A 55174-nucleotide genomic window follows, 5' to 3' on the forward strand; every position below is an offset into this window, starting at 1 on the left:
GAGGAGGTGGCGAGCGTCGACGTCGAGATCGCGGACGGCGACGTCGTCACCGTCGACGTCGCCGGCGCCGCCGACGAGGACGTCGAGGCCTACGAGATCACGGTCGCGCGCGACGAAGCACCCTGAAAACGCGAAGCGCCGGGACGCGATTCGGACGCGCTAGAACTGGCGGACGCCCGCGTCCGTGACGACCCGGTCGAGTAGGTCGACGGGTGTCGCGTCGTACGCGGGGTTCTCGACGTCGAAGCCCTCGGGGGGTTCGAGCAGGACCTCGGTCGGCGTCCGGTAGTCGTTCTCGAAGCGGAAGCCGCCCTCGTCGACGAGTTTCGCCGACGACCCCGCGACGACGACGGGGACGTCCGCGTCGCTCGCGACCGCCGCGAGCGGGTAGGTGCCGACGCGGTTGTAGAGGTGCCCGTCGACGATACAGTCCATCCCGAGGAGGACCTCGTCCACCTCGCTCATGTAGTGCCCGGACGCGCCGTCGACTATCAGCGTCGGGGTCACGCGGTCGATCTCGGCGAGGCGGCGCGCGGTCCGGCGACCCATGTAGCGCGGGCGCCCCTCGGTGACGTAGACGTCGAGGTACGCGCCGCCCTCGGCGGCCGTCTCGATGGCTTCGAGGACCGTCGTCGAGTAGTCGTGCGTCAGCAGCGTCATGCCGTCCGCGAGCTCCTCCGCGACGGCCGTCGCGGCCTCGTGTTTGCCGGTCTCGACGCGCTCGACGACGGCGTCGATGGCCGCCTGCGTGCGCTCTTTCGCCTCCGCGACCGTCTCGACGTCGTCGTCGCCGACCGCGTCCACTATCTCGTGTTGCGTCGTGACGAGCGAGGCGTGCGAGGGGCTGGCGCGACGGAGCGCCGAACTGTTGCGTTCGAGCGCGCGCACGTACTCCTCGACGGACGGGAACTCGTCGTCGAGGAGGTCTTCGAGCGCGCGGGCGGCCTTCACGGCGACGGCCGAGGAGGAGTGCGTGCGCATCTCCGCGATCTCCTCGGCGGTCTCGTCGATCATGCTCGGATGAGCGGCCCGCGACGCCCTGAACCTTCCGACAGGCGGCCACCACCTTCTTCGCCCCGGAGTCATCAGCTATTCGATATGCACGACACGAGCGAGTCCATGACGCACGCCTACGACGTCCGCACCGCCGGTCGCCTCCGCCGCGGCGCGGCCCGCACGCTCGCCGGCGTCCAGCGCGGCTACGACGCCTCCCGCCGCGGCTACGACGCCGCCCGCCGCGGTTTCCTCGCCGCCCGCCTCGCCGTCGCCGACGCCCGCGACGCCGCCGCGTGACCCACACCTAACTCCCCCGCGCCCCTTCTCTCACGCATGGTCGCCGTTCGCTACTACTGCCCGCGATGCGAGACCGTCGTCGCCGTGGAGCGCGACGCCTACCTCGACGACAAATCCGTGACGCCCTATCCGCTGACGGGGTGGACGTACGTCGCGCCCGACGAGGAGTACGAGGACGACGCGGTCGACGGCGTCCGCTTCGTCTGCGGCGAGAGCGACGGCTGTGCGTGGGAGCCACCCGGCGGGGCGGAGAACGGAGACGGGGACGATGCCGGAGAGACGGACGCGCTCGGCTGCGGCGAGCCGTTCTACCTCAACTTCGTCGCGTACGAGGACGGCGAGGAGGTCGAGGCCGCGGGCGAACGGGAGAGCGAGTACGTCGAACTCGCCGAGGGCCGCGTCCCACGGGGCCCGAGCGGGCCACGGGGGCCCGGCGGGCCGACGAACCGCTGAAGGTGCCCTCGACGACGGCGCGGCGCCGCTCACGGCGCCGCTCACCGCGACGGGCGGCCCCGCCGTGGGCGTGGCGCACTCCGCCGACGGAGCTCGGCTCTACCCCTTGATGTTCAGCACGGGGAAGGTGCGCGCGACCTTGTCGCCAATTCCGAGTTCGTCGCTGACGCGCACGACCTCGTCGACGTCCTTGTAGACGCCGGGGGCTTCCTCGGCGATGGTCGCGCCCGACTCGGCCTTGACGTAGACGTGTTCGTGCTCGCGGAGGTCGGACTGGACGTCCTCACCGCGATACTCGCGTTTGGCCTGCGTCCGGCTCATCAGTCGGCCCGCGCCGTGGGCGGTCGAGCCGAACGTCCGCTCCATCGACTCGTCGCCGCCGCGGAGCACGTAGCTCCCCGCGCCCATGCTCCCCGGGATGATGACCGGCTGGCCGACGTCGCGGTACGCTTCCGGTACCTCGGGGTGGCCGGCTGGGAACGCCCGCGTCGCGCCCTTCCGGTGGACGAACACCTCGCGCTCCTCGCCGTCGACCTCGTGGGTCTCGCGTTTCGCGATGTTGTGCGAGACGTCGTAGAGGAGCTCCATGTCGAGTTCCGGCCACGGCGTGTCGAAGACGTCCGCGAACGTCTCGCGCACCTGGTGGGTGATGAGCTGGCGGTTCACCCACGCGAAGTTGATCGCCGCGCACATCGCGCCGTAGTAGTCCTCGGCGAGCTCGCTCCCCGCGGGCGCGGCGGCGAGGTTGTCGTCCGGGAGGTCCGCGAGGAAGTCCGCGTGCTCCTCCTCGATGCGCCGGAGGTAGTCCGAACACACCTGGTGGCCGAGCCCGCGGGAGCCGCAGTGGATGAGGACGACGAGCTGGTCCTCGGAGAGGCCGAACGCCGCCGCGACGTCGTCGCGGTAGACATCGGTGACGCGCTGGACCTCGAGGAAGTGATTACCCGACCCGAGGCTCCCGAGCTGGTTTCGCCCGCGGTCCGTCGCCTTCTGCGAGACCTTCGAGGGGTCGGCGTCCGGGCGGTAGCCGCCGTCCTCGCAGTGTTTCAGGTCGTCGCGGGTCGCGTACCCCGCCTCGTGCGCCCAGTCGAGGCCGCGTTCGAGCGCGCCCGTCATCGTCTCCGCGTCGCCCGTCACGACGCCGCCGCCGCCGAGACCCGTCGGCACCGCGTCGAAGAGCGCGTCGACGAGCTCCGCCTCGCGGCCCGCGACGTCGTCGTAGGTGAGGTTCGTCTTCACCATCCTGACGCCGCAGTTGGAGACGACGAAGCCGTTTGCGACGAAGTTGTGCTCGTCGTGCGTCACGCCGATGTCGTAGACGGATTTCTCGCCGAGCTCGGTCACCGAGTCGACGGGCGTCGCGACGGCGAGCCCGCGCGTTTCGACGTCGTCGACGAACGCCTCGTAATCCGGGAAGTCGGCCGCCGGTCGGGGTCTGCCGTCTCGGCCCTCGTAGACGCTCCGTTCGAGGAAGCGGTCGTTGACGTCGAACGACGCCTTCACCTCCGAGATGGACGCGCCGCCGTCGGCCATCGCCTTCGCCTCGTGGGCGATACGCGCACGCTCCTCGATGTGCTGCTCCTTCGTCTTCAAATACGCCGTCGCCAGCGCCGACGTACGGCGCTTCTCGCGGTTGTACCGATAGCCGACGGTCGAGAGGAAGCGAACGAGGTTCGACGCCTCGCTCGATACACCGAAGCGATACCGGACCGTCTCGCCGGCCGCGTTCGAACCGTGTTCGACGGTTTCGAGGGCATTCGTTCGGATTCCCATCCCGTTGAGGTAGTCCATCACCTCGCGAAGGAACGTCTCGCCCGCCTCCGCGACCTCGACGTTCCGGTTGTGTGAGACGGACGGCGCGACGAAGTTCTTTGCCGAGACCGCCGCGGGTGCGCTCATCTCCGCGCCGAAGAACGCCGAGAGATAGAGCGCGACCTGCCAGTCGGCGAGCCGGTCGAGGTAGTCCGGTGTCGTGAAGTCGGACTGCGTCTTCTTCCCCGCGGGCGCGCCGAGACGGCGGAGGAGCTGTCCGAACGCGTTCGACGTCGAGCGAACGCTGTACTCGGTCACCTCGAACTCGTTCCCGCCGACGCTGTGCTGTCGGTCACGTTCGTACACTTTCGACGGCGTGAACCCGAGGGCCGCGATGTCGTCGCGGATCGCCTCGCAGTCCTCGGGGTCGGCGTAGAACCACGTCTGCGACCCGCTCCCGAACGACCCGTCCCCCGTGTGGAACCCGACGAGCTTCAGCAGTCGTGCGAACGCATCGTCCGTCGAGAGGAGCGGGAGCAGGTCGCGTTCCTTCAGCGCTCGGACGAGCTGCGGGTCCTCGTCGACGAAGTCCCGCTCGTCGAGCACGACGAACTCCGGCGGCTCCTCGTCGGGGAGCCCCTCGAACTGTCGCTGGAACACCTCGTCACCCGGCGAGAGGTCGTCGAGTTCGACCATCCCGTCGGGAGTGAGGAACGGGTGGTCGGCGGTCGCCTCGACCGTGTCCCCCGTCCCCGTCACGACCTCGTGGACGGTCCGATTCGACGTCTCCGTGAACAGACGGACGTCGGAGGGGGTCTCGTCGGCGTCGGTCTGGACGAGCGCGCGCTCGGACTCGACCGCGCTGCTGAACGCGCGGATGCGACGGTGCCGGCCGAACTCCAGGAGGACGTCCGTGTTTCCGGAGAGGCAGTTGATGTCGAAGCCGACGCCTCCGGGGCTTATGCAGCCGTTTTCGGCGTCGATGGCGGCGACGCCGCCGACGGGGAAGCCGTACCCCTGGTGGCCGTCGGGCATGCAGAGGGCGTGCTCGACGACGCCGGGGAGGTGCGTGACGTTCCGAATCTGCTGGAGGGTGTCGTCGTCGGCGATGGCCTCGAGGAGGTCCTCACTGGCGAGGACGCGCGCCGGCGTGTTCATCCCGTCCTCTCGGGCGATCTCCCAGACGTACTCCTCGACCTCGCTGAGAGTGACGTCGCCCGCGTCGAACGTGGTCATACTCGGTGTGTTCGGCCCAGCGGTCGTAAAAGGACCGTTCCGAGCCGTCGAAACGACGGCACGAACGGGGTGTCGCGTGGTGGTTCCGAGGGAGTCGCGCCGCGCGCCTCGGGGCCCCTCTCCCCCTCGACGGTCGCTCGACACGACTCACCTGAATGCATGGTCCCGGCGGGGGTAGGTCTTCTACTTGGCCCACCAGCCCGTTTAATCGGGGGTCGAGTCGTCCGCGCTCGGCCGGAGGGCGTTGTCGGTGAGCGTCCGGACCGCACGGCGGAGGCGTTCGGTGACGGCCTGGTCGGAGACGCCGAGTTCGTCGGCGAGCGCCTGCGTCGTCACCCCGCGCGGGATGTCGTAGTAGCCCCGGCGGCGCGCGAGCAGCAGCGTCTCGTACTGGGTCTCGGTCAGCCCGTAGTGCCGGCCGGCGGACGGATGCGTCCGGTTGTAGAGCCCGGTGACGTCGAGGGTGACGTCGGCTTCGGCACAGCGGTCGTTGAACGCGGAGAGCGCGTCGTGGTCGGGGAAGCGGACCCGGAGCGTCCACGTCTCGCCGGAGCCCGTCGCGCTCAACAGGAAGCCGCCGAACTCGGCGATCGCTCCGAGGAACCGGTCCCGGGTCGCGTCCCACTGGAGCGCGTAGAGCGTCCGGTCCTCGGTCTCGTCGAAGGCGACGACGGTCTCGACGGCGTCGTTCTCCTCGACCGTCTCGACGAACTCCGTCGCGTCGGTCTCGTAGAGCCAGAAGAGCGGGACGACGTCGCTCCCGAGCGGGACGACGTCCTCCAATTCGACGTCCGAGCGTCCCGGCACCGCGAGCGCGCGCCCGAGTTCGAAGGAGTCGGCGTCGACGTCGAACTCGACGATGACACTCATCGTTCCCGTTGGGGTTCACGTCGAAGACGGATGTATGGTGTGGTCGTCTCACGCGGTTCGGGACGGGACGGGACGAGACGACACGGAGCAATACGGAGCGACGCGGCCGTACAGCGCGCTCAGACGTCGAAGACGACGTAGGCCTCCCACTCGCCGTCGCGTTCCTCGATGCGCATCTGGGAGAACGTCACCGCCTTCAGGTCGCGGGCGGCGACGTCGGCGAGCGGGACCCCGCGCGCCGAGGCGTCGAGCGTCCACTCGTCGCCGTCGCGTTCGACCGTCGCCTCGTCGTCGACGGGGAGGACACCGCGGACGTCGCGCTCGTAGATGAGGTCGTCGAGGTAGTCGTAGAGGAGGCGTTTCTTCGTCGTTGCGCGTGCCGTGAGCGCGAATCGCTCGCCGCCGGAGTCGGGAATCTCGTCGCACATCGCGGCGGCCATCCCGTCCGCGACGGCGGCGAAGCAGTCGCCGAGGGTGGCCCCGCGGGCCTCGACGGCGACGTCCGCGGTGTGTTCGCGGAGGACGTAGTCGCTCATCGCTCCTCCTCCGTCCCGTCGTCGACGAATCGCTCGCCGACCTCCGCGCCGCCGAGTTCTTCGAGTTGCGCGCGGGAGAGCCCCTCCGCCTCCTCGGTGTCGGCGACGGCGACGCCCGTCGTGATGACCGTCCGCATCCCCTCCTCGACGCTCATGTCGACGTCCATGATCCGGCTCTCGGGGACGTGTGCGAGGAAGCCGCCCATCACGGGGTTGGGCGCGAGCGGGAGGAAGAGCGTGCGGAGGCTCTCGTCGGCCGCGGCCTCGCGAATCGCCTCCGGCGTCCGAACCGTCTCGAAACCGAGCGTGTACGCGCCGTCGTGGGGGTACTCGACGAGGACGACCTTGCGGAAGTTCTCCGCGTCGGATTCGAGCATCACGTCGCTCATCTGCCGGAAACTCGTGTAGACGGAGCCGACACCGGGGATGCGTTCCATCAGGAGGTCGAAGTATTCGAGGGCCTGCTCGCCCGACTGGAAGGACGCGAAGAAGCCGAGGGTGAACGTCACGGCGACGAGCAGGAACGCCGCGGTCAACTGGACGATGACGAAGCGGCGTTCGGGGGCGACGTCGAGTCGCTGGAGGCCGTACGCGAGCGGGTCGAGGATGTCCGTGAAGAGACCGAGCGCGGCGTGGAGGACGTAGAGCGTTATCAGAATCGGCACCATCACCGCGATGCCGGTGAGGAAGGCCTCTCTGACGCGTGAAGCGGCCGACTGACCGGCCGCGTGCATCCGCCGTCGCGTCCGGGGCCCGTCCGAAGACATTGCTGACACCTCCGTCGGGGGTCACCGAAAGGGTTGTGGCATCGGCCGACGGCACCCGTCGGGACACCCGGCCGGGACCACGGCGCGGACCGCCGCGTGCGCACACCCCGTCGCGTCGCGTGGTCGCGGCGCGCGCCCGGGGGGACGGTGGAACTATATCCTCCGGCGGGCTAGGGTCGGGCAGTGAGCGTCACGGTCGAGCAACGGGTCGTCCCGCGCGGTAGCGACGAGTTCCTCGGCGACGCGTGGGACCTCAAGGAACGCATCCGCGAACGCGAAGGCCTCCTGCGGCAGCGTCACGGCTTCTTCGCGGACGCCTATCGGCGCGCGACCGTCTACGCCTACGTCACGCCCGACGAGGACCTCGTCGGCTTCGCGGCCGCGCGCCACGACGGCTACATCCTCTTCCTCGCCGTCGACGTCGACTACCGCGGCGAGGGCTTCGGCGAGCGCCTCGTCGCCACCGTCGCCGAGGGCTCGAAGACCGTCTCCTGTCACGCCCGCGTCTCGAACGACGCCGCCCTCGGCTTCTACCGACACCTCGGCTTCGAGATCGTCCGCGAAATCGACAACTACTACGAGGACGGCGAGGGGGCGTACTACCTCCGGCTCGGCGAGAGCGAGCGCCTGCGCGATAGGCTCTCAGAGTACCTCCGACGGTAGACCGGGGCGCACGAGCGCCGTCGATAGGCGTTCCCCGGCGGACGTCGTCGTGGGCGCGCGCCACCACGCTGGCCGGGAGACCGACACGCCTTTTTCGACCCCGACGCGTACGTCCGAGGGATGGAGGAACGGACGCGCGCGTACCTACGGGGGCGATTCAGCGACTACTATCGGCGCGCCGACGTCCCGCTCCCGCCGAGCGCGGACGAGCGCGAGTGGGGGTTCATCCCGTGGACGGAGGGCCCCGACGAGACGATGGTCCGCCACCGCGACCTCCTCGACCTCGGGGAGATGGGCGCGTTCCTCAGACGCAAGCGTCCCCGCCACGTCTACTTCTCCGCGGGGCGCTACGAGACGCCGGGCGCATCGACGATGGCCGAGAAGGAGTGGCTCGGTGCCGACCTCGTCTTCGACATCGACGCCGACCACCTGCCGACCGTGACGCTCGGCGAGGACACCTACGCCGAGATGCTCGCGAAGAGCAAGGACGCGCTCGTGAAGCTCCTCGACTTCCTCGAACGGGACTTCGGTTTCGACGACCTCTCCGTCGTCTTCTCGGGCGGCCGTGGCTACCACGTCCACGTCCGCGACGAGTCGGTGTTCCCGCTCGAACGCGACGAGCGCCGCGAGGTCGTGGACTACGTGCGCGGGAACGGCCTCGGCTTCGACGAGCTCGTGCACGAGGAGACGGTGAGCGGCCTCGGCGTGAAGAACCCGACGACGCGCCGGACGCTCCCCGCCGACGGGGGCTGGGGTCGGCGCGCCGTCGCGCACATCGACGACTTCGTCGACGAACTGCTCGCCATGGACGAACGCGACGCCCTCCTGCACCTTCGGACGTTCGACGGCGTCGGCGAGAAGAACGCCGAGGCCGTCCTCAACGTCGTCCAGAACAACACGGAGGCGGTGCGCTCGGGGAACGTCGACGTCCACCCGGCGTTCCTCAACGTCGCGCGTCAACTCCTCGCGGAGACGGTCGAGACGGAGGAAGCACCGATCGACGAGCCGGTGACGACCGACACCCACCGGCTCATCCGTCTCCCGGGGTCGCTCCACGGCGGGAGCGGGCTGGCCGTGACGCCAATCGAGCGCGACGGCGTCGCGGACTTCGACCCGCTCGTCGACGCCGTCCCCGAGACCTTCATCGGCCACGACATCCGCGTGGCCGTCGAGCGCGAGTACGAACTCGCCATGCGGGGCGAAACGATTACGGTGGCCCCGGGCGAGCAGACACTACCGGAGTACGCGGGCGTCTTCCTGATGGCCCGCGGGTGGGCGGAGAAAGCGGCCGAGTGAGAACGGACACGACTACCAGATGAACATCGACGACCTCCGCGCGGCACAGTCGCGCGAACGGACGACGGACGGCCTCCAGGACCTGCGGGACTCGTTCTACCGCGAGGCCGCGGAGTACATCGCGGACCTCCGCGAGCGCCGCGAGCGGGCGGCCGCCGAGGCGGACGACCCCTTCGGCGACGACGAGGTTCAGTCGCTCACCGACGAGATCGAGACCGCAGAACAGGTCGCGGAGGCCATCTACGAGCGTCGGGTCGGCAAAATCGTCAAGCAAGCGAGCCTCGCGGCCGCCGGGATGGGTTCGGACGCCGAGGGGCTGACCGCGGAGGAGCGCGACCTCTACACCGACCTCGTGGCGCGCATCGAGTCGAACAAGTCGCGCGTGCTCGACGTCCTCGCGGGCGAGGCGGACGCCGCGACCTCGGCCGGCCCGGACGCCCACGCGCCCCCGGAGAGCGACGAGTCGCCCGACCCCGCCGACGTCGTGAACGACCGGGCGGCCGGCGGGGCGGACGGGGCGCGGGTACCAGCCGGTGCGGACGCGCCGACGCCGCCGCCGGACGAACCCGCGCCGGACGAACCCGCGCCGGACGAACGCGAGACCGAGACGGGGGGCGACGCGGCCGCCGACCCCTCAACTTCGACCGCGGCCGCGGCGATGGGCGGCGACGGCGGCCCGCTCGACGACGGGACGGGCTCGTCGGGCGAGGACGACGCGGAAAGCAGTGCGGGGAGCGACGCGGAAAGCGGTGGCGGAGATGGCGGGGAAAGCGGTGCTGACGGCGGGGCGAACGCCGACGCGGGCGACGCCGACCCCGACGTCGAACGTTCGACCGTCCACATCAAGACGGACGTCGGCGAGGTGTACGGCATCGACGAGCGGGCGTACACCTTGGAGGCCGACGACGTCGTCACGCTCCCCACGGAGAACGCGGAGCCGCTGCTCGCGCGCGACGCCGCCGAAGAACTGGACTAGTCGAGCGACTTCTGCATCTGGTAGCGTTCCGCGGTGAGCCCCGCCGCCTCGTAGAGCGAGACGGCGGCCTCGTTGTCGGCGTCGACGTTCAAATCGAGGTGTGCGCAGTCGCGCAGGCGACCCCACTCCTCGGCGGCGTCGAGGAGCGCGCGCCCGGCCCCGCGGCGGCGGATTTCGGGGGTGACGTAGAGGTCGCTGACGTGGCACTCGTGGATGGCCTCGAATATCGGCGCGGGCGCGCGGAGTTCCGCGCTCACGTAGCCAACGAGGTCGCCGTCCTCCCGACCGAGGTAGGTCACGGTCTCGTCGTCGTCGAGCCGCGCGCGGTAGTGCGAGCGGCCGGTCTCGCGGACGCCGTCACGCTCGTCGAGGTCGTAGCCGGTCATCGACGCCGCCATCTCGCGTTTCGCGGGGAGCCACAGCTCCGCGACGAAGGCGTCGAGGTCGGCCTCGCGGAGCGGCGCGATTTCCATGCCGAGCGAGTCGGCGATACGCGGGGAAACGGCTTGCGAAAGCGGCGGCAGAACGGGGTGGGCCGAGGCAGTCCCGCTACGCTACTGGAACGCGCGGCCGGCGTCGCGCTCCTGCTCGGGTTCCTCGGCCGTCTCGAAGCGCTGTTCGATCTCGTCGTACTGCTCGCGGACCTCCTCGGTGACGGAGGGACCGACCTCGGAGAGCGCCTGCTCGAAGTGCGCCATCGTCACGCGGACGTTACCGACGGAGTCGGCGGCGTCCTCGGGCGAGACGGTGTTGACGAACTCGCGCGTCGCGGCCATCGTCGCCTCGCGGACGAGCGCCTCGATGTCCGCGCCGACGAAGCCCTCGGTGCGCCGGGCGATCCGGTCGAGGTCGACGTCGTCGGCGAGCGGTTTGTGCTCCGTGTGGACGTCGAGGATGGCGCGGCGGGCCTCCTCGTCGGGGACGGGCACGTGGATGTGCCGGTCGAGGCGACCCGGGCGGAGGAGCGCGGAGTCGATGAGGTCGGGGCGGTTCGTCGTCGCGACGACGACGACGTCCTCCAGGTCCTCGATGCCGTCGAGCTCCGTGAGGAGCTGGCTGACGACGCGCTCACCGACGCCGGAGTCGCTCTGGTTGCGGCCGCGCTGGCCCGCGATGGAGTCGATCTCGTCGAAGAACACCACGGTGGGTGCGTTCGACCGGGCCTTCTCGAACACTTCTCTCACTCCCTTCTCGGATTCGCCTACATATTTGTTGAGGAGCTCGGGGCCCTTGATCGAGATGAAGTTCGAGTTCGCCTCGTTGGCGACGGCCTTGGCGAGCAGGGTCTTCCCCGTGCCCGGCGGGCCGTACATCAGGACGCCCTTCGCGGAGTCGAGGTCCATCGACTCGAACACCTCGGGGTAGTCGAGGGGCCACTGGATCGTCTCGCGCAGGCGCTCCTTCGTGTCGCCGAGGCCGCCGACGTCCGCCCAGGTGACGTCCGGGACCTCGACGAAGACCTCGCGCATCGCGCTCGGCTCGATGCCCTTCAGCGCCTCCTTGAAGTCGTTCTCGGTGACGCGGATGGAGTCGAGTATCTCGGCGTCGATTTCGTCGGATTCGAGGTCGAGGTCGGGCCGGATGCGCCGCAGGGCGTTCATCGCGGCCTCCTTCGAGAGGCTCTCGATGTCCGCGCCGACGAACCCGTGCGTGTTCTCGGCGAGCTCGTCGACCTCGACGCCGTCCGCGAGGGGCATCCCGCGCGTGTGGACGTGGAGTATCTCGCGGCGGCCGTCCTTGTCGGGGACGCCGACCTCGATTTCGCGGTCGAAGCGCCCCCCGCGGCGGAGGGCGGGGTCGACGGCGTCGACCCTGTTAGTCGCCGCGATGACGATGACGTCGCCGCGCTCCTCCAGGCCGTCCATCAGGCTGAGGAGCTGGGCGACGACGCGGCGCTCGACGTCACCGCCGGCCTCCTCGCGCTTGGGCGCGATGGAGTCGATCTCGTCGATGAAGACGATGGCGGGCGCGTTCTCCTCGGCCTCGTCGAAAACCTCGCGGAGCTGCTCTTCGGACTCCCCGTAGTACTTCGACATGATCTCCGGGCCGGAGATCGTCTGGAAGTGCGCGTCGATCTCGTTGGCGACGGCCTTGGCGATGAGCGTCTTCCCCGTGCCGGGCGGCCCGTGGAGCATGACGCCCTTCGGAGGCTCGATGCCGAGCTGCTGGAAGAGCTCGGGGTGGCGCATCGGGAGCTCGATCATCTCTCTGACCTGTTCGAGCTCGTCGTCGAGACCGCCGATGTCCTCGTAGGAGACGTTCGGCGTGTTCTCGCCGCCGGTGCCGGCGCGCTCCTCGGCGATCTCCTCGGCGGGAATCTCGCTCACCTGAATCTCCGTGGAGTCGGTGACGACGACGGTCCCCTCGGGGTCGCTCCCGGCGATTCGGACGGGGATTCGCTGGCCGCTCATCTGGCCGAAGCCGCCGAAGCCAAAGGGCACGCGGATCGTCTGGCCGGTCGTGACGGCCTTCCCGGAGAGCCGGTCGTGGATGTACGGCGAGATGTCGCCGCGGATGCGGAGGTTCTGCGGGAGCGCGACGCTGATCGACTTCGCGGGGTTGACGTCCGCCTTCTCGACGGTGACGCTGTCGTCGATCCCGACGTCGGCCTCCTGGCGGACGTCGCCGTCGATGCGGACGACGCCCTCACCCTGGTCCTCGGGGTAGCCGGGCCAGACGCGCGCGATGGCGCGGCCGTCGCCGCTGCCCTCGATGACGATGTAGTCGCCGTTGTCGAGGCCCAGTTCCTCCATGGCCCGCCGGTCGACGGCCGCGAGGCCGCGCCCGGCTTGGTCCTGCTTGAGGGGCTTGACCGTCAGTTTCATCGCTTCACCTCGACGGTGACGACCCCGTTGTTGATAAACGCGCGGGCGACCTCCCCCTCGGGCAGGTCGATCTCGTGTTGCGCGTCCCCGTCGTCACCCGCGACGACGACGATGGCGGTGCCGTCGACGACGTCGACGCTCACCCGCTCGTCGGCGAATGACGTGTCGGCCACGACGACGGTCTCGCCGTCGTAGTCGTAGCGTTCGACGAGGCCGCGCTGGTCGGTCAGCGTGTTCTGTGGACGCATTGTTGCTAACCTCTGGTTAGGCTCGGAAGTATATAAACTTGTCGCGGAAAACGGCCGTTTGTTATAAACGTCGCGCCGAGCGGTCGAATTGCGGTTCCACCCCATTCGTGCCGGGCCGAGCCGTCGGAAGCGGTCGGGCGGACGACCGACGCGGACGCTCGGTGCGTCAGTCGTCAATCGTCGTCCGTCGTTGCTGGTTGTCAGTCGTCCGTCGTCGTCAATCGTCGTCCGTCGTTGTCCATCTCGCTGGTCGTCGCCCGACGTCGGACCCAGTCAGTCGTCCCGCGGGAACGACCCCTCTTCGACAGCGTCCCGGTAGGCCTCCATCGCCGAGCGCATCTCCGCGGCGACGTCGCCGAACTGCTCGGCGAACGGCGGGACGTCCTCCGAGAGCCCGAGGACGTCTGTGATGACGAGCACCTGGCCGTCCGTCGCGTCGCCCGCACCGATTCCGATGGTCGGCATCGAGAGCGCGTCCGTAATGTCCGCGGCGACGTCGTCCGGGACGTGTTCGAGCACGACGCTGAACGCCCCCGCAGTCTGGTGGGCCTCCGCGAGCGACTCGATCTCCGCCGCGGCCTCCGCCGTCGCGCCCTGTTGTTCGAGGCCGAGTTGGTTGACCCGCTGAGGCGTCAGCCCGACGTGCGCCATCACGGGAATCCCGAGGTTCACGAGGCGCTCCGTGAGACCGACGGTGTGTGGCCCACACTCCAGTTTCACCGCGTCCGCGCCCGCATCGCGGATCAGGCGGCCGGCGTTCTCCACCGCGTCCGCCTCGTCCGCGCCGTAGCTCAGGAAGGGCATGTCGGCGACGACGAGCGCGTCCTCAACGCCGCGGGCGACCGCGCCCGTCCGCGACGCGACGTCGTCCATCGTCACCGGGAGCGTCGAGTCGTACCCCATCACGGCGTTCCCCATGCTGTCGCCGACCAGCAAGACATCGATGCCGGCCTCGTCGGCGAGGCGCGCCGTCGGCGTGTCGTACGCCGTCAGCATCGTGATCGGGTCGTCGCCGGTCCGCTCGCGGATGTCCTGCACGGACGTCATGGAGTCGTCTATCCGCGGGAGGGCCGTTAAACACGCGGCTTTTATCGGGGGTGGCCCCCCATATGGGGGCGTGCCGGACGTCGTCGAGGAGACCGACCCCGAGGGCGTCGACTACGGGTGGGTGATGCAGACCACGTTCGTCCTCACCATCGTCGTCGGCGCGCCCGTCGTGGCGCTCGTCGCGGTCGTCAGCGACGCGTCCATCCCGACGTGGAGCGCGCAGGCCGCCTTCGCGATCCGCGTCGGTGCCGTCGTCTGGATACTCACCGCCGTCTCGGTCTACCTCTACGCGCGACGCACGACCGTCGAGACGGACGTGGGTGCGGACACGGGCACGGATGCGGACGCGAACGGAGAGGCGGATGCGGGTACCGACGCGGAGGAGTGAGCGTCGAGGGAGGGGAAGCGGGCGGCGGGAGTCGATCTACACGTACCGGAAGCCCGTACCGGCGCGTCGCGCCGTCTCGGCGTCGCGCTCCGAGTCCCCGACGAAGACGACGTCCGCCGGGGCGAGGTCGAGGGCGTCGACGGCGCGCAGGAGCGGTTCGGGGTCGGGCTTGCGCGCGGGGACGGTGTCGCGGCCGACGACGGCGCGGACGCGCTCCGCCAACCCCTCCTTCTCTAGAGCGACGCGACAGGCGCGCTCGCAGTTGAGCGAGCAGACCGCGGCCGGCCGCGTCGCGTCCCGGAGTTCGTCCGCGTGCGGGAGGCGGTCCGCCCGCTCGGCTCCGGCGTGCTCGTGGTCGCTGATGAGCGCGTCGGCCTCCGCGCCGATTCCGGCGTCCTCGGCGGCGTCGAGGTACTCCCACGCGCTGAACCCGCTCGCGTCGACGTCGACGCTCGCCAGGAGCGCCGTGAGGTCGCGCTCGACGGCCCGCCAGTCGACGGCGAGCCGGACGAGCGTCCCGTCGAGGTCGTAGACGACGCCATCGTAGCCGTCGTCGGCGTCCGTGTCGCTCACGGCCCCACGTTGGACGCCGGCGGCCATAGCGCCTTCGGCGCGCGGGGCCGGAAGCGCTGGCCTTTTGCCGTGTGCGGGCGCACGACGTTGCATGACGAGACACGCAGACGGCGAGGTGCCCTCGGCGCTCCCGCTCGGCCGCGGCCGACGCGGCGGTGACGACCGTGGGTAGCCTCGCGCGGTTCCGCGCGGACCTCGAGGCCGTCCTGGAGGCGGACCCGGCCGCGAAGAGCCGGCTCGAAGTGCTGTTGTGCTATCCCGGTCTCCACGCGGTCTGGGCGCACGTGCTCACGCACGCCCTCTGGGAGGACGGCGAGCGCCTGCTCGCTCGCGTCATCTCCCAGCTCGTCCGCTGGCTCACCGGCGTCGAGATTCACCCCGGGGCCGAGCTCGGCGAGCGCGTCGTCATCGACCACGGGATGGGCGTCGTCATCGGCGAGACCGCGGTCGTCGGCGACGACGTCCACATGTACCACGGCGTCACCCTCGGCGGTGCGAACCCGCGGCCCGTGAAACGCCACCCGACCGTCGGCGACGGCGTCACCATCGGTGCCGACGCGACGCTCCTCGGCGACATCGAGGTCGGCGACGGCGCGAAGGTCGGTGCCGGGGCGGTCGTCACGACTGACGTCGAACCCGGCGCGACGATGATCGGCGTCCCCGCCGAGCGCGTCGACCGCGGTGCGGACACCGAGGCGGACGAGAGCGGGGTCGCGACGCCGGACGACACCACCCACACCCACTCCGACGGGACCACCGACGACGCCGTCGACGCGGACGCCGACGAGTAAGTCCGTTCGACCGTCGACCGTCTCGATACGGCCGTCTCCTCCGTTTTTCTCAGCGCCTCACTCGGAGACGAGCGTCACGTCGAGGCGCTCCTCGAGCGCGCGGACGATGCTTCCGCCGACGCCGGCCTGCGTCGCACGACCCTGTTCGACCGCCAGTAGGTCGTTCTCGTCGACGTCGAGTTCCTCCGCGAGTTCGGCGAGTTGGAGCCCCTCGGATTGGCGGGCCTCCTCGACGATTTCGCCGTAGCCCGAAACGAGGTAGGGGAGGCGGTCGCGCTCGTAGTTCGTCCCGTGCTCCTCCCAGTGCGAGGAGTCGCCGCGCGTCGCGTCGATCTGCTTTGCAGCCGTGCGGACGGCGCTGTTGCGCTCGCGCTCGCTCCCGCCGCTGCTCCCCGAGGAGGAGCCGCCCGAATCCGCGTTCGCGTTGCGCCGCGAGCGTTTCTTGCTCTCGTCGAGGTCGGCGCAGTTCTGGCAGACGGTGAGCTCGGCCCCCGCGACGGACGCCGTCGTGAGGGAGTCGGTGGACGTTCCGCAGAGCTCGCAGGTCCCCCCGCCGCCGCCGCCGGAGGAGCCGCCCGTGGAGTATTTTGCCATACCCCCCGGTAGGCGGAGGTACCATTTCAATACGGCGCTTCGCGGGGTAGTTGCCCCGCTACGCGTCGTGGTTCGCAGTAGGAAGTTGTGCGTGGGTGATGTCCCGAAAGGGAATCACCGTGCATCGCTTTGCCGCGGGTGAGTGCCCGCGTGAGTGCGATGCGTGGGACCGGATTTGAACCGGCGAACCTCTACAGGACAGCGCCCTCAACGCTGCGCCTTTGGCCTAGCTTGGCTACCCACGCTCGCTCTCGCGTTCGCATTTCTTCGTACTGCTGGGTTAAGTAAGAGACTTGCGATTCGCCCCCGGAGTGCGACACCGAAGCAGGGGGCGGGCGCGGCGTTCCGCGTCGCTCGTGCCGTCTCCGTGCGATTCGGTACCGTAATCGAGCCGCCGCGGGAGTTCGGCGGCGCGTGTCGGGCCCCCTCCCCCCGTTTTGCAAATGTTCCGGCGTGGTGGAGGTGTGGGATAGGGTAGGGGGGGGTGGGGTGAATCACTGGGGCGTCGTATCCGGGGACGAACACCCCCTCCCCCCACCCCGTTCTGCAAATGTTCTGCGGTGAGAGCGGGAGTCCGTCGAAGGTCGGTAACGACCGCTCGGCGGTGGTGCGCCTCCACCCGTCACCACCAGTCTTCGCTCGCCGTCGCCACCTGTTACGACTCGCCGTCGCTCACTGCTGTTCGCCACGCGCAGCTGTTCGTCGCTACACATCGCTGTTCGTCGTCACGTACCACTGTTCGTCACTATTCGTCGGTTTCGCGACACACCTCTCAGAAACACCGGCCCCGCGACGCGTCACTCCATCACGGCGGTTACTCTTCCACAGACGCGTCACTCCACCACGGCGGTCACCCTCCCGTCCGTCACTCCTCCGCGCCGAGGACGGAGGTGACGATGGCGGGCCCGACGTCGAGTTCGTACTCGTAGTACTGGCCGCCGCCGCGGCCGTGGTTACGGTCGTACTGCGCCAGGAAGCCGAGCATCGCCAGGTCGATCAGGTGGTCGTGGACGGAGCGGACTGAGCGGGTCCGCGCCGTTCTCCGCGCAGACGCGCTCGTACATCCCGTAGGCCTCCTTCGCGCGGACGGGGGTCTGCTCCTCGATGGCGAGGTTCGTGACCGCGAGGAAGGTGTCTTTCCAATGATTCTGCTGTTTCCCGTGATTCTCGTGTTTCGTGTGCTCTCCGTGCTCCGCGTCCACTCGTTCGCGGTGTACGGGAAGTGGCGTGCGGGAGAGCTACGTCGCACGCAGCGGCCCCGACGACGTGCGTGGCGGGCAACCGTCGATGGAGGGCTAGGGGTGGCGACCGAGATGGGAGTCGGGCCCGGTCCCACACGCCGATGCTCGAACATTTGCAGAACGGGGGGAGGGGATGGAGAACGGACTCGGATGTGAGACGAACGGTGGTGGAAGAACGAGGGCGTCAGTCGTCGGCGGGGACGTCGGAACCGACGGTGGGGCGCTCGACGTCCCGGTCGGTGGTCTCGCCGTCGATGTCGTAGGGGTACTCGCCCGTCACGCAACCGAGACAGAGGTCGGCGCGCGAGCGGCCGAGCGCTTCCGTGACGGCGTCGACGGAGAGGTAGGAGAGGCTGTCCGCACCGATCTGCTCGGCGATCTCGTCGGCGGACTGTTCGGCGGCGATGAGTTCGTCACGGGTCGCCATGTCGATGCCCATGTAGCAGGGCGCGACGATGGCGGGCGCGCCGATTCGGATGTGGACCTCCTCCGCGCCGGCGTCGCGGACGAGCTGGACGAGCTGGTTCGAGGTCGTCCCGCGGACGATGCTGTCGTCGATGATGGTGACGGACTTCCCCTCGACGGTCGAGCGGATGGGGTTGAGCTTCAGGCGGACGGCGCGCTCGCGGGCCTCCTGCGTCGGCATGATGAACGTCCGGCCGACGTAGCGGTTCTTCATCAGCCCCTCCGCGAACTCGACGCCTTCCCCGTCGCCCTCCTGTGAGGCGTCGGCGTAGCCGGAGGCGAACGCCCGCCCGGAGTCCGGGACGGGCATCACGACGTCGCTCTCCACGCTCGACTCCTCCCAGAGCTTTCGGCCCAGTTCGCGGCGGACCTCGTAGACGAGTTCGCCGTCGATGGTGGAGTCCGGGCGCGCGAAGTAGACGTGTTCGAAGAAACAGTGGGCGGTGTTGTCGCGTTCGACGAGCTGGTAGGAGTCGAAGCCGCTTCCGTCCTCGTGGAGCACGACGAGCTCGCCGGGGCGGACGTCGCGGACGAGCTCGCCACCGAGTGTGTCGATGGCGGCGGACTCGGAGGCGAGGACGTAGCCGTCGTCGATTCTGCCGATGCAGAGCGGCCGGTTCCCCTCCGGGTCCCGGACGCCGAGGATGGTGTCGTCGTGGCTGATCGTGAGCGCGTAGGAGCCGTGGATGCGGTTCATCGTCCGTTTGACGGCGCGCACGAGGTCCTCCTCTAAGAGGTTGCGCGCGAGGTCGTGCGCGATGACCTCGGTGTCGCCGTCGCTCGTGAACGCGTGGCCCGAATCCGCGAGTTCGTCGCGGACGCTCGCGGCGTTGACGAGGTTGCCGTTGTGGCTCAGCCCGAGCGCACCGCCCTTGAAGGAGACCGTGAAGGGCTGCGCGCACGACTTGTCGACGCTCCCCGCGGTGGGGTAGCGGACGTGACCGATGGCCGCGCTGCCCTGGAGCGCCTCGATGTCGTCCTCGTCGAACGCGTCGCCGACGAGGCCCATCTCGACGTGGTCGTGCTGTTGGAACCCGTCGTGAGTGACGATTCCGGCCGACTCCTGTCCCCGGTGCTGGAGCGCGTACAGCGCGTAGTACGTCGGGAGCGCGGCCGAGCGCTCGTCGAGGGAGATACCGACCACGCCGCACTTCTCCCGCGGTCCGCTCTCGACCGTCTCGTCCCGCCCTGTCATGGTCTCTCCTGCGTTCGCATCACGTAAAACACCCGTGGTTGTGAACCGAATCGCCGATAATCGGCTCGATGTATACACGTTCGTGCCCACACATGGCGGAGGGTCCATCGGCGACCGAAGCGCGGCGCCCGGACCCGCGGCCCCGACTCGCGGCCCGCACCCGCGGTTCTCAGCGGCGTTCGCCGTCGGCCCCCTCCGTCAGCGGCCAGCGCTCGTCCGACCGCCCGGCGAGACGCGCCGCGATGCCGTCCGCGAGGCGGTATCGCCGGTCGGCGTCTCGGTGCACGACGCCCGCCTCGGCGAGGTGACGGAGGTGTGCGTCGGCCTCCCCGGGACCGTGGAGGATGTGGACGCCGTGGAGGTCGCCGAAGAGGTCGGCGCTCACCGCCCACGTGTCGGGTTCGTCGAGCCGGCGCACGGCGTCGAGGACGCGCCAGGCGCGGTGCTCGTGGTGGGTGATTATCTCCCGAGCCCGCCCGGTCGGGTCGTCGATCCGGTCGCGGTGGCCCGGCCACGCGACGTCGTAGTCCGCGGCCGCGACCCGTTCGAGACCCGCGACGTAGTCCCGCAGCGGGTGTTCGACGCGGACGTCCGCGCCGCCGACGTTCGGCGTGTACTCGGGGAGGAGCGCGTCGCCCGTGAACGCCGCGTGCGCGCCGTCGTCGTCGAACTCGAAGAGACAGAGGCCGGCCGCGTGACCGGAGACGTGGACGGCGCGAAGCGTGTCGGTCCCGATGTCGAACGTCGCGCCGTCGGAGAAGGGCGTCACGTCCGCGAACGCCTCGAAGGCCTCGGGGCCGTGGAAGTTCGCACGGAGCTCGTCGCGCTTCGCGTCCGGGATGCCCCACTCCTCGAAGCGCCGGTGTTGCGTCGCGCGCATCGCGTCCCAGGCCGCCTCGTCGCCGGCGACGAGGGGCGCGTCGGCCTCGTGGACGTGGACGGTCGCGCCGCCCGCCGCTTGCACGACGCCCGCGAGCCCGATGTGGTCGGGGTGCCAGTGCGTCAGGAGGACCGTATCGACGTCCGCGAACGAGAGATCGTGGGCCGCGAGCGCCGCGCGCAGGTCCTCGCGCGTCGACGCCGTCGGGTCGCCCACGTCGACGAGCGCCGTCTCCGACCCCTCATCGAGGAGGTAGACGTCGTTTCGGCCCTCGAAGACGGTGTTGTCCAAGGGGATACGTTCCACGGTGTCTGGTACCTTCTCGCACGCCGTTCCGGCGTAGCTCTTTCGGTTGGCCGACGGGGGGGAGAGGAAGAGAGAACGCGACCACTCGATGGCGGAAAGAGCGACGAAAACGCGAGAGAGCTGTCGCTACGCGGCGTGAGAACGAAAGAGAGAAGCGCTTATTCGCCCTGCTTCGACTGCCACTCGTAGCTCCGGCGCTTCGAGGACTTGCCGAAGCCACAGCTCGAACAGACCTTCTTCCGCGAGTGGTACGACTTCTCGCCACAGCGGCGGCACTTGACGTGCGTCGTCTTGTTCTTCTTCCCCTGGCTCGGCGTACCGGCTCCAGTCATGGGTTGATCGTTACGACGTTGTCGCCGCGTATAACGATTGTGTCTTCACCCGCGTCGGTGTTCTCCAGAACGAGGTTCATGTGCTGGTCGTACCCGGTGAGGACGCCGGTGTGCTCCCCGCCGTCTTTGAGTACCACGGTCACGGTCTCTTCGAGGGAAGCCTCGAGGACGTCCAGCGGTCGGCCGCTCATACAACATCGGGTGCCCGTCGCACGCTTAAACGTACCGACTCATCCGGCGCGCGAAACGCGGACGTGCGACGCAGGTGTGAGGCCGGGACACCGAACCGGCCTCAGAACTCCACGGCGAACGACTCGCGGCCGGCCGCCTCGACGGCGAACGCCGCGAGGAGGTCCGCAGCGGCGTCCAGGTCGTCCGTGTCGACGACCTCCGCGGGCGTGTGCATGTAGCGGTTCGGGAGGCCGAGGTTGAGCGACGGGACGCCGCTGCGCGAGGTGTAGAACGCGTCCGCGTCCGTCCCGGTGCGGATGCCCGTGGCCTGCAACTGGACGTCGATGCCCACGTCCGCCGCGGCGTCGCGGACCGCCTCGACGACCGCGGCGTGGTTCGTCGACCCGCGCGCGACGACGGGGCCGTCGCCGAGCGCGACCTCGTTGTGCTTGTTCCCGGGGAACTCGGGGTGGTCGGAGGCGTGGGTGACGTCCACCGCCACGGCCGCGTCCGGGTCGAGGTCGTAGCCGACCATCTTCGCCCCGGAGAGCCCGACCTCCTCCTGGACCGTCGAGACGGCGTAGACGGTCGACTCGGCACCCCGCTCGGCGGCGCGTCGGAGTGTCTCCGCGGCGACCCAAATCCCGACGCGGTTGTCGAGGCCGCGGCCGGTGAGCAACGACCCGCGGAGCGGGGCGGGCGACTGAGCGACCGTCACCGGGTCGCCGACGCTCACGAGGTCGCGCGCGTCCTCCTCGTCGTCGGCACCGACGTCGAGGGTCATCTCCTCGATGTCGTCGTACTCCGCGTCGTCCCGGTCGCGGACGTGAATCGCGGCTTGTCCTATCACGCCGTTCACGGGGCCGTCGTCGGTGTGGACGTGCACCTGTCGGGCCTTCGAGACGGACTTGTCGGTGCCGCCGACGGGCGCGAGGTGGAGGTAGCCCTCCGAGTTGATGGCGGTAACGACGAAACCGATCTCGTCCGCGTGGCCGCCGACGGCTATCTCGGGGCCTGAACCGCCGTCGTAGACCGCGACCGCGTTCCCGTAGTCGTCGGTGTGGACGTCGTCCGCGAAGCGCTCGACGTACTCGATCCAGACGCGTTGGGCGGGCGTCTCGAAGCCCGAGGGGCTCGCCGTGGCGAGCAGGTCGGTGAGGAACTCCCGCTGGTCGTCGTCCATACCGGTCGGCCGACCGGCGCGAGGAAGAAGCCACCGGAACCCGGCCGCGGTGCCGCTTCGTCGCCGGCCCACGCCGCGGAGACGGCCGCGGTCGCAACCCACTTGCGCCTCCGCGACGAGGATGGACCATGGGCATCATCGAGTTCCACGTGCACGACGGCTTCTCCTTCGAGGCCGACTTCGGCGACGAATCGGGCGACGACGTCGGTATCGCGCCGGCCGACGAGGAGCGCGCCGAGACGGCGGCCGACACGTTCGGCGACGCCGACGCCGACACGGGATGCGGTTGCAGCAAGGCGAAGGCGCTCGGCCTCCTCGTCGTCCTCGGATTCCTCGTCGTCACCGGCCTCGTCGTCAAGCGCACGCTCGGCGACGACGACGCGGACGCCGAGGTCTGAGGCCGTGACGCGGGCCTGACGACGCGCGTCGGGTGAGGACAAGGCCTATCCCGACACGGCACCGATTTCGGATATGACGCTTCTCGACAGCGCCCGTGCGGTCGCGGGTGCGTCCGGCGACGACGCCGTCGACTGGGCGGCGGTCGCCGACGCGGCGAAGGGCGCGACCGACCCCGGCGCGCTCGACCTCGCGCCCGCCGACCGCGAGGGGTACGCGAGCGACGTGCGGGCGGCGCGCGCGCGCATCCGGCACGTCTCCGGGCTCGACTTCGACGTCCCGGAGACGGTGGACGTGCAGAACCGCCATCACTGGATCGACGCGAACGTCGAGACGTTCCGCCGGGCGTTCGCGCCGCTCGAACGCGAGGCGACCTTCCCGGGCGTCGCGCGCACGCTCAACACCGCGACGACCGCCGGGACGCTCTCCTTCGTCGCCAGCCGCGTGCTCGGGCAGTACGACCCGCTCTTGCTCGCGGAGAGCGACGACCATCGGCTCTACTTCGTCCACCCGAACATCGTCGGCGCGGCGAGACAGATGGACGTCGCCGTCCCCCGCTTCCGGCGCTGGATCGCCTTCCACGAGGTGACGCACGCCGCGGAGTTCGGGGCCGCGCCGTGGCTCGGCGACCACCTCGAAACGCGCCTGCGCGAGGGCGTCGAGGGGCTCTCCGAGGCCGAACTCCACGCGGACGCCTTCAGCGAGCTCGTGACGACGATGACCGCCGTCGAGGGGTACGCCGAACTCCTGATGGACCGGGCGTTCGACGACTCCTTCGACGACCTCCGGCGGAAGCTCGACGAGCGCCGCGAGGCCGAGGGACCGCTCGGGGGCCTCCTCAAGCGCCTCCTCGGCTTCCACCTCAAACGCGAGCAGTACGAGCGCGGGAAGGCGTTCTTCGACGCCGTCGCGGACGCCCGCGACGTCGAGACGGCCGGGCTCGTCTGGGAGTCCCCGGAGCACCTCCCGAGCGACGCCGAGCTCGACGAGCCGATGCGCTGGGTCGCCCGCGTCGCCGGGAACTGAGCCGCCCGCGTCGCCCGGAGCCGAAAACCGAGCGCGGTGAGTGTCGACGACCCGCCCGACCGGCGCGCGCCCCGGAGATACGAATACTCAAGTCCCGAACGCGTCTGACGTCCGCTCATGGCGTCAGCGTCGCAGACACTACTCGTCGGCCTCATCGTCCTCCTCTGGGCCGCGCTCATCCTCTACGGCTCGTCCGTGCTGTGGTGGCTCGTCGAGGTCCTCGTGCTCCGCTCGTCCGTCCACGACCCCGAGGACGAGGCGTTCGCGCACGACCTCGACGAGGTGCAGGTGCGGATACTCACCGTCGACGCGGCGGAGGTCGTGCAAGCGACGGTGAACAGCGTCCCGGACGCGGTCGACGACGTCCACGTTATCGCCGAAGCCCCCATCGACGTCGAGGGCGCGGCGGTCCACGTCGTCCCCGAGTCGTTCGACTGCGTGGCGACGAACAAGGGCCGGGCGATCGAGTGGGCGCGACGCGAGGTGCCCTGCGAGCGCGAGTACGTCTGCTACCTCGACGAGGATACGCTCGTCACGTCGTTCACGGGTCTCCCGGACGCCGACGTCGTGCAGTTCACGGAGAAGCCCATCTACACGGGGTCGCGGCTCACCTACGTCTGCGAGGTCTTCCGCGTCGGCTACCAGACGGAGCAGGTCGGCTTCGACAGCCTCCGCTACCCGCTCTACGCGTGGGGCGGCGGCATCGCCTTCCGCCACGAACTGGAGGACGCCGTGACGTGGGACGCCGCGACCGTCACCGAGGACACGAACTTCGTCTGGCGGGCCGCCGACCACGTCGACCTCGACTTCGCCGTCGTGGACGCGCGCTTTCGCAATCAGGCCCCGCCGTCGCTGAAGGCGATGGTCAAACAGCGCCGCCGGTGGCTCTCCGGGACGATGCAGGACGACACGCTCCCCGCGACCTACGTCCCGCTCGCGTTCACGCGCGTCGTCGCGTGGGCGTTCAGCCCCCTCGTCCCCTTGCTCGTCGTCGCCGCGTACCTCGTGCCGGGGAGCGCGCCCGGCCTCCGGCTCTACGGGCTCGTCTCGACGGCCCTCCTCTGCGTCCTCTTCTGCTACACCGCGCTCGGCTGTCGCGCCTACGACAAACACCCGCTCGTCTGGCCGGTCTTCCTCCTCGCGACGCCGCTCGCCGTCGTCCTCCACGCCGTCGGCGCGTTCTGGGGCGTTATCGACCCCGTCGAGACCTTCGAGGTGACGGAGAAGGTGACCCCGGAGACCATCGAGGACACCCACGAGACATTGGCGCGCGGCGACATCGCCGCGCACGACGGGACGGGGCGGCTCGTCGCGGCGCACGCCGACCGCGAGGACGTCGGCTGGCAGCTCTTCGACGATTAGCGACAGCGTTTTTCGCCGGCCGCGACTACCACCGTGCGTGACTATCCGGGGCGACGTGACGGCCGTCGGCGACGGGCGTACGGTCAGCACGCAGTACGGCGAGCGCGACCTCGTCGAGGTGACGGTCGAGCCGGGCGACGCCCCGCCCCGAACCCTGACGCTCTGGGGGAAGTGGACGGAGACCGCCGACTACCTCGAACCCGGGATGGAGCTCCTCCTGACCGACCCCGAGGAGCGCGAGTGGAACGGCGAGACGCAGTACGCGACCTCGAAGGGGTCGTACGTCGTCGTCGAACCCGACTACCTCGTGGACGTGACGGACATCCGGGAGTGGGTGCAGTGTCCCCGCCAGTACTACCTCTCGAAGCTCTCCGGACTCCCGCTCAAATACCCCGTGGCGAAGGGGACGCTCGTCCACGAGGTCTTCGGCGACCTCCTGCGCGGGCGGGACCTCGAGGCCGCCATCGACGACGCCGTCGACGACGCCGGCCTCGAACTCGGCCTGCTGGGCGAGGACCCCGAGAGTGTCCGCGAGGAGGTCCACCAGCACGCCGCCGCCATCGAGGGGTGGCTGAATCAGGGCCTCCTCACCGAGGACTCCGCGGCTGACGCCGCGTCGTCTGAGCGTGCCGGCTGGCACGTGGACGACGACTGGCGCTCCGAGTACACCCTCATCTCCGATACGTTCGGCATCAAGGGCCGCTGTGACGCGATTCGCCGGGGGATGCCCGTCGAGTTGAAGACGGGGAAGAACACGAACCGCGACCCGCGCTTCCACGACAAGATTCAGGCGGCCTGCTACGCCCTCATGCTGGAGGAGCGCGGCGTCGAGGCCGACACCGGAACCCTGCTCTACACGAAGAACGCCGCGGTGGACAGAGCAGAAGAGAGCGGCGACCTCTCGCCCGCGAAGGAGTTCTCCATCGGCCCCGGGCTGTTGGAGTTCGTCGTCCGCTCGCGCAACCGCCTCGCGGCGATGGAGCACGACATGACGGTGCCGACGGGGAAGGAGTCGAACGCGAAGTGCGAGTACTGCTTCTCGCAGGACGCCTGCATGGTCGTCTCCGGCCGGCTGAATCAGGAGTCGAAGGCCGGCCAGATCGGCTCGATGCTCCCCGAGGACGAACGCGACTACTTCGAGGAGCTCTACGAGGCCGTCGAGGCCGAGCGCCGCGAGATACACGCTGAGTACGCGAAGCTCTGGAAGCAGTCACCCGAGGAGCGCGCGGACGACGACCGGGCCGTCATCGACCTCGACCCGGACGGCCGCGAGGAGCTCGTCGACGGCCGCTGGCGGCTGCGCGCGCGACGCCCCGCCGCGGCGTCCTCGAAGATACGCGAGGGCGACCGCGTGCTCGCCAGCGACGGCGACCCCGTGCACGGCACGGCGGAGATGGGCCGCGTCGAGCGCCTCGACGAGGAACGGGTGGTCGTCACGACGGACGAACCGCTCACCCTTCGACGCCTCGACGTCTACCCCTCGGAGCTCTCCGTCTCCCGGATGCTGACGGCGCTCCACGACTTCGTGCTGAAGGGCGACGACCGCCGGAAGGACGTCCTCTTCGGCCGCGCGGAGCCGTCCTTTAGCGACGAGACGCGCGACGTCGTCCCGAACAACGAGGCGCAGAACGCGGCGGTGAATCGCGCGCTGAACGCCGAGGACTTCGCGCTCATCCACGGCCCGCCGGGGACGGGCAAGACGTACACCATCGCCACGCTCGTCCGCGAGTTCGTCGCGCGCGGCGAGCGCGTCCTCCTCTCGGCGTTCACGAACCGCGCGGTCGACAACGCCCTGGAGGCCGTCGAGGAGCAGGGCGTCACGGACGTCGTCCGCGTCGGCACCGAGACCGGCGTGCGCGAGGACATGCGCGAGCACCGCTTGGAGAACGCCGGGGGGCCCCACGAGCAGGCCGACAGACTCGGCGCGGCGTCGCTCGTCGCCGCGACGACGGCGACCTGCGGGTCGCGCGTGATGCGCTCGCAGTCCTTCGACGTCGTGCTGGTCGACGAGGCGAGTCAGCTCACCGAGCCGGGCGCGCTCGCGGCTCTCAACCGCGGTGCCAGGTTCGTCCTCGTCGGCGACCACCACCAGCTCCCGCCGGTCGTGCAGGCGGGCGGCCGGCTCACGACGTCGCTCTTCGAGCGCCTCATCGACGAGCACCCCGAGGCGGGCGTCCTGCTGGAGAGCCAGTACCGGATGCGCCAGCGCATCCAGGCGTTCTCCTCGACGGAGTTCTACGGTGGGAAGCTCCGCCCGGCGAGCGGCGAGGTGGCGACGCAGTCGCTCGCGGACCTCGGCGTCAGTACAGAGAACGTCGTGGACGGCGTCGGCTTCGAGCAGGTGACGGGGACGACGGACGCCCACGTCGACCCCGCGGAGGCCGAGCGCGTCGCGGAGGTCGTCGCCGACTACCGTGCGGCCGGTCTCGACGCCGGCCAGATCGGCGTCATCGCGCCCTTCCGCGCGCAGGTCGGGGAGATCGGCCGGCGCGTCCCCGAGGGCGTCGCCGTCGACACCGTGGACCGCTTCCAGGGCTCCGCGAAGGAGGTCATCGTCGTCTCGTTCGTCGCCACCGGTAGCTTGGACGGCCCGATATTCGAGGATTACCGAAGACTGAACGTCGCGCTCTCGCGCGCGAAGAAGGCCCTCGTGCTCGTGGGCGATTCCGCCGCCCTATCGAGCGACGACTTCTACGCGCGGATGCTCAACTGGGCGCGGCGATAGATGCGGGCGACGGTCCTCGGGACGGGGAGCGCGCTCCCGGACGGCGAACGCGCCCAATCCGGCCTGCTCGTCCGCGACGGCGCGACGCGCATCCTCGTCGACTGCGGGAGCGGCGTCCTCGAACGCCTCGCGCGCACCGAGACCGGCGTGACGGGACTCGACGCCGTCTGCCTCACGCACGGCCACGTCGACCACGTGAGCGACCTCCTCCCCCTGCTGAAGGCGCGGTGGCTCGCGGACTGCGCCGACGCGCTCCCCGTCGTCGGCCCGCCGGGAACGACCGAGTTGGTCGACGGCCTGCTCGACGTCCACGACTACCTCGCGGGCCGCGTCCGCGTCGATGCACGCGATATCGCCGGCGGCGCGTTCACCCTCGTCGACCTCGACGTCGAGACGTACGAGACCGCGCACTCGACGTCGATGCGGTCGTTCGCGTACCGGTTCGGCGACGCGCTCACGGTGAGCGGCGACACACCCGCGGACCCCGGACTCGCGGCGTTCGCGGCCGGGACGACGCTCGTCCACGACTGCTCGTTCCCGGACGGCCACGCGAGCGACGGGCACGCGACGCCGCGCGAACTCGGGCGCGTCCTCGCGGGACGGAACTACCACGGCGTCTCCCTCACGCACCGCTATCCCGACGCGGAGGCGGCCGGCGACGCGCTCGTCGCGGGCGTCCGCGAGCACTACGACGGCGACGTGACCGTCGCGCACGAGGGCGAGACGATACGGTGTGGCCCGACCGACACCGGGTGAGCGCCACGCGATTCGCGCGTCGCTCGCCTCCGACTCGCACACGACGCGCCCGTCCCTCCGCCAGAACGCGCCGTCGCGCCCGCGCGCCCCCGCAGCGGTCTTTTTCCCCTCACGGCGCGTAGCTGACGTATGCGTGACGAACTGAGCACTATCGCTGGTGGCGTTGCCGGGACCGCCGGACTCGTGGCCGTCCTCTTCGCCGGGGAGGTGCTGACCGGCTATCGCGCCCGCCCGTTCGAGGCGCTCGGGGCGTTCGTCGGCGCGCAACCCGACCCCGCCACCGGCTTCCTGCTGTTCGCCGCCATCGGCGTCTTCGCGTGGCCGGTCGTCTACCTCAGCTTCCGCGAGTACCTCCCGGGGGACGTGCCGGGCGTCCGCGGTGCGGTCTTCGCCGTCCCGCTCTGGATCGGCTACGCCGTCGTCTTCGGCCTCGGTGCCGGCGCGAGCGGGTCGCTCGTCGGCTTCCTCCTCGTGACGCTCGTCGCGCACCTCGTCTACGGCGGGCTCCTCGGGTTCGTCGCCGTCCGCCTCGGTGACGGCGGCTTCGACGCGACCGTCTGAGGCCCGAGGCCCGTCAGTTCAGCCGGTAACGGAGCAGCGCCGCGATTCCACCGAGGTTGCGCAGGCGCTCGCCGGGCGCGAACTCGTGGCTGAACACGGTGACGTCGCCGCCCTGGCGCTCGACGCTCGTGATGACCTCGTTCACGTCGACGTCCCAGTCGCCCTCGCCGGCGCGCTCCTTGCGGAGGCGTTCGTCGAGGACGAGCAGCGTCTCCACCGCGCCGAAGTCCGCGGCCTTCGCCACCTCCTCGACGCCGTACGCGACGGGTTCGTCCGTTCCGAGGCGCTCCATCAGCTCGTCGATCAGCTCCGACTCCTCGGCGATTCTCGTCTCGGCCTGCACGTCCTCGACCGCGCCGCGCTTCAGGACTTCGTGGACGCCGCGCCCGCCCGCCGCGGACGTGTCGACGGTCGTCACGCGCTCGACGAAGTCCATGTTCTGCTCGTCGAAGTAGTCGAGGGCGTCCTGCTTCGTGAACCCCGGGCCGGCGAGGATGACCGCGTCCGGGTCCATCCGTTCGAGGGCTTGGCCGAGTTCGGCGAACAGTTCCTCGCGCCCGCGGGCGTACTCGCCCTTCCCCGTCGTGCCCGTGAACGACCCGGACTCCTCGACGCCGTACTGTTGGACGGTGTGAATGTACGCCTCGCCCTCCTCGACGGTGGCGATGGCGACGTCGGGTTGGTCCGCCGTCTCGACGGCCTCCTCGACGCGCTCGATCTGGTCGGGCTGCCACAGCTTCGTGACCGTGAGCTCGTCGAACTCCTCGACGTTCAGCGTGTGGTGGAGGCCGAGTTGGTCCTCGCGCGAGCAGTCCGCGATGACGCCCGAGACGCGCAGGCGGTTGGCGAACTTGTGGAACTCGACGTCCTCGACGTCGAGGGCGATCCACATGGGCTCGCGCTCCCCGCCCGTGTCGCGCATCTGGTCGTCCGCGCGCTGGATGCGCCGGGTCGTGTCGCCCGACACCCGGTCCCCGGGTTCGAGGACGTACGCGAGGTGCCAGAGGTCGTCGAGGCTCTCCGGGACGAGCGTGATCCGCTCCGCCCCGCCCTCGCGCGCCTCGCGCTCCTTGATCTGCATGGCTCACCGTCGGGCGCGAGCGGCCTTGTGTCCTCTGCTCCGAGCGCGTCGCCGACGAACGCGGCTCGACGACGCCGTCACTCGTCGGCGATCCGGCTCCCGCCCGGCGGCATGAACTTCTGAATCTCGTCCGGCGAGGCGACCTTCCGGACGAAGGACTCGTCCGCGAAGCGCTCGCGGAACGTCCTGTACACGCGCTTGGCGGCGTCGCCCTGCGCGAACTTCCCGGGTTCGAGGGCGACCGTCGTCTCCGCCTGCCCCTCGATGGCCGACGGCGGCCCGCCGACGACGCGCGTCGAGGGCTCGCAGGTGATACCCACCGCACAGCCGACGGGCGTGTTCTCGAAGTACGTCCGGTCGCCGCGAATCGTGAAGCCGCCCTTCGAGAGGTACTCGCCCGACTCGGCCGTCTTCGACACCTGGTCGGGCATCACCATGTAGGCGTCGCCGGCCCCGCGGCCGTCCTTCCAGACGGAGGAGTACGTGACGGCGAACTGCGCGGCCTCCTCCAGGGAGCGCTTGGGCACCTCGATGTCCTGCGAGGGCTCGCTCGGCGCGGAGGTCTTGAGCACCGTCACGGGCCCGCCGTGGGCCTGCGCGTGGAAGAAGCGGTCGTAGCCGTCCATGTACTTCTCCACGATCTCCTCGTTCTGGTCGGCGTTCCGGCCGCCGATGACGAGGAACCCGTCACTGGTGCGGAACCACCGGAAGCGGTCGTACCACTGCTCCTGTTTGCGCACCGGAATCGAGGCCCGCGAGAGCCAGTCGACGTCCTCGGGCTCCTCGTCTTCGTCCTCCTCGTCCTCGTGTTCCTCCTCGCTCCACTCCTCGCGGCGCGCCTGCCACTGTTCGAGCTCCTCGCGGGTGTTCTCGATGGCCGCGAGCGCGCCCTCCTTCTTCTCCTCGACGCGTTTGGCCTCCCGATAGAGCGCGTCGGCGTTCTTCTCGACGCCCGCGTCGGGGTCGAGGCCGATGGTGTGACCGTCGAGTTCGAGGCGCACGAGGCCGTTCTCGGGGTCGACGCCGACGACGTGCTCGGCGGCCTCGATGCCCTGCTCTCTGCCCTGCTCGAAGCGCTCCTCGACGTCGTCCCAGCCGTAGCCCGCGGCGAGCGCCTCGCGGACCGTCGAGAGCACGTCGTCCACGAGGTCGTAGCGCTCGTAGAGGAGTTCCGCCTTCTCGCGCTCCGTCTCCGCTTGCTCCTCGAAGTTCGAAATCGCGCCCTCCTGCTGTTCGATGATGCGCTTTCGTTTCGCGATCTCCTCCTCGAAGGCGGGCTTGCTCGTCGTCTCCTCCGACCCCTCGTCGGCCTCGGTTTCGAGGTTCGTGAAGTAGTCGTCGAGCGCGGCGTTGAAGGAGTCGAACGCCTCCGCGGGGAGGTCGGCGCGCTCCTCCAGCGGGAGGGGCGTCACGTCGACGCGACGGCCCCGCTCGCTCTCCTCGCCCGCACCGTCCGCACCGTCCGCGCCGTCCGCTGCGTCTTCGGCGTCCTCGGCGCGCTCGTAGTAGACCCGGGGGTCGGTGCGGCCGGCCTTCACGTCGTCGAGGAGGCGCTCGGTCGCGTCGTAGAGCGCCTCGAAGTCCGACTCGTCGGCCTCCGAGATGTCCTTCGTCTTCTCGACGCCGGCGCGCGTGCAGAGCTCCTCGCCGTAGAGCCCGCCGAAGTTCAGTTGCGTCGCCACCGTCCGCACGAGGTCGGTGTCGGACTGACGCATCCGCTCGGCGAACCCCTCGTAGTCGAGTTCGAGGGGGTTCACGCGCGACTGCGGGAAGCCGTACTGGCTCCCGGGCGCGACCGTCCGGGACTTCAGACGGACGGTTTCGAGGCTGTCGACGACCTCGCCGTTCTGGTCGAGCACCGCGATGTTGCCGTCGCCGAACAGTTCGGCGACGATGGTCGTGTCCTGGTCCTCGCGGCGGAACTCGAACTCCAGGATGCGGTCGAAGCCGTGCTGGCGCACCTCGTGGAGGTTCGCCCCCGAGAGGCGATTGCGAAGCATCTTGGCGAAGTTCGGGGGGCGACCGGGCGCGTTCGGCACGTGCTCTGGGCGCGCGACGTTCGCGCGCTTCGTCTCCCCGACCTCGACGAGGAGTTCGACGCGACCCTCGTCGAAGTCCCGCATCTTGAGGCGGACGAGGTCGTCGCCGTAGAGATAGGCCTTGTCGACCACCGCGCCCGAATAGCCGTTCAGCTCGGCCGTGAGGGCGACGAGGTCGACGCTCGTCAGTTCCCGTTTCTCGTCCATGATACCGTCACTAGCGGGGTGGTGCCCTTTTGTACTGCGGTCTACGCGGGCTCGGAGAGTCCGCGGAACGAGCGAGCGCCCCGCTCGCGTCGCCGACTCCCCTACCTCTTTGCCGTCCCGCGACGACGACCCCGACATGGAGATCGCAGTCTACGGCGCGGGCGGCGTCGGCGCGTACTACGGCGGCCGCCTCGCCCAGCAGGGCCACGACGTCACGTTCATCGCGCGCGGGGAGCACCTCGACGCGCTCCGCGAGGACGGCCTGACGGTCGAGAGCGTCGCGGGCGACTTCGCGGTCGACTGCCCGGCGACGGACGACCCGGCGGCGGTCGGCGAGGTCGACCTCGTGCTCTTCTGCGTGAAGTCCTTCGACACCGCGGACGCGGCGGCGGCGCTCGACGCGATGCTCCGCCCGGACTCCGCGGTGCTCTCCCTGCAGAACGGCGTCGACAACGAGGACGTGCTCGCGGACGTCGTCGGCACGGAGCGCGTCTGGGGCGGCGTCACCTACATCTTCAGCACGATCAAGGCCCCCGGCGTCGTCGAGCACACCGGCGGGCCCGCCCGCATCATCTTCGGGCAGTACCACGACATCGCCGACGAAGCCCCGGCGCGCCCGGCGCTCGCGGACGACTTCCGCGACGCCTGCGAGGACGCGGCGGGGATGCGCGCGGACTACACGGACAGCGTCCACGCGACGCTCTGGGACAAGTTCGCGCTCATCTGTGCGCAGGCGGGACTCACCGCCGCCACGCGCCAGCCGTTCGGCGTCATCAACGACACGGAGGAGACGTGGGCGCTCTACCGGCGCGTCATGGAGGAGGTCGTTTCCGTCGCGCACGCGGAGGGCGTCCGCTTCGACTGGGACCCCGTGACGAAGTGGCTGGACGCGATGGCGTCGATGGACAACGACGAGAACTACTCCAGTCTCCACTACGACCTCACGCACGGCAAGCGCATGGAACTCGACGCGCTCCACGGGAGCGCCGTGCGGCGCGCCGACGAACAGGGCGTGGACGTCCCCGCGGTGGAAACCATCAACGCCATCCTCCGCCCGCAGGCCGACGCGAACGAGCCCTGAGGCGGGGCGACCACGGACCAGTCGGGTTCATCCCGGATGGCGACCCCACCGCGATTCGTGCCCTGAGAACGAGACGCGGGTCGCCGCGCGAAACGCGACGGCGAGCGGCCCGCGCGGACGGATAGCGCCGTCGTGTTCGCCGACCGTTTGCCGCGCTCGCGGTCACTCGCTACGTTCGCGGCCGCGGACCGCTAGCGCTCCGCGCTCACAGCTTCTTCACCACGTACGGCCCGTCCTGGTGGTAGCCGAGTTTGCGCTTGTAGTACTGGCGCGCGCCGATGCCGGAGATGACGGCGAGCTTCCCGTAGCCGGCGTCGCGGGCGCGTGCTTCGGCCTCGCGCATCAGCCGCCGGCCGTAGCCGCGGTGTTGCTGGTCGCCGTCACCGCTCTCCTCGCCGACGCTCACGGCGTCGCCGTAGACGTGGAGTTCGCGCAGGAGCGCGGCGTTCGCCAGTTCCTCGCGTGCCACCTCGTCCGGGAAGCGCAGGCGCGCGAAGCCGACGAGCAGGTCCTTCTCGAAGTCCTCGAAGCTGATGAACTGCTCCGTCCCGCCGGCGGCCTCGTACTCGATAGTCCCGAGCTCGACGGTTTCGGGGTCCTCGTCGTTCATCCCGACCTCGCGACAGCGGATGCAGGAGCACTCCCATCCGTGCTCGTCCATCTTCTGCCACGCGAGCTGTCGGAGGTTCGACTTCCAGACGCCGGCGTCGATGAAGTCCGCGGGGATGTCGCGCTGGACGCGCTGGAGGCGGACGTACCGCGGGAGGTCCTTCATCACGCGCGCGACGAGCTCGGCGGCCTGCTCGTTCTGCAGGGGCTCGAAGTCGTCGCGTCGCCACTGGTCGTAGACGCGCGTCCCGCGCACGACGAGCGTCGGGTAAATCTTCAGGTAGTCCGGGCGCCACTCGGGGCGCTCGAAGAGCTGCCGGAAGTCCTCCTCGACCATCCGCTCGGTCATCCCGGGTTGGCCCGGCATCATGTGGAAGCCGACCTTGAACGCCGCGTTTCGCAAATTTCTGTTCGCGTCGATGGACGCCTGGTTGCCGTGGCCCCGATGCATCTCCCGGTTGATGCGCTCGTACGTCGTCTGGACCCCCACCTCGACTTTCGTCCCGCCGAGGTCGAGCATGCGGTCTATCTGCTCGGGGTCGCACCAATCGGGCTTCGTCTCGAACGTCGTCCCGATGTTCCGGATGTCGCCGAACTCGTTCTCGGTCTTGACGTCCTCGAGGTACGAGAACTCGTACTCCGCCTCGCTCTGGGCGAACGAGACGCCCTCGGCGGGCGCGGGCTCGACGTCGAGGTCGTGGTCGTTGAGGGCCTCGAGACAGCGCTTCACGAACCACTCCTGGTAGTCGTGCGAGCGCGCGGTCATCGTCCCGCCCATGATTATCAGCTCCACTTTGTCGACGGGGTGGCCGATCTCGCGGAGTTGGTTGAGCCGCAACGTCACCTGCCCGTAGGGGTCGTAGTCGTTCTGCTCGCCGCGCGCCGCCGCGGGCTCGTGGCCCGTGTAGGACTGGGCGCTCCCGAACTCGCTCGCGGGGCCGCCCGGGCAGTAGAGACACTTCCCGTGCGGGCAGAGGTGCGGGCTCGTCATCACCGCGACGGGCGCGACGCCGGAGGCGGTGCGGACGGGCTTGCGCTGGAGGACCTCCTCCAGTTCCTCGCGGCGGCCATCGGGGGCGTGGTCGAGCAGGTCCGTGTGTTTGGGTACCTGCGCGACGGAGTGCTCCGAACAGACGTCGAGTTTCGCGCTCTCGACGTCGCCCTGCCCGACGTCGCCCGCGAGGATGCGCGAGACGAGGTCCTCGCACGCCGCCGCGAACGCCTCGTCCTCGCCGCTCTCGGCCTCGCTACTCATTGGGCGTGAATCAGCCGACCACGACGCAAAAACGTATCGTTGGGGGTGCGCGTCGAGTCAGTCGAACTGCTCGGCGAGCGCCTCGACGGCGGCGTCGACGACCGCGTCGCGTTCGCCGCTGAGGAACTCGATGCGGCCGTCCTGCGCGCCGCGCGGGACGACGCCGGCCTCGGGGAGGTCCGCCTTGAGCGTCTCGCCGACCGCGCGGACGTCGAGGTCACCCGTCGAGCGAACGCGGAGTTCGTCGCTGTCCGCGCCCACGAGGACGTAGTCGCCGTCGGCGCGCTCGCGGTGGAGCGCGTCGAGGAGGAGCGCGACGGGCGGGAAGTCGTAGCGGTGCGTGTACTGGTCGACGTCGAGGACGTCGAGCGTCACGTCGCCGTCGACGTCGCGCGCCTCGAGATGGGGTTCGGCCGTCTCGAACTCGGTTTCGAGCTTCTCACGGAACTGCTCGCCGACGTGGCCGACGAGGCCGGTGTGGGATTCGTCCCAGAGGAGGTCGATGACGATCTCGCGTTTGTCCTCGTAGGCCTGGTAGAAGGCCTCCAGAGCGAGCGCGTCGCGGACGTTCTCGACGGTGTCGCGGTCGTAGCCGGCCTCGGCGGCGAGTTCGGCGTAGACGTCCGGCGTGTCCGCCCAGAACGGCACGGCGGGGAGGTGCGCGAGGTCGTCGCGGACCTCGTCGTTCACGATGCCCGCGAGGTGCGTGGCGAGCACGCCCGTCGAGACCGGTTCGGCGTCGTGTTGGGTCGGAGAGACGAGGACGTCCGCGGCGTCCGCGGCCTCGCCGTCCGCGTAGCCGCCGTCGAGGGCGACCGTCGGGGCGTCGTACTGCGCGAGGAGGCCGAGTCCGTCCGTGGACTCGCGGGTGCTCCCCGTGCCGACGAGGACGAACAGCGGGTGTTTCTCGTCGTGGCGGTCCGCGGCCTGGAGCATCGAGGTGACGTCCTTCGTCGCGTCGTCGAGCGTGTAGAAGCCGTCGTCGAGCGGACGCCGGTCGACGTAGTGGTACTCGGCGTCGCTCGCGGTGTGTTCGGCGCGGACGAGCGGGAGGACGGCGCGCTCGATGGCGGCCCCGCCGACGTACCCCTCGACGTCCGCGGTGTGACGGACGATGACGGGGCGCGACTGGATGATGGCGCGGCGAATCTCGGTCGCGGCGTCGACGAGGTCGTCGTGGACGACGTCGACCGCGGTGTCCTGCACGAGCAGCGTCTCGTCGTCGGGCGTCGCGCGCTCCGTGACCTCGGCCTCGCGGCGCTCGTGGACGGCGCTCGCCTCCGAACCCGTCAGCACGTCGAGCTCCTCGGTCTCCAACTGGAGTTCGCCGTGGTGGCGCTCGACCTCGCCGACGAGGCGGACGACGTCGCCGGCCTCGACCTCCGGGTAGGCCCGGACGCCGGCTTCGACGAACGCCGCGGCGTCGACGGTGCCCGTCTCGTCGGTCAGCTCGAAGACCGTCGGGCCGGACGTCTGGCGGACGCCGGTAACCTCGGCCTCGACGGCGACGAGCTCGCCGACCTCGGCGTCGAGGGCGTCGATGGGGACGCGGACGACCTCCTCGGGCTCGGGTTCGTCCGATGCTGTTTCGGTCTCCGTGTCTGCGTCAGTCGCCGACTCGTCCGCGCCCGACTCGTCGCCCGTCTCGGCCTGGTGCTCGTCCGTCGACGGCTCGCGCTCGCCGTGGCTCGCACTCTCCGCGGCCTCCTCTTCGGGCTCCTCGGTCTCGTCCGCCGTGTCCGGCTCGGACGCCGCGGGCGGCGCTTCGTCCTCGGCCTCTGGGAGCTCGGCGTTCGTCGGTGCGTCCGGGTCGTCGACGAGCAGCCCGCGGAACTCGCGTTCGGACTGGCGAATCGACCACGCGAGGTCGACGTTCCCGTTGCCGTGGACGTCCTCGACCTCGACGTAGACGGTGTCGCCGGACTCCCAGTCGAGCGCCTCGAGGCGCTGGGGTATCTCGCTCTTGTGCAGGAGACCGGTGACGTTGTCGCCGATGTCGACGAAGACGCCGAACTCGGCGAAGCCGTCGACGTGCCCCTCGTAGAAGCGACCCGGCGTGAGCTGTTCGGGCGTGGAACCGCGGAACTCGAAGACGACGTCCTCCTCGTGCGTCTCGCAGATGTATCCGTCCGTGGAGGCGCCGCAAATGATACACGAACCCATTTAGCGGTGAGAAGTCCCCCGCCCCTAAACGACTGTCGAAACCACGCGCGCCGGACGCGTCCGCGAACGACCCCGCCGAGCGTCGTCGTTCGACGACCGTGCGAGGGCGACGGTCAGCGCAGCCGCGCGACCGGCTCGCCGTCGCGTTCGTCGAGCGCCGCGAGGCCGTCGTCGGCGAGGTCGGCGACGAGGTCGCGCAGCCACTCGCGGCCGTGCTCGCCCTCGGGCGTGTAGTCCACGCGGACCTTCGGGCCGAGGGCGTCGAGCGCGAGCTCGTCGTGGTTCGAGAGCGCCTTCACGACCCGCCCGCGCATCTGCCGGCGCGACCCCTCGAATTCGGGTTGCGTCGGGACGTCGGGCGCGGTGAAGTCCCCGCTCTCGTAGGCGTGACACCACGTCCGCCACGGACAGCCGGCCTCGTCGCACGACGGGGTCTTCTCGCAGGCCACGCCACCGAGCTCCATCATCGCGTTGTTCCAGACCCGCGACTCGCCCGCGGGCATGAGCGCGCCCGCGACGACCGCGAAGGCCTCGTCGTCGTCGGGGACGTCGAAGGCGCGGTAGAGCACGCGCTCGACGTTCGTGTCCACGACGGCGTTCCCGTTGTCGAACGCGAACGACGCGACGGCGTTCGCGGTGTAGGGGCCGACGCCCATCAGCTCCTCCAGTTCGTCGGGCTCCGCGGGGAACGAGCCGTCGTACTCCGCGACGACCTGCTCGGCGGCCTCGTGGAGGTAGCGCGCGCGGTTGTTGTAGCCGAGCGAGTGGCCCGTCCAGAAGCCGACGACGTCGCCGCGCTCGGCGGCCGCGAGGTCGTGGACGGTCGGCCACCTATCGAGGAACTCGTGCCACGCCGTCTCGACGCGCCCGAGTTGGGTCTGCTGGCTCATCACCTCGGAGACGAGTATCTCGTAGGCGTCCGTCGTCTCGCGCCACGGGAACGAGCGGTGGTCGTCCTCGTACCACGAGACGAGGGCGTCGCGGACGGCGTCGAGGTCCGCCGGGAGGTGCGTCCGCGGGTCGTCGTCGCCACCCTGGTCAGCCGTCGCGTCCGCGTCGCTCATGCGCGTCTCTCGTGGCGGCGCGCGCTTGAGGGTGGCGACACGCGCCGGGCCGCGACGCCGCCGAACCCCAATCGCCTTCCCGACGCCGCGCGAGGTGCCGGACGTGACCCTCGACGACCTCGTCGACGACGTCCAGGCGACGAACCGCGAGCTGAAGGACGCCGACTTCGCCCTCGACAGGGAGTCCCGGACCGAACTCGCCATGCTCGTCGCCGCCCTCGACCCCGAGGAGTCGGACGAGCTCGTCCGGCGCGCGATACACGCGCTCTTCGACTCCTACGTCCAGTCGGGCAAGCTCGACTTCAACCTCCGGAGCGCGTACGACGCCACCTACGACGAGTACCTCGCGGGGATGAGCTACGACGAGATGGCCGGCGGCCGCCAGGAGTTCCCGCAGGACGACGACGAGGGCCGGCGCTACCAGTACTAGCCCCCTCCGTTTCGGCCCCGACGACGGGTGACGTGTCGGCGCACGGCGCGGCGGTGTCCCGGTTCGTGCGACCCGGGAGCGCGGTGGACGGGGACGGTCGCGGTGGCGGGACGCCGAGCACGTGGGTTTTTGGGAGCGGCCCACCGAGTCGGCGCCATGAGCACGACGTGGGACGTCGACCGTTCGCGGCTCGGCTGGTGGGCGATGGCCGTCGTCTTCGCGGGCGTCCTCGCGTTCGTCGTCTACTCGTTCGTCGGGACGTTCGTCTTCGGCGTCTTCCTCTACTACGCCGTCCGGCCGGTCTACCGGCGGCTCCGCCACCGTATCCGGCCGCCGACGCTCGCCGCGATGGTGAGCCTGCTCGTCTTCGCCCTGCCGGCGCTCCTCCTGTTGGCGTACGCGTTCGCCATCGGCCTCCAGGAGCTCAACGTCTACTTGAGCACGCACCCGGACAGCTTCCAGCAACTGGAGAGCGTGCTCGCGCCGTACGTCGACGTCGCCAGCATCGCCCGCGACCCGCAGTCGATACTCGCCTCGGAGGACGCGCTCGCGGCCCTCCAGGGGGCGATTCGGGCCGCACAGGGCTACCTCGGCTTCTTCGGGAGCGTCGCGCTCCACACGTTCGTGACGCTCGTCATCGCGTTCTACTTGCTGCGCGACGACGCGCGCCTCGCCTCGTGGTTCCACCGGCGCTTCGACGACGCGGAGGGCGTCGTCCACGCGTACGCGAAGCGGGTCGACGGGGACTTCTCGAACATCTTCTTCGGGAACATCCTCAACGCGGTCATCACGGCGATTATCGGCGCCATCTCGTACAGCCTCCTCGACTACGTCGCGCCGGCGGGCGTCGGCGTGCCCTATCCCGCGCTCCTCGGGGTCCTCACGGGCGTCGCCAGCCTCGTCCCCGTCGTCGGCATCAAACTCGTCTACGTCCCCGTCGCCGGCCTGCTCGCGGTGCGCGCGGCGAGCGCCGGCCCGGAGACGTTCTGGTTCCCCGCGCTGTACGTCGCCGTCTCGTTCGTCATCGTCGACGTCGTCCCCGACCTCGTCTTGCGCCCGTACGTCTCCGGGCGGAACCTCCACCTCGGGATGGTGATGCTCGCGTACATCTTCGGGCCGCTCCTCTTCGGGTGGTACGGCATCTTCCTCGGGCCGATGCTCCTCGTCCTCGTCGTCCACTTCGTCCGCCTCGTCCTCCCCGAACTCCTCGCGGGCGCGCCCATCGAACCAGAGGCGGTCGGCCCGTCGACGACGACCGCCGGGACGGTGCAGACTTCCCTGGACGAGGTCGCACAGGGCGGCGACGCGGGCGGTGACGCGGGTGGCGGCGGGGACGTCGACGACTAATCGAGCGCCGTCCCGTCGCGCGGGCAGTAGCGCACGTCCGGGTCGTCCGTCCGAAAGCCACAGTCGGGACACCTGCGGACCGCGGGGCCGTCGCCCGCCTCGGCGTCGCCCCGGTCGCGGAGGCCGCGGAAGAGCAGCGGGACGAACGGGATGGCGATGAAGAAGACGAACCAGCCGGTGGCGTAGTAGATGGCGGCGCTGAGCGCCAGCGAGGCGACGAGGCCGACGACCGCGGTGGCGAGGCGGGAGTTCACGCCCGGCGCGTAGGGACGGGAGCGCTTTGGCCGTGACGGATGACTTATGGTGGTCGGTCGTCGCCACCCGATATGTGCGACGTCGACGCCGGGGCAGTCTCCCCGCGGGCGTGGCGACTGCTCCGGGTCGCGGCGGGCTACGACCAGCGGGCGGTCGAACGCGAACTCGACGGCATCAGGCAGGCGCATATCTCGATGCTGGAGTCCGGGTCGCGCTCGCTCAGCCACGAGCGCCGCCGCGCACTCCTCGCGCTCTACGCGACGGAGCTCGAGGCGGCCCAAGTCGAGGCCATCGTCACGCACTTCTGAGTGCGGCCACACACCGTTAATGATTAACCGTCTGGTTCGTAACGTGGCCGTGTATCAATGATACGCCCAGACGTCTCGACCGCACGCGGCCGTGTCACCGTCTTCGGTATCGCGGTGGTCGCAACCGTCCTCGTCGCGCTCGCACCGACGCCCACGGGGCTCTCGATTGCCGGGAAGTACGCCATCGCCACGATGGTGTTCGCCGGCATCTGCTGGGTGACCGGCGCGCTCCCGCTCGCCGTCACCGCCCTGTCGATACCCGTGTTGCTCACCGCGTTCGGCGTCTACGGTGACATCGACGCCGCGCTCGCACCGTTCGCAGACCACCTCATCTTCCTCTTCATCGCCGGCTTCATGCTGGCGAACGGCCTCCAGAAGTACGACATCGACCGCCGCGTCGCCCTCTGGCTCATGGCGACGATGGGCTCCTCGCCGCGCAAACTCGTCGGCGCGGTGATGATCGCCACGGCGTTCTTCTCGATGTGGGTCTCCAACACCGCGACCTCCGCGATGATGGCGCCCATCGCCGTCGGCGTCCTCACGCAGGTCATCGGCCGCGAGAAGCTGATGGAGCAGACGGACGACGGCGAGTTCACGAACATTCAGGTCTCGATGCTGCTCGGGACCGCGTACGCCGCCTCGGTCGGTGGCGTGGGCACCCTCATCGGGACGCCGCCGAACGCCATCGTCGCCGGCCAGCTCCAGCAGCTCCTCAACTACGAGATCACCTTCTTCGACTGGCTCCTGATCGGCATCCCCATCGTCCTCATCACGCTCCCGGTCGTCTGGTTCGTCCTCACGTACGTCCTCTTCCCGCCGGACGTCGACGACGTGAGCGGGGCGCGCGAGGAGGCCCGGCGGTACCTCCGCGAGGAGGGCGACCTGCCCCGCGAGGGCCGAATCGTCGCCGGCATCTTCGGCGTCACCGCGCTCCTCTGGGTCGTCGGCGGCCTCGGCGACTTCCTCCAGCCGTACATGAGCCCCGTCACGTACACGACGGTCTTCGGCGGCTCCGGTGAGACGCTGTTCGGCACGACGAGCGGCCACCAGGGCCTCCTCTACTACGTGATGGTCGGCCTCTACGCGATTCCCGCCCTCGTCCTCTTCGACACGATGGAGTGGGAGGAACTGGAGGACATCGACTGGGGCACCATCCTGCTGTTCGGCGGCGGCCTCTCGCTGGCCGCCGGCTTCGCGGAGACGGGCGCGACGAAGTGGATCGCCGAATCCGTCTTCAACGCCCTCACGGGCGCGCCCATCGTCGCCATCGTCTTCGTCGTCACGCTCCTCGTCATCTTCCTCACGGAGATGACGTCGAACACGGCGACGGCGACCATCATCGTCCCCGTCCTTATCAGCCTCGGCGGCGTGCTCGCGGCGACGCTCGGCCTCGCGGACTACGCGGCCGCCATCTTCCTCGCCGTCTCCGGCGCGGTCGCCGCCTCCTTCGCGTTCGCGCTCCCGGTGGCGACGCCGCCGAACGCCATCGTCTTCGGCAGCGGCTACCTGAAGCAAAAACACATGATGCGCGCGGGCGTCGTGCTCAACCTCGTGATGACGGCCGTGCTGACCGTCCTCATCTACGCGCTCTTCCGGTTCGTCTGGCCGGTCGTCCTCTGGTAGGACGCCGACGAACCCCCTTAGAAGTCGACGTACTGGTCCTCCCACTCGCGGCGCGCTTCGAGTTCGCGCCGACCGCGGCGGGTGAGCGAATAGTAGTTCGTCCGCTGGTCGAGTTGGCCCTTATCGACGAGTCCCTTCTCGACGAGCGTGTCGAGGTTCGGGTAGAGTCGTCCGTGGTGGACCTCGCTCTCGTAATACTCCTCCAGTTCCTCCTTGAGCGCCAGTCCGTGCGGCTCCTCCCCCCCGGCGATGACGTACAAGAGGTCTCGCTGAAATCCTGTCAGGTCATTCATACTGGTCCTCTCTGAAGGCGGTTAGTTCGCCTATTGTATAACTCTGCTGTACTTAGACGGCTCGAACCCACCTCCTAATATACTGACCTATTTCGATTCGTTCTCCCGACGGCGGAGGAACGCGTCCGGGCGACGACACACTTATTAGCACGGGAATACTGGATACGGGTGGCGCTTCGCTTTGGAGGGCCGAAGCGTCAGCGGGGACCTATTCAGGGCGGCAGCGGCCGGCCGGGCTGTTCCCGGCCGGCCGCTACCACTTCCGTTGTGTATTATCCGCGAGCGACGCGTCGCGTCTCCGTTCAGCGTCCCGTCCCGAGACGAGAGACCGGAGAGCCGCCACAGCGCCGGTCAGCGAGCCGACCGCGCGGCCCGCCGACACCTACAGCTTCGACATCCCGCGGGCCTCCTCGGCGGCGTCGCGCGTCGAGTCGAGCGTCGCCTTCGAGCCGGCCGCGTGGACCGCGGCGTTGACCGTCCCTTCGAGCACGGGCGCGTCCGCGAGCACCGCGTCCGTCTCCGCCATCTCCACGGCGAGTTCGGCGTTCATCGTCGCGCTTCCGAGGTCGACGAGGACGACGACGCCCTCGCCGTCGTCCGCCTCGTCGAGGCCCGCGGCAATCGCGTCCGCGTCCGTCCCGATTCCGCCGTCCGGGTCGCCGCCGACCGCGACGAGCGAGACGTCGGACGCCATCTCCGCGGCGATCTCGACGATTCCCGCGGCCGCCTTCCCGCTGTGTGAGACGACGAGGAGGCCGACCATCTACGCGTCCCCCGCGTCGTCCGTCTCGCCGTGCTCGTCTCCCGGGTTCGCTCCGTCCACGTCGGCCGAATCGCCGTGCGCGACCGCGTCGTCCGCGGACGCGTCCGTCGCCGACGCCTCGCCGGCGTGCGCCTCGGCCGTGGCGAGCAGTTCCTCGAGGACGAACAGCGTGCTCGTCGCGCCCGGGTCCCGGTGACCGACCGCGCGCAGGCCGAGGTACGAGGCCCGCCCCTTCGAGGCGCGCAGCGGCACCGTGTACGCGACGCCGCGGCGCGCCGCGTCGACGGCCTTCGCCAGCGCGTCGACCGGCGGGAGGTCGTCCTCCTCTATCGCGCGCTGGAAGGTGTGGACGGCGGGCGTCACCGCGTCCACCATCGTCTTGTCGCCGGGGCGCGCGCCGCCGCGCTCCGTGAGCTTCTCGCGGTACGCCTCCGCGAACGCGAGCGCGCTCTCGGCGTCCAGCCCGCCGTCGAGTTCCTGCGAGGCGGACATGATCGAGCCGCCGTAGAGCGGGCCGGCCGCACCGCCCACCTCCGAGACGAGCGTCGTGCCGACGGTCTTGACGGCCTCGTCGAGGGCCATCTCGGCGAGGTCGTCGCGCTTCTCCGAGACGGCGCTGATGCCGCGCGCGAGGTTGTTGCCGTGGTCGGCGTCGCCGATACGCGAGTCGAGTTCGGTGAGGTAGTCCTGTTCGTCGTGGAGGCGCTCGTCGATCCGCTCGATGGCGTCGAGCAGCGCCTCGGTGTCCGACTCGCTCATTCGCGGACGGTGAGCGCCGGCGTCTCGGCGGGCGCGTCGAGCAGCTCCGTCAGCTCGTCGTCGACGCGACAGACCGTCACCGAACACCCCATCATGTCGAGGCTGGTCATGTAGTCGCCGACCCACGCGTCGTGGACGTCGACCCCCTCGGCGTCGAGGCGCTCCGCGACGCGGCGCTGGAGGATGTAGAGCTCGGAGAGCGGCGTGCCGCCCATCCCGTTGACTATCGTGACGACCTCCTCGCCGGAGTCGATACCGAGGTCGTCGAGCACGGCGTCGAGGAGGGTGTCCGCGACCTCGTCGGCGGTCATCGTCCCGGTGCGCTCGACGCCGGGTTCGCCGTGGATGCCGATGCCGAGTTCGATCTCGTCCTCGGCGAGCTCGAAGGTCGGTTCGCCCTTCTCGGGCGTGACGCAGGAGGTGAGTGCGACCCCCATCGTCCCGACGTTGTCGACGACCTTCTCGGCGACACGGGCGACCTCGTCGAGTTCGGCCCCCTCTGCGGCCTTCGCGCCCGCGCACTTGTGGACGAGAATCGTCCCGCAGACGCCGCGCCGACCGCTCGTGTAGAGGGAGTCCTCGACGGCGACGTCGTCGTCCACGACGACCTGCCGGACGTCGACGCCGTCGAGTTCGGCCATCTCCGCGCCCGTGTCGAAGTTCATCACGTCGCCCTCGTAGTTCTTCACGACGCAGAGGACGCCGCGTCCGCCGTCGGCCGCCTGGACCATCTCGGCGAGCTGGTCGGCGGTCGGCGAGGTGAACACGGCGCCCGCGGCCGCACCCGCGAGCATCCCGTCGCCGACGTAGCCGGCGTGCGTCGGTTCGTGGCCGCTTCCGCCGCCGCTGACGACCGCGACCTCGTCCGCCGTGGGGCCGTCCGCGCGCACGACGACCTCGGTACCGTCGAGTCGCCGGAGTCCCGGATGTGCCGCGACCATTCCGTCCAGCATCTCGTCGACGTAGTCGGTCGGCTCGTTGATGAGTTTCTTCATGGACGTTCGCTAGCTACGCTCCCGGCGAGCAAAAACGTTCGCGGCGCGCGACGGGACACGCTTTTCGGCGCGCCGGCCCACGTGCGCGTATGGAGATTCGTGGGGAACGCGAGTGTACGGCCTGCGGGACGCGATGGTCGTACTACGAGACCGGCAGCGTCCACTGTCCGGCGTGCGGGAACATCCGCAGCGTCGCGACCGAGGACGAGCGCCGCGAACACACCGACGGGGTGGCGACGCTCGCGCTCGACGACGCGGTCGCCGCCGCCGGCCGCGACGACTACCGGGCGGCGGCCCGCGAGGCCCGCGGGACCGTCCGCGACTACACCCACGAACGGGGCTTCGTCCGCGGCGGCGACCTCCGCGACCTCGACGACACCGTCCTCGCGGCGTGGGAACTGCGCTACGTCGCCGCGGCGTTCGCGCGCGCCTTCGACCACTCGGAGGCCGAAGCGTACTACTTCGTCTCGCTCCTCCGCGGCGCGCCGGCGGGCGAGCGCCCGGACGCGAGCGACGTCCCGGAGTCGATGCGCGCCGCGCGCGGGAACGGCTACGCGGACGCCGTCGCCGACTACCGCGCGGACGTCCGGCGGTACCTCGACACCGGCCCCGAGCGGTCGGCCGCGAACGACCTGCTCGCGTCGCTCGACGACCACGTCCGGCGAATCCACGCCCTCGACGGCGACGTCCCGCCCGCCACGGCCGACCGCCTCGTCGCCGCCGCGCGCGCAATCGGCCGGTACGCCCGCGACGGCGACGCGGCCGACGAGACGGCGGCGCGCGAGGCTCTCGACGAGCTTTCGTCGTGACGGCCGGCCGACTATCGACAGTTTCGTTGGACGGACGAGCACCGGCGCAGCGGAAACATTCTTGTGTGTGAACGAGAGACGGTGACTGTGGTGTGGTATAACACCACACAGAACTGCGCGGACAGCTACCCGTACCGTCACCCGAACGACCGTGTCAACAGACACCGAACCGATCCGCCGGAGCATCGAAGTCGAGTACTGGGTCGTCGACGACGACGGCCGGCTCGTCGAACCCGACGACCTCACCGACGCCGCGCCCGGCGTCGAGCGCGAGTTCGTCGAGCCGCTACTCGAAATCAAGACGACGCCGCACGCCACGACCGCGGACCTCCGCGCGGAGCTCTACGAGCGCGTCGGCCGCGTCGTCCGCCACGCAGAGGAGCGCGGGAAACACCTCGTCCCGCTGGCGACGCCGATCTATCAGGAGGAGATCGCGGAGCACGCGGGCGAACGCACGCGCGTCCAGAACCTCGTCGTCGGCGACGACTTCGAGTACGTCCGTCACTGCGCGGGGACGCACGTCCACGTCGAGCAGCTCCCGGAGCGCGCCATCGAGCAGCTGAACGCGTTCGTCGCGCTCGACCCCGCGCTCGCGCTCTGTAACTCCGCGCCGTACTTCCGCGGCCGGCGCCTCGCCGCGGGCGCGCGCTCGAAGCTCTATCGACGCCTCGCGTACGCCGACGTCCCCCATCAGGGGTGGCTCTGGCCGTACGTCGAGGACCGCGCCGAGTGGCGACGCCGCCTCGAACGGCGCTACGAGGACTTCGTCCACGCGGCCGCCGACGCGGGCGTCGACCGGCGCGTCGTCGAGCGCTGTTTCGAGCCGGAGAGCGTCGTCTGGACGCCCGTCCAGTTGCGCTCCGAGTTCGGGACCGTCGAGTGGCGCTCGCCGGACGCCGCGGGACTCGACGACGTCGTCCGCCTCGCCGACCGACTCGCGAGGGTCACGGAGCGCGTGCGCGACACCGACGTCCGCATCGAGGGGGACACCGGGCGCGTCGCGGACGACGAAATCGTCCTCCCCGAGTTCGACGTCGTCCTCGGCTACGTCGACGCCGCCATCGAGGAGGGTCTCGACTCCACCGCCGTCACGTCCTACCTCGAACGAATGGGATTCGACGTCGGGGCCTACGAGCCGACGACGCACGAACTGGACGGGCCCGACGCCGTCTCGCGCGCCGAAGCCCGGGAGTTGCGACTCGAACACGCCGAACGGCTCGCCGCCGACGTCCGCCGCGAGGTCGCGCTCGGCGACGACTGAAGGCGAACCGAGGGGTCCCGGTCGCGCCGGAGCGGGCGGGCGGCCGACGCTCGTCTACTCGTAGATCGGGTGGGCGTCGCAGAGCTCCTGGACCTCGGCGGCGACGTCCGCGTAGACCTCCTCGTCGCCGATGTTGTCGACGACGCGCGCGATGAGGTCGCCGACGCGGCGCATCTCCGGTTCCTCGAAGCCGCGCGTGGTGAGCGCGGGCGTGCCGGCGCGGATGCCCGAGGGGTTGAACGCCGAGCGCGTCTCGCCGGGCACCGTGTTGCCGTTCAGGACGATGCCGACCTCGGCGAGCGCTTCTTCGGCCTCGCTCCCCGTCGTGTCCGGGTGGGAGTCGCGGAGGTCCGCGAGGACGAGGTGGGTGTCGGTGCCGCCGGAGACGAGCGAGAAGCCGTTCTCCTTGAGCGCCTCGCCGAGCACCTCGGCGTTCTGCACGACCTGCGCCGCGTACTCCCTGTACTCGGGTTCGAGGGCCTCGCCGAAGCCGACGGCCTTCCCGGCGACGTTGTGCATGAGGGGGCCGCCCTGCAGACCGGGGAAGACGGCGGTGTCGATGGCGTCCGCGTGCTCCTCGCCGCACATGATGAGGCCGCCGCGGCCCGCGCGGATCGTCTTGTGCGTCGAACCGGTGACGAAGTCCGCGACGCCGACGGGGCTCGGGTGCTCGCCGGCGGCGACGAGACCCGTGATGTGCGCGATGTCCGCCATGTGGTACGCGCCCACGCTGTCCGCAGCCGCCTGAATCGCCTCCCAATCGACCTGCCGGGGGTAGGCGGAGAAGCCGGAGACGATGATGTCGGGTTCGGCCTCCTCGGCCTTGCGCGCCAGCGAGTCGTAGTCGAGGCGGCCGGTCTCCGCGCCGACCTCGTAGTGGGTGACGTCGTAGAGTTTCCCCGCGAAGTTCGCGTCGTGGCCGTGGGAGAGGTGCCCACCGTGCGTCAGGTCGAGGGAGAGTATCTTGTCGCCGGGTTCGAGGACGGCGAGGTAGACCGCCATGTTCGACGACGACCCCGAGTGGGGCTGGACGTTGACGTGCTCCGCCCCCCAGAGGTCCTTCGCGCGCTCGATGGCGAGCTCCTCGACGTCGTCCGCGTACTCGCAGCCGCCGTAGTAGCGCTCGCCGGGGTACCCCTCGGCGTACTTGTTCGTGAGTTCGCTGCCCTGTGCGGCGAGAACGGCTTCGCTGACGTGATTCTCGCTCGCGATCATCGCCAGCGTGTCGCGCTGGCGCTGACGCTCGCCCGCGAGCGCGTCCGCGACGTCCTCGTCGACCGCCCGGACTCGGTCGTAGCTCATACTGGAGAACAGCCCGCGCGGCGGGCTTAAACTACCCGACTTCGGCGGACGCGGCCGACGCGAGAGGTGTCACGGAGGTGTCCGCTCTCGATAGACCTATCCGGCCGCTGTCGCTACCCTCCGGGACGTGCTCGCGTACGAGTCGACGGGTGACGGCTTCCGAATGGTCGACGGCGCGAACCGGGGTATCGCCGTCCGCGCGCCCGACTGGCGGCCCGGTGGGGACGCCCGCGAGTTGCCACCCCGCGTCGACGCCACGACCGCCGGGACGGCGAGCGCCCTCGCCCTCCCCGCGACGCCGGTCGCACTCGTCGAGACCGCGACCGGAGAGCCGGTCGCACTCGACACGGGCGAATCGACGCTCGACGGCGGCTCGTACCTCCTCGCCGCCGACGCCGCCGTCACCACGTACCTCCGCTTCGACGGACCGGCGACCGTCGCACACCGCGGACGCGACCCCGGCGTCGCGCTCTCGTTCCCGGACGAACGCGCCCTCACACTCGGGTTCCGCGCGGAGGCCCGCGCCGAGCGCACGGTCACCGTCCCGCCGACACCCACGGGGGTCGCCGCCGCCGTCGAGGCGTTCGGGGCCGCACACGCCACGACGACCGCCGCGCGCTCCGCGCCCGCGATGCGCCACCGACCGCCCGCGCTCGCGTTCGACCCGGCGCGGGACGCGACGCGCGTCGCCGCCGACACCCCCGACACCGGCGTCGAACTCGTCGTCCCGCCCGACCTCGGGACGCTGTTCGTCACCGCGCCGCTCGCGTACTACTGCTCCGCGTCCGTCCGTCTCGACGCCGACGCGACACCGCACGTCCGCGCGCCCGGCGTCGGCGTCCGACACGAACTCGCCGACCCCGCGACGGACGCCGCGGCGCTCCTCGAACGGACCTTCTGGCTCGACTGCCTCGTCCGTCTCGCGGCCGCGGAACGTCGGACGGCGGAGACGGCGCTCCTCGATACCCTCGGAATCGACGCGGCCGCGACTGCGAAGCGTCCGCTCGACGCCCGGCTACGGACGTATCTCGACGCGCCGTACGACGCGGTGAGCGACGACCTCCCGGAGTGGCCCCTGTCGATGTACGTCGACCCGGCGGTCGAGAACGCCCGCGCGCTCCCCGCGATACTCGACCGCCTCGGCCACGTCCACCCGCCGGAGAGCACGGAGCTCGACGGCCGCGAACTGCTGAAGCGCTCCCTCGACGCGTTCTACCGCTCCGAGACGGCGGGGACGGCGTCCGTCGACGTCGTCCAACCCCGACTCCGGGACGGGCGCGCGCACGGCTGGCTGGCCGAGGGGACGCCCGTCGACGCGTTCAAGACGACGCCCGCGGCGTACGCGAACGGCCGCGCGGCGTCGGCCGAGCGCAACCCGCTCTCCGTCGCCGTCGTGCTGAACGACGCGGCGATGGCCAGCGAGCACGCCCGTGTCGCCGAAATCTATCGTGAGCGCGCCGCGGACGTCCCGATGGACGTGACGCTCCGCGAGGACCTGACGCGCGACGAACTCGCCGCCGTCTTCGCGGCCGACCACGACTTCGTCCACTACATCGGCCACTGCGAGGCCGAGGGGCTGCGCTGTACGGACGGGGCGCTCGCCGCCGCGGACCTCGACGCGTCGAACGCCCGGACGTTCTTCCTGAACGCCTGTGGCTCCTACCACGAGGGGCTCGCGCTCGTCGAACGCGGGAGCGTCGCGGGCGCGGTGACGTTCCGGAAGGTGCTCGACGAACAGGCCGCGCGCGTCGGCACCGCGTTCGCGCGCCTGCTCGTCGCGGGGTTCGGCATCGAGCGCGCGCTCCGCCTCGCGCGCCGCCGCATCGCCATGGGCAAGGAGTACGCCGTCGTCGGCGACGGGACGCACGTCGTCGCCGGGAGCGAGGGCGACCCGCCCGCGACCCTCGACGTCGAGCACACCGACGACGACCGCGTGCGGGTCACGTACGACGCGGGGGCCGCCCGAGCGCACGGGAGCGCGTACCGACTCGCCACGCCGACGGGCGTCGAGCGCCGCCTCCGCGGGAACGAGACGACCGTGACGCTCGACGTCGCGGACGCCCGGTCCTTTCTCGCGACGGTCGACGCCCCGACGGTCTACGACGGCGAACTCCGGTGGTCCGACGAGGTTCGGGCGGACCTGTGAGCTGCCCCGCCTCCCGGGTCGGGGCGACGCACCCTCGCGGTTCCGCGACGACCCCCGTCGAAACCGAGAACCCGGCGGCGTTCGCGCCGAACGCGCGACGAGCGGGATTCATTCAGTCGTTTCGTGATAAAATCATATATGCGGGTGCGCCGTAGTCCGACGTAGGTATGACAGCGAACCCACTCGGGACGACCGTCGAGGGGATAGTGGGGGCCCTCTTCGACGCCGGTCCCGACCGACTCTTGATGGTCAACCCCTCGCGGGCGACCATCGAGCGCTTCGTCGACGCCGCCGCGGCCGTCGAGGGACCGCTCCCCGAGACGTGTCTGTTGGCCGACGACCGACTGCTGAAGGACGTGATGGACGACTTCCTCGTGGCGAGCCACACCGCCGACCTCGTCGAGCGCGGCGCGCTCTCGCTTCGCACGAGCGACGACCTCTCGCGCTCCTCGCTCCTCGTTACCGACGACCGCGTCGTCGCGCTCGTCGAGGCGGGTGACCGGACGGCCGGCCTCGCCACCGACGACGAGGCGTTCGTCGAGACCGCCCGCGCCGCCCGCGAGGCCGAGTGGGACGCCGCCGACGAGTTCACCCTTCGGACGCCCGCCATCTCGCGCGTCCGCGAGACGCTCGCCGACGAGATCGCCCCCGAAGTCGAGGCGGACTTCGCCGGCGTGCTCGACGCCATGGAGACCGCGCGCGGCGACGGCCGCGGCCTCGACGAAGTGACCGTGAGCCTCCTCGTCGCCGCGAAGAACCGCGTCCTCCTCTACGACATCTCGAAGTGGGGCGAGGACGTCGGCGTCGCCTCGAAAGCCACGTTCAGCCGGACGAAGACCGCCCTCGAGGACGCCGGCCTCATCGACACCGAGAAGGTCCCCATCGAGGTGGGCCGCCCCCGCCTGCGTCTCAAGCTCGCCGACGACCGCCTCCAGGACGCGACGCCGACCGAGCTCGCCGACGTCGCACAGACCCTCCTCGCCTGATTCTCGCCCGCTCGCCCGACGGCCCCCGGCCCGCCAGCCGCGGCCCTCGGCGGCGCGTGAGTGCGACCGCGACCGCGACCCGCGCCGCAACCGGCCGTTTTTTGCCGCGCTCGCGCCCACCGACGGACCATGACACGCACGTACGCCGTCGCCGGGAGCGGCGCGGCGGCCGACGCCACGACCGCGGCGCTCGACGACGCCGGCCTCACCGCCGCCGGCACGGACGGGGGACTCGACGCGATTCCGGACGCGGACGTCGCCGTCGTCGTCGGCCTCGCCGGAAGCGACGGCTTCGCCGCCGCGAACGCCCGCGCGCGACGGAGCGAAACGCCGTGGCTCGCCGTCGAGGTCGGCGGCGTCGGCGGCCACCCCATCGCGGACGTGGACGCCGCCGTCGGGGCGTTCACGCCCGACTCGGGCTGCTTCGCCTGCCTGGAGCGCCGCGTGGCCGCCGCCGACCCCGAGACGACCGCGGAACCGAGCGCCGCCAGGTCGAGCGTCCGGTACGCCGGCGCGCTCGCCGGCAAGCGCGCGCTCGACCTCCTCGACGGCGCGGCCACCGGCGGCACCGTCGTCGAGGTTCCGCACGCGGAGCGGTCGTTCGCGCCCGCGCCCTTCTGCGACTGCGCACCGGTCGAACGCTACGGTGACCCCGGCCGCGAGGGCGACGAGACGCCGCTCGACGCGGCGGCCGCGAAGGCCGAGCACGCCGTCGACGGTCGCGTCGGCATCATCACGGAGGTCGGCGAGCGCGAGACCTACCCCGTACCGTACTACCTCGCGACGACCTGCGACACCGCCGCGCTCGGCGGCACCGAGCACCGCGGCCTCGCCGCCGGCGTCGGCCTCGACTGGGACGCCGCGTTCGTGAAGGCCGTCGGCGAGGGCCTCGAGCGATACTGCGCCGCGGCGTACCGCGAGGGCGACGTCGAACTCGCCAAGCCGACCCACCCGGACGCGCTCGCCCCCGACGCCTTCGTCCGCCCCGACGACGCGCCCGCCGTGACGCGCGACGACCCCCTTCGGTTCGTCCCCGGGGTCGCGCTCACCGACGGGAGTGATGCCCTCCTCCCCGCCGAATACGTCCACTTCCCGCCGCCGGAGGAGACGAACCGCCCCGCGCTCACGACCGGCCTCGGCCTCGGGAACGACCCCGCGGAGGCGCTTCGCTCCGGGCTCTACGAGACCATCGAGCGCGACGCGACGATGCTCGCGTGGTACTCGACGTTCGACCCGCTCGAAGTCACCGTCGACGACGACGCCTACGAGACGCTCGCGCGCCGCGCCGGCGCGGAGGGCCTCGACGTCACCGCGCTCCTCTGCACGGCTGACGTCGACGTCCCCGTGCTCGCCGTCGCCGTCCACCGCGAGGACGACTGGCCGCGCTTCGCGCTCGGGAGCGCCGCGAACCTCGACGCCGTCGCCGCCGCCCGGGGCGCGCTCTGCGAGGCGATTCAGAACTGGATCGAGCTCCGCGACATGGGCCGCGAGCGCGCCGCCGACGAACAGGGCGCGATTGGCGACTACGCCGCCCTTCCCCGGGAAGCCCGCGACTTCCTCGACGCCGACGCGACCGTCGCCGCCGCCGACCTCGGCCCCGACTCCGTCCCCGACGGAACCGCCGAACTCGACGCCGTCGTCGAACGTGCCGCCGACGCCGGCCTCGACACCTACGCCACCGACATCACGACGCGCGACGTCGCCGACGTCGGCTTCCGCGCCGTCCGCGTCCTCGCCCCCGACGCCCAACCGCTCTTCTTCGACGACGCCTACTTCGGGGCGCGTGCCCGCGACGTCCCCGAACAGCTGGGGTTCGAGGCCCGCCTCGACAGACGGCACCACCCGTTCCCCTGAAAACTGACGCAGCTGTCGGTTTCGCTCGGCCCCGCTCGCTTGTGTGGCGGGCCCTCGCTTCGCTCGGCCCCGCTCGCGGGTCGTTCCTCCCCGCTCGCTTGTGTGGCGGACGCTTCGCGTCCGCCTACACCCCGAACGTGGCCCGCAACATATCCCGTGTCCCCGGCCCGAGACCGACGGCGAGCACGGCGACGAGCAACAACACCGTGTAGCGCGGGTTCTCCTCGTACATCCGCCGGTCGAAGAGCGAGACGACGAGCGTCGCGGCGGCGATCTTCACGAGGAGGAACGGCCACGCCGCACCTATCGTCTCCGTCACGGACGCCGGGAGCGTCCCGCGCGTGAACTCGACGATGAACTGATTCACGGGGTGCTTCGGCGTGAGGTCGTAGGGCAATCCGAGCTCCTGCCCGAAGTCGAGCGCGAGGACGTTCGACGCGCCGTCTATCACGTGCCCGAATATCACCACCGCACCCGCGAACCCCGTACCCGAGAGCGCGCCCGGTGCGTAGCGCGTGAGGAGCCAATAGTCCGCGGCGGTGACGCCGAGCGCGATGGCGTACGTCAGTATCGTGAAGACCGGGTGGAAGGAGACCGCGGGGTCGACGACGACGAGCGCACAGAGATACGCGAGCGTCGCGCCGAGGAAGAGCGCGCCGAACGCGAACAGCGGGCGCTCGTACCCCTCTGTCCGGCCCGTTCGCGCGAGCCACACCGCGAGGAGGAGCGCGGCGAGCGTCAGCGCGAAGACCGTGACGTAGATAACGGGGCTAATCAAGAGCGCGTTCAGCGGGTAGGTGAGCGCCGACGCGCCCGTGTCGTTCGCGTCCTCGACGACGCGGAGCGCGCCGCCGAACAGCGTGAACGGGAAGAGCGCGTAGAGGAAGCTGTACTCCTCGCCGACGCCGAGTCGCCGGATGAGGAAGACGACGCCCGTGAGCATGAAGACGAGCGTGAGCGCGTAGCCGACCTCGGAGACGAGCGTGTAGCCGGGTTCGGCGACGATTCCCGACGCCGTCGCACACCGCGCGTTCTCGTAGAGGAGCGTTCGCGCGCCGCCGTCCCAGACGGCGCACGCGGCGCTATGCGCGTCCGCGTACACCGGCCCCCAGAAGTAATGCCAGACGAACCCACCGTAGACGCGGTCCGGGAAGGCCAGCGACCCCCCGACGAGCGCGACGAGGCCGACGCCGAGGACCGCCGTCCACGCCCGCTCCGCGTCCGTCTCCGGAACCCTCATGGCGAGTACACGGACGAGGCGTCCCTTACCGATTGCGGTCGCCCGCGGCGCGCGCTGTGCGACACCGGCGCACGACGACTACACGCGTTCCGCCGGACGTGACGGCCACTCGCCACGACGACGACCGCTCCCCCGTACGACGCCGGCCGACTACTCCAGCGCCGTCCGCGCCGTCTCGACGAGCGCGTCGTGCGCCTCGCCGTTCGACGCGACGAGCCCCGTCGCGTCCGGCGTCCAGCGCTCCCCGTGGACGTCCGTCACCGTCCCGCCGGCCGCGCGGACCATCGCCACGCCCGCGACGGTGTCCCACGGGTGGCTCTCCACCGCCGACACCGCGCCCTCTATCTGCCCCGCCGCGATCATCGACAGCGTCACCTGCGCGCTCCCGAAGCGCCGC

Annotated in this window: 53 protein-coding genes, 1 tRNA gene and 2 pseudogenes (1 of these 56 cut by a window edge); 23 read left to right on the forward strand and 33 right to left on the reverse strand. The window is 70.5% G+C overall.

The features are described from left to right. Positions 1-159 precede the first annotated feature (159 nt). Positions 160-1014: a translation initiation factor eIF-2B gene (locus IEX84_RS00010; RefSeq protein WP_188868929.1), complete on the reverse strand. Its 855-nt coding sequence runs from the start codon at positions 1012-1014 to the stop codon at positions 160-162. A gap of 84 nt (positions 1015-1098) precedes the next feature. On the opposite strand from IEX84_RS00010, the gene IEX84_RS00015 reads away from it, so the two are divergent. After that, on the forward strand, positions 1099-1293 hold the full coding sequence (locus IEX84_RS00015; RefSeq protein WP_188868930.1) for a hypothetical protein: 195 nt from the start codon (positions 1099-1101) through the stop codon (positions 1291-1293). 36 nt (positions 1294-1329) lie between these two features. Next, a complete protein-coding gene (locus IEX84_RS00020; RefSeq protein ID WP_188868931.1) occupies positions 1330-1746 on the forward strand; it encodes a hypothetical protein in 417 nt (138 codons plus the stop codon). A gap of 99 nt (positions 1747-1845) precedes the next feature. On the opposite strand, the gene IEX84_RS00025 is transcribed toward IEX84_RS00020, so the two are convergent. The 5 genes and pseudogenes from IEX84_RS00025 to IEX84_RS00040 all read right to left on the reverse strand — a co-directional run bounded on the left by IEX84_RS00025 (position 1846) and on the right by IEX84_RS00040 (position 6907). Next, positions 1846-4434: an RtcB family protein gene (locus IEX84_RS00025; RefSeq protein WP_326836073.1), complete on the reverse strand. Its 2589-nt coding sequence runs from the start codon at positions 4432-4434 to the stop codon at positions 1846-1848. Continuing rightward, positions 4426-4734, reverse strand: a pseudogene (locus IEX84_RS14795) (RtcB family protein); the annotation flags it as partial. The pseudogene IEX84_RS14795 and the gene IEX84_RS00025, both read right to left, overlap by 9 nt. Positions 4735-4938: 204 nt before the next feature. After that, a complete protein-coding gene (locus IEX84_RS00030; protein WP_188868933.1) occupies positions 4939-5604 on the reverse strand; it encodes a helix-turn-helix domain-containing protein in 666 nt (221 codons plus the stop codon). Between the two features lie 119 nt (positions 5605-5723). Beyond that, positions 5724-6140, reverse strand: a complete 417-nt coding sequence (locus tag IEX84_RS00035) for an archease (RefSeq protein WP_188868934.1) — start codon at positions 6138-6140, stop codon at positions 5724-5726. Next, the gene (locus IEX84_RS00040; protein ID WP_188868935.1) at positions 6137-6907 is read right to left on the reverse strand and encodes a DUF502 domain-containing protein; all 771 of its coding nucleotides are present in this window, start codon (positions 6905-6907) and stop codon (positions 6137-6139) included. Before IEX84_RS00040 ends, IEX84_RS00035 begins: the two co-directional genes overlap by 4 nt. A 183-nt stretch (positions 6908-7090) precedes the next feature. Between IEX84_RS00040 and IEX84_RS00045 the strand changes: the two genes are divergently transcribed. The 3 genes from IEX84_RS00045 (at position 7091) to IEX84_RS00055 (ending at position 9842) form a co-directional block, all read left to right on the forward strand. Beyond that, positions 7091-7570 carry a GNAT family N-acetyltransferase gene (locus IEX84_RS00045; protein WP_188868936.1) on the forward strand — a complete coding sequence of 160 codons (480 nt, stop codon included), beginning with the start codon at positions 7091-7093 and terminating at the stop codon, positions 7568-7570. A gap of 120 nt (positions 7571-7690) precedes the next feature. Beyond that, positions 7691-8866 (forward strand): DNA primase small subunit PriS, encoded by a 1176-nt coding sequence (gene priS / locus IEX84_RS00050; protein ID WP_188868937.1) that lies wholly within the window; start codon positions 7691-7693, stop codon positions 8864-8866. 19 nt (positions 8867-8885) lie between these two features. After that, positions 8886-9842: a hypothetical protein gene (locus IEX84_RS00055; RefSeq protein WP_188868938.1), complete on the forward strand. Its 957-nt coding sequence runs from the start codon at positions 8886-8888 to the stop codon at positions 9840-9842. On the opposite strand, the gene IEX84_RS00060 is transcribed toward IEX84_RS00055, so the two are convergent. From IEX84_RS00060 to panB, 4 genes are all read right to left on the reverse strand, one after another. Next, a complete protein-coding gene (locus IEX84_RS00060) occupies positions 9839-10315 on the reverse strand; it encodes a GNAT family N-acetyltransferase (protein ID WP_188868939.1) in 477 nt (158 codons plus the stop codon). The genes IEX84_RS00055 and IEX84_RS00060 overlap by 4 nt on opposite strands. An 81-nt stretch (positions 10316-10396) precedes the next feature. After that, on the reverse strand, positions 10397-12667 hold the full coding sequence (locus IEX84_RS00065; protein WP_188868940.1) for a CDC48 family AAA ATPase: 2271 nt from the start codon (positions 12665-12667) through the stop codon (positions 10397-10399). Continuing rightward, the gene (locus IEX84_RS00070) at positions 12664-12915 is read right to left on the reverse strand and encodes a DUF7127 family protein (RefSeq protein WP_188868941.1); all 252 of its coding nucleotides are present in this window, start codon (positions 12913-12915) and stop codon (positions 12664-12666) included. Before IEX84_RS00070 ends, IEX84_RS00065 begins: the two co-directional genes overlap by 4 nt. A gap of 273 nt (positions 12916-13188) precedes the next feature. Next, positions 13189-13962, reverse strand: coding sequence for a 3-methyl-2-oxobutanoate hydroxymethyltransferase (gene panB / locus IEX84_RS00075; protein ID WP_188868942.1), 774 nt, complete (start codon positions 13960-13962; stop codon positions 13189-13191). Positions 13963-14032: 70 nt separating this feature from the next. Between panB and IEX84_RS00080 the strand changes: the two genes are divergently transcribed. Beyond that, positions 14033-14350, forward strand: a complete 318-nt coding sequence (locus IEX84_RS00080) for a DUF5822 domain-containing protein (RefSeq protein WP_188868943.1) — start codon at positions 14033-14035, stop codon at positions 14348-14350. Positions 14351-14386: 36 nt separating this feature from the next. Here IEX84_RS00080 and IEX84_RS00085 read toward each other — a convergent pair whose 3' ends face one another. Beyond that, positions 14387-14950, reverse strand: a complete 564-nt coding sequence (locus IEX84_RS00085; protein ID WP_188868944.1) for an HAD family hydrolase — start codon at positions 14948-14950, stop codon at positions 14387-14389. 128 nt (positions 14951-15078) lie between these two features. Here IEX84_RS00085 and cysE point away from each other — a divergent pair. After that, positions 15079-15600 (forward strand): annotated as a pseudogene (gene cysE / locus IEX84_RS00090) (serine O-acetyltransferase); the annotation flags it as partial. 171 nt (positions 15601-15771) lie between these two features. Here the strand turns inward: cysE and IEX84_RS00095 are convergent. From IEX84_RS00095 to IEX84_RS00130, 9 genes are all read right to left on the reverse strand, one after another. Then, a complete protein-coding gene (locus IEX84_RS00095) occupies positions 15772-16308 on the reverse strand; it encodes a helix-turn-helix domain-containing protein (RefSeq protein WP_188868946.1) in 537 nt (178 codons plus the stop codon). 160 nt (positions 16309-16468) lie between these two features. Continuing rightward, positions 16469-16553, reverse strand: a tRNA-Leu gene (locus IEX84_RS00100). Between the two features lie 620 nt (positions 16554-17173). After that, on the reverse strand, positions 17174-17293 hold the full coding sequence (locus IEX84_RS14800) for a hypothetical protein (protein WP_280921176.1): 120 nt from the start codon (positions 17291-17293) through the stop codon (positions 17174-17176). Next, positions 17262-17510 (reverse strand): hypothetical protein, encoded by a 249-nt coding sequence (locus tag IEX84_RS14805; RefSeq protein ID WP_280921177.1) that lies wholly within the window; start codon positions 17508-17510, stop codon positions 17262-17264. The genes IEX84_RS14800 and IEX84_RS14805 overlap by 32 nt, the downstream gene beginning before the upstream one ends. A 223-nt stretch (positions 17511-17733) precedes the next feature. After that, a complete protein-coding gene (purF, locus tag IEX84_RS00110; RefSeq protein WP_188868947.1) occupies positions 17734-19209 on the reverse strand; it encodes an amidophosphoribosyltransferase in 1476 nt (491 codons plus the stop codon). Positions 19210-19378: 169 nt separating this feature from the next. Further along, the gene (locus IEX84_RS00115; protein WP_188868948.1) at positions 19379-20395 is read right to left on the reverse strand and encodes an MBL fold metallo-hydrolase; all 1017 of its coding nucleotides are present in this window, start codon (positions 20393-20395) and stop codon (positions 19379-19381) included. Between the two features lie 158 nt (positions 20396-20553). Further along, positions 20554-20727, reverse strand: a complete 174-nt coding sequence (locus tag IEX84_RS00120) for a 50S ribosomal protein L37e (RefSeq protein WP_188868949.1) — start codon at positions 20725-20727, stop codon at positions 20554-20556. Further along, on the reverse strand, positions 20724-20918 hold the full coding sequence (locus IEX84_RS00125; RefSeq protein ID WP_188868950.1) for an LSM domain-containing protein: 195 nt from the start codon (positions 20916-20918) through the stop codon (positions 20724-20726). Before IEX84_RS00125 ends, IEX84_RS00120 begins: the two co-directional genes overlap by 4 nt. 101 nt (positions 20919-21019) lie before the next feature. Beyond that, on the reverse strand, positions 21020-22081 hold the full coding sequence (locus IEX84_RS00130; RefSeq protein WP_188868951.1) for a M20/M25/M40 family metallo-hydrolase: 1062 nt from the start codon (positions 22079-22081) through the stop codon (positions 21020-21022). A gap of 128 nt (positions 22082-22209) precedes the next feature. Here IEX84_RS00130 and IEX84_RS00135 point away from each other — a divergent pair, with 128 nt between their 5' ends. From IEX84_RS00135 to IEX84_RS00160, 6 genes are all read left to right on the forward strand, one after another. Continuing rightward, positions 22210-22479 carry a hypothetical protein gene (locus IEX84_RS00135; RefSeq protein WP_188868952.1) on the forward strand — a complete coding sequence of 90 codons (270 nt, stop codon included), beginning with the start codon at positions 22210-22212 and terminating at the stop codon, positions 22477-22479. Between the two features lie 73 nt (positions 22480-22552). After that, on the forward strand, positions 22553-23503 hold the full coding sequence (locus IEX84_RS00140) for a zinc-dependent metalloprotease (protein ID WP_188868953.1): 951 nt from the start codon (positions 22553-22555) through the stop codon (positions 23501-23503). Positions 23504-23620: 117 nt separating this feature from the next. Next, positions 23621-24865, forward strand: a complete 1245-nt coding sequence (locus tag IEX84_RS00145) for a glycosyltransferase (RefSeq protein WP_188868954.1) — start codon at positions 23621-23623, stop codon at positions 24863-24865. Between the two features lie 37 nt (positions 24866-24902). Then, a complete protein-coding gene (locus tag IEX84_RS00150; RefSeq protein ID WP_188868955.1) occupies positions 24903-27590 on the forward strand; it encodes an AAA domain-containing protein in 2688 nt (895 codons plus the stop codon). Beyond that, positions 27591-28346 (forward strand): MBL fold metallo-hydrolase, encoded by a 756-nt coding sequence (locus IEX84_RS00155; protein WP_188868956.1) that lies wholly within the window; start codon positions 27591-27593, stop codon positions 28344-28346. 129 nt (positions 28347-28475) lie between these two features. Continuing rightward, positions 28476-28907, forward strand: coding sequence for a DUF6789 family protein (locus IEX84_RS00160; protein ID WP_188868957.1), 432 nt, complete (start codon positions 28476-28478; stop codon positions 28905-28907). Positions 28908-28920: 13 nt separating this feature from the next. Here the strand turns inward: IEX84_RS00160 and IEX84_RS00165 are convergent, their stop codons facing one another. Further along, entirely contained in the window at positions 28921-29988 is a 1068-nt protein-coding gene (locus IEX84_RS00165) for an mRNA surveillance protein pelota (protein WP_188868958.1), read from the reverse strand. A gap of 77 nt (positions 29989-30065) precedes the next feature. Next, on the reverse strand, positions 30066-32234 hold the full coding sequence (gene rqcH, locus IEX84_RS00170) for a ribosome rescue protein RqcH (protein WP_188868959.1): 2169 nt from the start codon (positions 32232-32234) through the stop codon (positions 30066-30068). Between the two features lie 136 nt (positions 32235-32370). Between rqcH and IEX84_RS00175 the strand changes: the two genes are divergently transcribed. Continuing rightward, positions 32371-33315 carry a ketopantoate reductase family protein gene (locus IEX84_RS00175; protein ID WP_188868960.1) on the forward strand — a complete coding sequence of 315 codons (945 nt, stop codon included), beginning with the start codon at positions 32371-32373 and terminating at the stop codon, positions 33313-33315. Between the two features lie 205 nt (positions 33316-33520). Here the strand turns inward: IEX84_RS00175 and IEX84_RS00180 are convergent, their stop codons facing one another. From IEX84_RS00180 to IEX84_RS00190, 3 genes are all read right to left on the reverse strand, one after another. Then, complete coding sequence (locus IEX84_RS00180) at positions 33521-35179, reverse strand: tRNA uridine(34) 5-carboxymethylaminomethyl modification radical SAM/GNAT enzyme Elp3 (protein WP_188868961.1); 1659 nt, start codon at positions 35177-35179, stop codon at positions 33521-33523. A gap of 57 nt (positions 35180-35236) precedes the next feature. Beyond that, complete coding sequence (locus IEX84_RS00185; RefSeq protein WP_188868962.1) at positions 35237-37342, reverse strand: DHH family phosphoesterase; 2106 nt, start codon at positions 37340-37342, stop codon at positions 35237-35239. A 113-nt stretch (positions 37343-37455) separates the two neighbouring features. Beyond that, a complete protein-coding gene (locus IEX84_RS00190) occupies positions 37456-38406 on the reverse strand; it encodes an A/G-specific adenine glycosylase (protein WP_188868963.1) in 951 nt (316 codons plus the stop codon). A gap of 103 nt (positions 38407-38509) precedes the next feature. Here IEX84_RS00190 and IEX84_RS00195 point away from each other — a divergent pair, with 103 nt between their 5' ends. Together IEX84_RS00195 and IEX84_RS00200 are read left to right on the forward strand one after the other, a co-directional pair. Continuing rightward, the gene (locus IEX84_RS00195) at positions 38510-38836 is read left to right on the forward strand and encodes a hypothetical protein (RefSeq protein ID WP_188868964.1); all 327 of its coding nucleotides are present in this window, start codon (positions 38510-38512) and stop codon (positions 38834-38836) included. Between the two features lie 156 nt (positions 38837-38992). Further along, the gene (locus IEX84_RS00200) at positions 38993-40183 is read left to right on the forward strand and encodes an AI-2E family transporter (RefSeq protein ID WP_188868965.1); all 1191 of its coding nucleotides are present in this window, start codon (positions 38993-38995) and stop codon (positions 40181-40183) included. On the opposite strand, the gene IEX84_RS00205 is transcribed toward IEX84_RS00200, so the two are convergent. Continuing rightward, the gene (locus IEX84_RS00205) at positions 40180-40437 is read right to left on the reverse strand and encodes a hypothetical protein (protein ID WP_188868966.1); all 258 of its coding nucleotides are present in this window, start codon (positions 40435-40437) and stop codon (positions 40180-40182) included. The two genes, IEX84_RS00200 and IEX84_RS00205, sit on opposite strands and share 4 nt — an antisense overlap. Positions 40438-40509: 72 nt before the next feature. Between IEX84_RS00205 and IEX84_RS00210 the strand changes: the two genes are divergently transcribed. Next, positions 40510-40746 carry a helix-turn-helix domain-containing protein gene (locus tag IEX84_RS00210; protein WP_188868967.1) on the forward strand — a complete coding sequence of 79 codons (237 nt, stop codon included), beginning with the start codon at positions 40510-40512 and terminating at the stop codon, positions 40744-40746. A 57-nt stretch (positions 40747-40803) separates the two neighbouring features. Continuing rightward, positions 40804-42369 (forward strand): SLC13 family permease, encoded by a 1566-nt coding sequence (locus tag IEX84_RS00215; protein WP_188868968.1) that lies wholly within the window; start codon positions 40804-40806, stop codon positions 42367-42369. 17 nt (positions 42370-42386) lie between these two features. Here the strand turns inward: IEX84_RS00215 and IEX84_RS00220 are convergent, their stop codons facing one another. From IEX84_RS00220 to dhaK, 4 genes are all read right to left on the reverse strand, one after another. Next, positions 42387-42662: a PadR family transcriptional regulator gene (locus IEX84_RS00220; RefSeq protein WP_188868969.1), complete on the reverse strand. Its 276-nt coding sequence runs from the start codon at positions 42660-42662 to the stop codon at positions 42387-42389. A gap of 382 nt (positions 42663-43044) precedes the next feature. Further along, a complete protein-coding gene (dhaM, locus tag IEX84_RS00225; protein WP_188868970.1) occupies positions 43045-43425 on the reverse strand; it encodes a dihydroxyacetone kinase phosphoryl donor subunit DhaM in 381 nt (126 codons plus the stop codon). Beyond that, positions 43426-44184 carry a dihydroxyacetone kinase subunit DhaL gene (gene dhaL, locus IEX84_RS00230; RefSeq protein ID WP_188868971.1) on the reverse strand — a complete coding sequence of 253 codons (759 nt, stop codon included), beginning with the start codon at positions 44182-44184 and terminating at the stop codon, positions 43426-43428. Beyond that, positions 44181-45179, reverse strand: a complete 999-nt coding sequence (gene dhaK / locus IEX84_RS00235; protein ID WP_188868972.1) for a dihydroxyacetone kinase subunit DhaK — start codon at positions 45177-45179, stop codon at positions 44181-44183. The genes dhaL and dhaK overlap by 4 nt, the downstream gene beginning before the upstream one ends. Positions 45180-45268: 89 nt before the next feature. Here dhaK and IEX84_RS00240 point away from each other — a divergent pair, with 89 nt between their 5' ends. Then, positions 45269-45988: a DUF7117 family protein gene (locus IEX84_RS00240; protein ID WP_188868973.1), complete on the forward strand. Its 720-nt coding sequence runs from the start codon at positions 45269-45271 to the stop codon at positions 45986-45988. A gap of 151 nt (positions 45989-46139) precedes the next feature. Then, on the forward strand, positions 46140-47249 hold the full coding sequence (locus tag IEX84_RS00245) for a glutamate-cysteine ligase family protein (RefSeq protein WP_188868974.1): 1110 nt from the start codon (positions 46140-46142) through the stop codon (positions 47247-47249). Between the two features lie 54 nt (positions 47250-47303). On the opposite strand, the gene glyA is transcribed toward IEX84_RS00245, so the two are convergent. After that, positions 47304-48551 carry a serine hydroxymethyltransferase gene (gene glyA, locus IEX84_RS00250; protein ID WP_188868975.1) on the reverse strand — a complete coding sequence of 416 codons (1248 nt, stop codon included), beginning with the start codon at positions 48549-48551 and terminating at the stop codon, positions 47304-47306. A gap of 127 nt (positions 48552-48678) precedes the next feature. On the opposite strand from glyA, the gene IEX84_RS00255 reads away from it, so the two are divergent. The 3 genes from IEX84_RS00255 (at position 48679) to IEX84_RS00265 (ending at position 53537) form a co-directional block, all read left to right on the forward strand. Beyond that, the gene (locus IEX84_RS00255; protein ID WP_188868976.1) at positions 48679-50697 is read left to right on the forward strand and encodes a hypothetical protein; all 2019 of its coding nucleotides are present in this window, start codon (positions 48679-48681) and stop codon (positions 50695-50697) included. A 167-nt stretch (positions 50698-50864) separates the two neighbouring features. Next, positions 50865-51683 carry a transcriptional regulator TbsP gene (gene tbsP, locus IEX84_RS00260; RefSeq protein ID WP_188868977.1) on the forward strand — a complete coding sequence of 273 codons (819 nt, stop codon included), beginning with the start codon at positions 50865-50867 and terminating at the stop codon, positions 51681-51683. A gap of 129 nt (positions 51684-51812) precedes the next feature. Further along, positions 51813-53537: a YcaO-like family protein gene (locus IEX84_RS00265; protein ID WP_188868978.1), complete on the forward strand. Its 1725-nt coding sequence runs from the start codon at positions 51813-51815 to the stop codon at positions 53535-53537. A 124-nt stretch (positions 53538-53661) separates the two neighbouring features. On the opposite strand, the gene IEX84_RS00270 is transcribed toward IEX84_RS00265, so the two are convergent. Next, positions 53662-54777: a DUF63 family protein gene (locus IEX84_RS00270; RefSeq protein WP_188868979.1), complete on the reverse strand. Its 1116-nt coding sequence runs from the start codon at positions 54775-54777 to the stop codon at positions 53662-53664. A gap of 150 nt (positions 54778-54927) precedes the next feature. Next, a protein-coding gene (locus IEX84_RS00275) for an inositol monophosphatase family protein (protein ID WP_188868980.1) crosses the window boundary here: on the reverse strand, positions 54928-55174 show its end. Its footprint extends 539 nt past the window's final position; 247 of the gene's 786 nt are visible here — the last part of the coding sequence; its start codon lies off the right edge, out of view — the gene reads right to left on this strand; its stop codon occupies positions 54928-54930.

This window comes from Halarchaeum rubridurum (assembly GCF_014647115.1).
GTDB classification, from domain to species: Archaea; Halobacteriota; Halobacteria; order Halobacteriales; family Halobacteriaceae; genus Halarchaeum; species Halarchaeum rubridurum.

What these genes read in the sequence shown, in the direction of transcription:
- IEX84_RS00035 (WP_188868934.1), bottom strand. Translation starts at nt 6,140, where the DNA reads ATGAGCGACTACGTCCTCCGCGAACACACCGCGGACGTCGCCGTCGAG.
- IEX84_RS00155 (WP_188868956.1), top strand. Translation starts at nt 27,591, where the DNA reads ATGCGGGCGACGGTCCTCGGGACGGGGAGCGCGCTCCCGGACGGCGAA.
- IEX84_RS00145 (WP_188868954.1), top strand. Translation starts at nt 23,621, where the DNA reads ATGGCGTCAGCGTCGCAGACACTACTCGTCGGCCTCATCGTCCTCCTC.
- IEX84_RS00265 (WP_188868978.1), top strand. Translation starts at nt 51,813, where the DNA reads ATGACACGCACGTACGCCGTCGCCGGGAGCGGCGCGGCGGCCGACGCC.
- IEX84_RS00160 (WP_188868957.1), top strand. Translation starts at nt 28,476, where the DNA reads ATGCGTGACGAACTGAGCACTATCGCTGGTGGCGTTGCCGGGACCGCC.
- IEX84_RS00165 (WP_188868958.1), bottom strand. Translation starts at nt 29,988, where the DNA reads ATGCAGATCAAGGAGCGCGAGGCGCGCGAGGGCGGGGCGGAGCGGATC.
- IEX84_RS00220 (WP_188868969.1), bottom strand. Translation starts at nt 42,662, where the DNA reads ATGAATGACCTGACAGGATTTCAGCGAGACCTCTTGTACGTCATCGCC.
- IEX84_RS00215 (WP_188868968.1), top strand. Translation starts at nt 40,804, where the DNA reads ATGATACGCCCAGACGTCTCGACCGCACGCGGCCGTGTCACCGTCTTC.
- IEX84_RS00055 (WP_188868938.1), top strand. Translation starts at nt 8,886, where the DNA reads ATGAACATCGACGACCTCCGCGCGGCACAGTCGCGCGAACGGACGACG.
- IEX84_RS00060 (WP_188868939.1), bottom strand. Translation starts at nt 10,315, where the DNA reads ATGGAAATCGCGCCGCTCCGCGAGGCCGACCTCGACGCCTTCGTCGCG.
- dhaK (WP_188868972.1), bottom strand. Translation starts at nt 45,179, where the DNA reads ATGAAGAAACTCATCAACGAGCCGACCGACTACGTCGACGAGATGCTG.
- IEX84_RS00200 (WP_188868965.1), top strand. Translation starts at nt 38,993, where the DNA reads ATGAGCACGACGTGGGACGTCGACCGTTCGCGGCTCGGCTGGTGGGCG.
- glyA (WP_188868975.1), bottom strand. Translation starts at nt 48,551, where the DNA reads ATGAGCTACGACCGAGTCCGGGCGGTCGACGAGGACGTCGCGGACGCG.
- IEX84_RS00140 (WP_188868953.1), top strand. Translation starts at nt 22,553, where the DNA reads ATGACGCTTCTCGACAGCGCCCGTGCGGTCGCGGGTGCGTCCGGCGAC.
- tbsP (WP_188868977.1), top strand. Translation starts at nt 50,865, where the DNA reads ATGACAGCGAACCCACTCGGGACGACCGTCGAGGGGATAGTGGGGGCC.
- IEX84_RS00130 (WP_188868951.1), bottom strand. Translation starts at nt 22,081, where the DNA reads ATGGACGACGACCAGCGGGAGTTCCTCACCGACCTGCTCGCCACGGCG.
- panB (WP_188868942.1), bottom strand. Translation starts at nt 13,962, where the DNA reads ATGACGTCCGTGCAGGACATCCGCGAGCGGACCGGCGACGACCCGATC.
- IEX84_RS00070 (WP_188868941.1), bottom strand. Translation starts at nt 12,915, where the DNA reads ATGCGTCCACAGAACACGCTGACCGACCAGCGCGGCCTCGTCGAACGC.
- IEX84_RS00010 (WP_188868929.1), bottom strand. Translation starts at nt 1,014, where the DNA reads ATGATCGACGAGACCGCCGAGGAGATCGCGGAGATGCGCACGCACTCC.
- IEX84_RS00180 (WP_188868961.1), bottom strand. Translation starts at nt 35,179, where the DNA reads ATGAGTAGCGAGGCCGAGAGCGGCGAGGACGAGGCGTTCGCGGCGGCG.
- IEX84_RS00190 (WP_188868963.1), bottom strand. Translation starts at nt 38,406, where the DNA reads ATGAGCGACGCGGACGCGACGGCTGACCAGGGTGGCGACGACGACCCG.
- IEX84_RS00065 (WP_188868940.1), bottom strand. Translation starts at nt 12,667, where the DNA reads ATGAAACTGACGGTCAAGCCCCTCAAGCAGGACCAAGCCGGGCGCGGC.
- IEX84_RS00240 (WP_188868973.1), top strand. Translation starts at nt 45,269, where the DNA reads ATGGAGATTCGTGGGGAACGCGAGTGTACGGCCTGCGGGACGCGATGG.
- IEX84_RS00030 (WP_188868933.1), bottom strand. Translation starts at nt 5,604, where the DNA reads ATGAGTGTCATCGTCGAGTTCGACGTCGACGCCGACTCCTTCGAACTC.
- IEX84_RS00085 (WP_188868944.1), bottom strand. Translation starts at nt 14,950, where the DNA reads ATGGCCGCCGGCGTCCAACGTGGGGCCGTGAGCGACACGGACGCCGAC.
- rqcH (WP_188868959.1), bottom strand. Translation starts at nt 32,234, where the DNA reads ATGGACGAGAAACGGGAACTGACGAGCGTCGACCTCGTCGCCCTCACG.
- IEX84_RS00040 (WP_188868935.1), bottom strand. Translation starts at nt 6,907, where the DNA reads ATGTCTTCGGACGGGCCCCGGACGCGACGGCGGATGCACGCGGCCGGT.
- IEX84_RS00270 (WP_188868979.1), bottom strand. Translation starts at nt 54,777, where the DNA reads ATGAGGGTTCCGGAGACGGACGCGGAGCGGGCGTGGACGGCGGTCCTC.
- IEX84_RS00185 (WP_188868962.1), bottom strand. Translation starts at nt 37,342, where the DNA reads ATGGGTTCGTGTATCATTTGCGGCGCCTCCACGGACGGATACATCTGC.
- dhaM (WP_188868970.1), bottom strand. Translation starts at nt 43,425, where the DNA reads ATGGTCGGCCTCCTCGTCGTCTCACACAGCGGGAAGGCGGCCGCGGGA.
- priS (WP_188868937.1), top strand. Translation starts at nt 7,691, where the DNA reads ATGGAGGAACGGACGCGCGCGTACCTACGGGGGCGATTCAGCGACTAC.
- purF (WP_188868947.1), bottom strand. Translation starts at nt 19,209, where the DNA reads ATGACAGGGCGGGACGAGACGGTCGAGAGCGGACCGCGGGAGAAGTGC.
- IEX84_RS14800 (WP_280921176.1), bottom strand. Translation starts at nt 17,293, where the DNA reads ATGCTCGGCTTCCTGGCGCAGTACGACCGTAACCACGGCCGCGGCGGC.
- IEX84_RS00015 (WP_188868930.1), top strand. Translation starts at nt 1,099, where the DNA reads ATGCACGACACGAGCGAGTCCATGACGCACGCCTACGACGTCCGCACC.
- IEX84_RS00120 (WP_188868949.1), bottom strand. Translation starts at nt 20,727, where the DNA reads ATGACTGGAGCCGGTACGCCGAGCCAGGGGAAGAAGAACAAGACGACG.
- IEX84_RS00095 (WP_188868946.1), bottom strand. Translation starts at nt 16,308, where the DNA reads ATGGCAAAATACTCCACGGGCGGCTCCTCCGGCGGCGGCGGCGGGGGG.
- dhaL (WP_188868971.1), bottom strand. Translation starts at nt 44,184, where the DNA reads ATGAGCGAGTCGGACACCGAGGCGCTGCTCGACGCCATCGAGCGGATC.
- IEX84_RS00020 (WP_188868931.1), top strand. Translation starts at nt 1,330, where the DNA reads ATGGTCGCCGTTCGCTACTACTGCCCGCGATGCGAGACCGTCGTCGCC.
- IEX84_RS00175 (WP_188868960.1), top strand. Translation starts at nt 32,371, where the DNA reads ATGGAGATCGCAGTCTACGGCGCGGGCGGCGTCGGCGCGTACTACGGC.
- IEX84_RS00125 (WP_188868950.1), bottom strand. Translation starts at nt 20,918, where the DNA reads ATGAGCGGCCGACCGCTGGACGTCCTCGAGGCTTCCCTCGAAGAGACC.
- IEX84_RS00210 (WP_188868967.1), top strand. Translation starts at nt 40,510, where the DNA reads ATGTGCGACGTCGACGCCGGGGCAGTCTCCCCGCGGGCGTGGCGACTG.
- IEX84_RS00135 (WP_188868952.1), top strand. Translation starts at nt 22,210, where the DNA reads ATGGGCATCATCGAGTTCCACGTGCACGACGGCTTCTCCTTCGAGGCC.